52 protein-coding genes, 1 tRNA gene and 2 pseudogenes (1 of these 55 running past the window's edge) are annotated in these 57,671 nt (G+C 37.8%); 42 read left to right on the top strand and 13 right to left on the bottom strand.

The genetic code is table 11. The features are described 5' to 3' along the window. The 16 genes from ACTWQB_RS12465 to trxB form a co-directional block, all read left to right on the top strand. On the top strand, window positions 1-613 hold the 3' portion of the coding sequence (locus ACTWQB_RS12465; protein WP_443139517.1) for a hypothetical protein. The gene continues 581 nt to the left of window position 1, outside the view; the window shows 613 of its 1,194 coding nt (coding positions 582-1,194); the start codon falls outside the window, past its left edge; its stop codon occupies window positions 611-613. 287 nt (window positions 614-900) lie between these two features. Next, window positions 901-2,871, top strand: a complete 1,971-nt coding sequence (uvrB, locus tag ACTWQB_RS12460; protein WP_443139516.1) for an excinuclease ABC subunit UvrB — start codon at window positions 901-903, stop codon at window positions 2,869-2,871. Window positions 2,872-2,880: 9 nt separating this feature from the next. Further along, on the top strand, window positions 2,881-5,745 hold the full coding sequence (uvrA, locus tag ACTWQB_RS12455) for an excinuclease ABC subunit UvrA (RefSeq protein ID WP_443139515.1): 2,865 nt from the start codon (window positions 2,881-2,883) through the stop codon (window positions 5,743-5,745). 13 nt (window positions 5,746-5,758) lie between these two features. Then, on the top strand, window positions 5,759-6,112 hold the full coding sequence (locus ACTWQB_RS12450) for a YojF family protein (RefSeq protein WP_443139514.1): 354 nt from the start codon (window positions 5,759-5,761) through the stop codon (window positions 6,110-6,112). 12 nt (window positions 6,113-6,124) lie between these two features. Beyond that, on the top strand, window positions 6,125-6,814 hold the full coding sequence (gene bshB2, locus ACTWQB_RS12445; RefSeq protein WP_443139513.1) for a bacillithiol biosynthesis deacetylase BshB2: 690 nt from the start codon (window positions 6,125-6,127) through the stop codon (window positions 6,812-6,814). 113 nt (window positions 6,815-6,927) lie between these two features. Next, complete coding sequence (locus tag ACTWQB_RS12440) at window positions 6,928-8,004, top strand: DUF4097 family beta strand repeat-containing protein (protein ID WP_443139512.1); 1,077 nt, start codon at window positions 6,928-6,930, stop codon at window positions 8,002-8,004. 13 nt (window positions 8,005-8,017) lie between these two features. Beyond that, a complete protein-coding gene (locus ACTWQB_RS12435; RefSeq protein ID WP_443139511.1) occupies window positions 8,018-8,374 on the top strand; it encodes a phage holin family protein in 357 nt (118 codons plus the stop codon). Between the two features lie 893 nt (window positions 8,375-9,267). Next, the gene (gene hprK / locus ACTWQB_RS12430; protein ID WP_443139510.1) at window positions 9,268-10,206 is read left to right on the top strand and encodes an HPr(Ser) kinase/phosphatase; all 939 of its coding nucleotides are present in this window, start codon (window positions 9,268-9,270) and stop codon (window positions 10,204-10,206) included. A gap of 14 nt (window positions 10,207-10,220) precedes the next feature. Next, a complete protein-coding gene (lgt, locus tag ACTWQB_RS12425; RefSeq protein WP_443139509.1) occupies window positions 10,221-11,084 on the top strand; it encodes a prolipoprotein diacylglyceryl transferase in 864 nt (287 codons plus the stop codon). Between the two features lie 24 nt (window positions 11,085-11,108). Beyond that, complete coding sequence (locus tag ACTWQB_RS12420; RefSeq protein ID WP_443139508.1) at window positions 11,109-12,083, top strand: nucleoside recognition domain-containing protein; 975 nt, start codon at window positions 11,109-11,111, stop codon at window positions 12,081-12,083. Next, entirely contained in the window at window positions 12,058-12,696 is a 639-nt protein-coding gene (ppaX, locus tag ACTWQB_RS12415) for a pyrophosphatase PpaX (protein WP_443139507.1), read from the top strand. Before ACTWQB_RS12420 ends, ppaX begins: the two co-directional genes overlap by 26 nt. Window positions 12,697-12,701: 5 nt before the next feature. Beyond that, on the top strand, window positions 12,702-13,217 hold the full coding sequence (locus ACTWQB_RS12410) for an acyltransferase (protein WP_443139506.1): 516 nt from the start codon (window positions 12,702-12,704) through the stop codon (window positions 13,215-13,217). Window positions 13,218-13,547: 330 nt separating this feature from the next. Next, on the top strand, window positions 13,548-15,041 hold the full coding sequence (gene glpK, locus ACTWQB_RS12405) for a glycerol kinase GlpK (protein ID WP_443139505.1): 1,494 nt from the start codon (window positions 13,548-13,550) through the stop codon (window positions 15,039-15,041). Window positions 15,042-15,065: 24 nt separating this feature from the next. Then, on the top strand, window positions 15,066-16,697 hold the full coding sequence (locus ACTWQB_RS12400) for a glycerol-3-phosphate dehydrogenase/oxidase (RefSeq protein ID WP_443139527.1): 1,632 nt from the start codon (window positions 15,066-15,068) through the stop codon (window positions 16,695-16,697). A 160-nt stretch (window positions 16,698-16,857) separates the two neighbouring features. Beyond that, window positions 16,858-17,835, top strand: coding sequence for a tetratricopeptide repeat protein (locus tag ACTWQB_RS12395; RefSeq protein ID WP_443139504.1), 978 nt, complete (start codon window positions 16,858-16,860; stop codon window positions 17,833-17,835). Between the two features lie 87 nt (window positions 17,836-17,922). After that, complete coding sequence (gene trxB / locus ACTWQB_RS12390; RefSeq protein WP_443139503.1) at window positions 17,923-18,873, top strand: thioredoxin-disulfide reductase; 951 nt, start codon at window positions 17,923-17,925, stop codon at window positions 18,871-18,873. A gap of 162 nt (window positions 18,874-19,035) precedes the next feature. On the opposite strand, the gene ACTWQB_RS12385 is transcribed toward trxB, so the two are convergent. Then, window positions 19,036-19,248, bottom strand: a complete 213-nt coding sequence (locus ACTWQB_RS12385) for a hypothetical protein (RefSeq protein WP_443139502.1) — start codon at window positions 19,246-19,248, stop codon at window positions 19,036-19,038. Between the two features lie 272 nt (window positions 19,249-19,520). Between ACTWQB_RS12385 and ACTWQB_RS12380 the strand changes: the two genes are divergently transcribed. The 10 genes from ACTWQB_RS12380 to ACTWQB_RS12335 all read left to right on the top strand — a co-directional run bounded on the left by ACTWQB_RS12380 (window position 19,521) and on the right by ACTWQB_RS12335 (window position 28,560). Further along, the gene (locus tag ACTWQB_RS12380) at window positions 19,521-19,976 is read left to right on the top strand and encodes an NUDIX hydrolase (RefSeq protein WP_443139501.1); all 456 of its coding nucleotides are present in this window, start codon (window positions 19,521-19,523) and stop codon (window positions 19,974-19,976) included. A gap of 19 nt (window positions 19,977-19,995) precedes the next feature. Beyond that, on the top strand, window positions 19,996-20,880 hold the full coding sequence (gene rapZ / locus ACTWQB_RS12375) for an RNase adapter RapZ (protein ID WP_443139500.1): 885 nt from the start codon (window positions 19,996-19,998) through the stop codon (window positions 20,878-20,880). 1 nt (window position 20,881) lies between these two features. Next, complete coding sequence (locus ACTWQB_RS12370; RefSeq protein WP_443139499.1) at window positions 20,882-21,838, top strand: gluconeogenesis factor YvcK family protein; 957 nt, start codon at window positions 20,882-20,884, stop codon at window positions 21,836-21,838. Between the two features lie 46 nt (window positions 21,839-21,884). Then, window positions 21,885-22,832 (top strand): DNA-binding protein WhiA, encoded by a 948-nt coding sequence (whiA, locus tag ACTWQB_RS12365; protein WP_443139498.1) that lies wholly within the window; start codon window positions 21,885-21,887, stop codon window positions 22,830-22,832. A 93-nt stretch (window positions 22,833-22,925) separates the two neighbouring features. Continuing rightward, a complete protein-coding gene (locus tag ACTWQB_RS12360; protein WP_443139497.1) occupies window positions 22,926-23,183 on the top strand; it encodes an HPr family phosphocarrier protein in 258 nt (85 codons plus the stop codon). A 101-nt stretch (window positions 23,184-23,284) separates the two neighbouring features. After that, complete coding sequence (locus ACTWQB_RS12355) at window positions 23,285-23,635, top strand: hypothetical protein (protein WP_443139496.1); 351 nt, start codon at window positions 23,285-23,287, stop codon at window positions 23,633-23,635. A 162-nt stretch (window positions 23,636-23,797) separates the two neighbouring features. Further along, entirely contained in the window at window positions 23,798-24,967 is a 1,170-nt protein-coding gene (locus tag ACTWQB_RS12350) for an LL-diaminopimelate aminotransferase (RefSeq protein WP_443139495.1), read from the top strand. Between the two features lie 80 nt (window positions 24,968-25,047). Next, window positions 25,048-26,550 carry an aldehyde dehydrogenase family protein gene (locus tag ACTWQB_RS12345; RefSeq protein WP_443139494.1) on the top strand — a complete coding sequence of 501 codons (1,503 nt, stop codon included), beginning with the start codon at window positions 25,048-25,050 and terminating at the stop codon, window positions 26,548-26,550. A gap of 27 nt (window positions 26,551-26,577) precedes the next feature. Continuing rightward, the gene (locus ACTWQB_RS12340; protein WP_443139493.1) at window positions 26,578-27,750 is read left to right on the top strand and encodes a saccharopine dehydrogenase C-terminal domain-containing protein; all 1,173 of its coding nucleotides are present in this window, start codon (window positions 26,578-26,580) and stop codon (window positions 27,748-27,750) included. 63 nt (window positions 27,751-27,813) lie between these two features. Further along, window positions 27,814-28,560 (top strand): IclR family transcriptional regulator, encoded by a 747-nt coding sequence (locus ACTWQB_RS12335; RefSeq protein WP_443139492.1) that lies wholly within the window; start codon window positions 27,814-27,816, stop codon window positions 28,558-28,560. 187 nt (window positions 28,561-28,747) lie between these two features. On the opposite strand, the gene ACTWQB_RS12330 is transcribed toward ACTWQB_RS12335, so the two are convergent. Both ACTWQB_RS12330 and ACTWQB_RS12325 read right to left on the bottom strand, forming a co-directional pair. Next, a complete protein-coding gene (locus tag ACTWQB_RS12330) occupies window positions 28,748-29,953 on the bottom strand; it encodes an acyl-CoA dehydrogenase family protein (RefSeq protein WP_443139491.1) in 1,206 nt (401 codons plus the stop codon). A 367-nt stretch (window positions 29,954-30,320) separates the two neighbouring features. Next, the gene (locus ACTWQB_RS12325) at window positions 30,321-31,535 is read right to left on the bottom strand and encodes a CdaR family transcriptional regulator (protein WP_443139490.1); all 1,215 of its coding nucleotides are present in this window, start codon (window positions 31,533-31,535) and stop codon (window positions 30,321-30,323) included. A gap of 164 nt (window positions 31,536-31,699) precedes the next feature. Here ACTWQB_RS12325 and ACTWQB_RS12320 point away from each other — a divergent pair, with 164 nt between their 5' ends. Genes ACTWQB_RS12320 through ACTWQB_RS12310 form a run of 3 tightly spaced genes read left to right on the top strand, consistent with a single transcriptional unit; the run spans window position 31,700 to window position 35,315 of the window. Beyond that, on the top strand, window positions 31,700-32,866 hold the full coding sequence (locus tag ACTWQB_RS12320) for an NAD(P)/FAD-dependent oxidoreductase (RefSeq protein WP_443139489.1): 1,167 nt from the start codon (window positions 31,700-31,702) through the stop codon (window positions 32,864-32,866). A gap of 12 nt (window positions 32,867-32,878) precedes the next feature. After that, window positions 32,879-33,844: an ornithine cyclodeaminase family protein gene (locus tag ACTWQB_RS12315; RefSeq protein WP_443139488.1), complete on the top strand. Its 966-nt coding sequence runs from the start codon at window positions 32,879-32,881 to the stop codon at window positions 33,842-33,844. A gap of 16 nt (window positions 33,845-33,860) precedes the next feature. Next, the gene (locus tag ACTWQB_RS12310; protein ID WP_443139487.1) at window positions 33,861-35,315 is read left to right on the top strand and encodes a sodium/proline symporter; all 1,455 of its coding nucleotides are present in this window, start codon (window positions 33,861-33,863) and stop codon (window positions 35,313-35,315) included. A 198-nt stretch (window positions 35,316-35,513) separates the two neighbouring features. Here the strand turns inward: ACTWQB_RS12310 and ACTWQB_RS12305 are convergent, their stop codons facing one another. Both ACTWQB_RS12305 and ACTWQB_RS12300 read right to left on the bottom strand, forming a co-directional pair. After that, a complete protein-coding gene (locus ACTWQB_RS12305; protein ID WP_443139486.1) occupies window positions 35,514-37,421 on the bottom strand; it encodes a vWA domain-containing protein in 1,908 nt (635 codons plus the stop codon). Window positions 37,422-37,430: 9 nt separating this feature from the next. Continuing rightward, entirely contained in the window at window positions 37,431-38,312 is an 882-nt protein-coding gene (locus ACTWQB_RS12300) for an AAA family ATPase (protein ID WP_443139485.1), read from the bottom strand. 362 nt (window positions 38,313-38,674) lie between these two features. On the opposite strand from ACTWQB_RS12300, the gene ACTWQB_RS12295 reads away from it, so the two are divergent. Further along, entirely contained in the window at window positions 38,675-38,953 is a 279-nt protein-coding gene (locus tag ACTWQB_RS12295) for a YhdT family protein (RefSeq protein WP_443139484.1), read from the top strand. Further along, on the top strand, window positions 38,950-40,401 hold the full coding sequence (gene panF / locus ACTWQB_RS12290) for a sodium/pantothenate symporter (RefSeq protein ID WP_443139483.1): 1,452 nt from the start codon (window positions 38,950-38,952) through the stop codon (window positions 40,399-40,401). The genes ACTWQB_RS12295 and panF overlap by 4 nt, the downstream gene beginning before the upstream one ends. A 42-nt stretch (window positions 40,402-40,443) precedes the next feature. Here panF and clpP read toward each other — a convergent pair whose 3' ends face one another. Continuing rightward, on the bottom strand, window positions 40,444-41,028 hold the full coding sequence (clpP, locus tag ACTWQB_RS12285) for an ATP-dependent Clp endopeptidase proteolytic subunit ClpP (protein ID WP_443139482.1): 585 nt from the start codon (window positions 41,026-41,028) through the stop codon (window positions 40,444-40,446). Between the two features lie 213 nt (window positions 41,029-41,241). Between clpP and ACTWQB_RS12280 the strand changes: the two genes are divergently transcribed. From ACTWQB_RS12280 to ACTWQB_RS12255, 6 genes and pseudogenes are all read left to right on the top strand, one after another. Continuing rightward, window positions 41,242-41,313 (top strand) — tRNA-Arg (locus ACTWQB_RS12280). 382 nt (window positions 41,314-41,695) lie between these two features. Next, entirely contained in the window at window positions 41,696-42,358 is a 663-nt protein-coding gene (locus ACTWQB_RS12275; RefSeq protein ID WP_443139481.1) for a transposase family protein, read from the top strand. Between the two features lie 59 nt (window positions 42,359-42,417). Beyond that, window positions 42,418-43,653 (top strand): IS21 family transposase, encoded by a 1,236-nt coding sequence (gene istA / locus ACTWQB_RS12270; protein ID WP_443139526.1) that lies wholly within the window; start codon window positions 42,418-42,420, stop codon window positions 43,651-43,653. Next, a complete protein-coding gene (gene istB / locus ACTWQB_RS12265; protein ID WP_443139480.1) occupies window positions 43,650-44,408 on the top strand; it encodes an IS21-like element helper ATPase IstB in 759 nt (252 codons plus the stop codon). Before istA (ACTWQB_RS12270) ends, istB (ACTWQB_RS12265) begins: the two co-directional genes overlap by 4 nt. A gap of 46 nt (window positions 44,409-44,454) precedes the next feature. Then, window positions 44,455-45,066, top strand: a pseudogene (locus ACTWQB_RS12260) (transposase); the annotation flags it as partial. Window positions 45,067-45,279: 213 nt separating this feature from the next. Further along, the gene (locus ACTWQB_RS12255) at window positions 45,280-45,756 is read left to right on the top strand and encodes a GIY-YIG nuclease family protein (protein WP_443139479.1); all 477 of its coding nucleotides are present in this window, start codon (window positions 45,280-45,282) and stop codon (window positions 45,754-45,756) included. A gap of 321 nt (window positions 45,757-46,077) precedes the next feature. On the opposite strand, the gene ACTWQB_RS12250 is transcribed toward ACTWQB_RS12255, so the two are convergent. From ACTWQB_RS12250 to istA (ACTWQB_RS12235), 4 genes are all read right to left on the bottom strand, one after another. Further along, entirely contained in the window at window positions 46,078-47,295 is a 1,218-nt protein-coding gene (locus ACTWQB_RS12250) for a hypothetical protein (protein ID WP_443139478.1), read from the bottom strand. A gap of 140 nt (window positions 47,296-47,435) precedes the next feature. After that, the gene (locus ACTWQB_RS12245; RefSeq protein ID WP_443139477.1) at window positions 47,436-47,891 is read right to left on the bottom strand and encodes a hypothetical protein; all 456 of its coding nucleotides are present in this window, start codon (window positions 47,889-47,891) and stop codon (window positions 47,436-47,438) included. 235 nt (window positions 47,892-48,126) lie between these two features. Next, window positions 48,127-48,873, bottom strand: coding sequence for an IS21-like element helper ATPase IstB (gene istB / locus ACTWQB_RS12240; RefSeq protein ID WP_443139476.1), 747 nt, complete (start codon window positions 48,871-48,873; stop codon window positions 48,127-48,129). 2 nt (window positions 48,874-48,875) lie between these two features. Further along, window positions 48,876-50,426, bottom strand: a complete 1,551-nt coding sequence (istA, locus tag ACTWQB_RS12235; RefSeq protein ID WP_443139475.1) for an IS21 family transposase — start codon at window positions 50,424-50,426, stop codon at window positions 48,876-48,878. Between the two features lie 293 nt (window positions 50,427-50,719). Here istA (ACTWQB_RS12235) and ACTWQB_RS12230 point away from each other — a divergent pair, with 293 nt between their 5' ends. The 3 genes from ACTWQB_RS12230 to ACTWQB_RS12220 all read left to right on the top strand — a co-directional run bounded on the left by ACTWQB_RS12230 (window position 50,720) and on the right by ACTWQB_RS12220 (window position 53,655). Beyond that, complete coding sequence (locus ACTWQB_RS12230) at window positions 50,720-51,556, top strand: DUF368 domain-containing protein (protein WP_443139474.1); 837 nt, start codon at window positions 50,720-50,722, stop codon at window positions 51,554-51,556. Between the two features lie 172 nt (window positions 51,557-51,728). Next, the gene (gene istA / locus ACTWQB_RS12225; RefSeq protein WP_443139473.1) at window positions 51,729-53,306 is read left to right on the top strand and encodes an IS21 family transposase; all 1,578 of its coding nucleotides are present in this window, start codon (window positions 51,729-51,731) and stop codon (window positions 53,304-53,306) included. 1 nt (window position 53,307) lies between these two features. Further along, entirely contained in the window at window positions 53,308-53,655 is a 348-nt protein-coding gene (locus ACTWQB_RS12220; RefSeq protein ID WP_443139472.1) for an ATP-binding protein, read from the top strand. On the opposite strand, the gene ACTWQB_RS12215 is transcribed toward ACTWQB_RS12220, so the two are convergent. Continuing rightward, window positions 53,623-54,150, bottom strand: coding sequence for a site-specific integrase (locus ACTWQB_RS12215; protein WP_443139471.1), 528 nt, complete (start codon window positions 54,148-54,150; stop codon window positions 53,623-53,625). The two genes, ACTWQB_RS12220 and ACTWQB_RS12215, sit on opposite strands and share 33 nt — an antisense overlap. A 132-nt stretch (window positions 54,151-54,282) precedes the next feature. Here ACTWQB_RS12215 and istA (ACTWQB_RS12210) point away from each other — a divergent pair, with 132 nt between their 5' ends. Next, window positions 54,283-55,572: an IS21 family transposase gene (gene istA / locus ACTWQB_RS12210; protein ID WP_443139470.1), complete on the top strand. Its 1,290-nt coding sequence runs from the start codon at window positions 54,283-54,285 to the stop codon at window positions 55,570-55,572. After that, window positions 55,565-56,317: pseudogene (gene istB / locus ACTWQB_RS12205) on the top strand (IS21-like element helper ATPase IstB). Before istA (ACTWQB_RS12210) ends, istB (ACTWQB_RS12205) begins: the two are co-directional and overlap by 8 nt. A gap of 154 nt (window positions 56,318-56,471) precedes the next feature. Here istB (ACTWQB_RS12205) and ACTWQB_RS12200 read toward each other — a convergent pair. Beyond that, complete coding sequence (locus tag ACTWQB_RS12200; protein ID WP_443139469.1) at window positions 56,472-56,882, bottom strand: ATP-binding protein; 411 nt, start codon at window positions 56,880-56,882, stop codon at window positions 56,472-56,474. A gap of 2 nt (window positions 56,883-56,884) precedes the next feature. After that, window positions 56,885-57,340, bottom strand: coding sequence for a hypothetical protein (locus ACTWQB_RS12195; RefSeq protein WP_443139468.1), 456 nt, complete (start codon window positions 57,338-57,340; stop codon window positions 56,885-56,887). Between the last annotated feature and the right edge of the window lie 331 nt (window positions 57,341-57,671).

The following is a 57,671-nucleotide window of genomic DNA, read 5'->3' as shown; positions in this document are numbered from 1 at the left end:
TGTTCCATCTGGTGCACTTGAATTATCCATGTTTAACTGGTGGCCAGCATTTGGGTTGAACGAACAGTTTGGATTAATGCTTTTTCCATTTGTTATAGGTTTTTCACAACGTTTTAGAGGGCATTTTTCTGATATTGGTGCTCGTAAGGTAGCGAAAGCTCTATCTGGCTTATTAGTTGTTCTCTTAATCGGTTCATTTGGAATATATTTATTTCCACAATTCACTATATATTTAGTGTTAATTGCTTTAGTGGGACGAATTGTCATCCAATACGGTATGTATTTCATTGATCGAGAGAAACAGCCCATTTTCACACCAAAAGAAGACGGTATTGTTATTGTAGGCATTATGCCTAACTCTCCAGCTGATGAAATGGGTCTTGTTGTTGGTGAAAAAATAGAGAAAATTCATGACCAACCTATTTCAAATGAACAAGAGTTTTACGAAGCGATGAGCGAACATCGTACTTTTTGTAAAATGGCGGTTCAAGATTTATCTGGCGAAGTTCGTTTTGTTCAACGAGCTTTGTATGAAGGTGAATACCATGAACTTGGATTAATTTTTGTGAAAGAAACACCTAAATTCACTCTTAGACAAGAAGAAATTAGTTAATCAATACTAGAAATTAGCGCAAATGTCTGTATGCTATGGGAACATTACATAGCACTTCAGGCACTTGCGCTTTTCTTAGTTTAAAATGAGGTTTCTACATAGTACTCTCAAACAATTCTAGCGTTCACTGCGTGGTTAAACGGGCTATTGCGCATTTCTTATTCACATCTTTTGCAAAATCTATGTGACAAACTTATCCTTAATATAGGTAAAAATAACAAAAACAGAACCTTTGTTCGCTTTTTGTGTTATAATAGTGATAGTTTATCGTTATTGGAGATGATGTTGTGAATCAGTTTGAACTTCACTCGCAATTTGAACCTCAAGGAGACCAACCTAAAGCAATTGAAAAGATTGTGAATGGGTTAAAGCATAATGAAAAACATCAAACGTTACTCGGTGCAACAGGGACAGGTAAGACATTCACCGTATCAAACGTTGTGACAGAAATTAACCGCCCGACACTTGTTATTGCACACAACAAGACGTTAGCGGGGCAGCTGTATAGTGAGTTTAAAGAGTTCTTTCCGAATAATGCGGTTGAGTATTTTGTAAGTTATTATGATTACTATCAACCTGAAGCATACGTGCCGCAAACGGATACGTATATTGAGAAAGATGCAAGTATTAATGATGAAATTGATAAGCTTAGACACTCAGCTACATCTGCGTTATTTGAACGGAATGATGTGTTAATTGTAGCGAGTGTTTCGTGTATTTATGGTTTAGGTTCGCCACATGAATATAAGGATCTTGTTTTATCTCTACGTGTAGGTATGAATAAAGAACGTGACCAAGTATTAAGAGATTTAGTCGATATTCAGTATGCTCGAAATGATATTGATTTCCAACGTGGTACGTTCCGTGTGCGTGGGGATTCGGTCGAAATTATCCCTGCTTCAAGAGAAGAACATTGTATTCGCATCGAATTTTTTGGAGATGAGATTGACCGAATCCGCGAAGTTGATGCATTAACAGGTGAGATCATTGGTGATCGCGATCATGTTGCGATCTTCCCGGCATCACACTTCGTAACTCGTGAAGAGAAGATGAAAATTGCTATTAAAAATATAGAGCAGGAACTCGAAGAACAACTTGAGAAATTTCGACAGGAAGACAAATTATTAGAAGCGCAAAGATTAGAACAACGTACAAAATATGATCTTGAGATGATGAATGAAATGGGTTTTTGTTCAGGAATTGAAAATTACTCAAGACATTTAACATTACGTGAACCAGGTGCAACGCCATATACATTATTGGATTATTTTCCGGATAATTCATTAATTGTGATTGATGAGTCGCACGTAACGGTCCCACAGATTCGTGGAATGTATAATGGGGATAGAGCGCGTAAGATGACTTTAGTCGATCATGGTTTTAGACTGCCATCTGCATTAGACAACCGTCCGTTAAAGTTTGAAGAATTCGAGAAGCATATTGATAATATTTTATATGTGTCTGCTACACCAGGTGATTATGAGTTAGAACATTCTCCTGGAGTTATAGAGCAAATAATACGTCCAACTGGTTTATTAGATCCGCAAATTGATGTTCGTCCGATTAAAGGACAAATTGATGATTTAATTGGAGAAATTAATAAACGTAAAGAGAGAGAGGAGCGCGTTCTCGTAACGACATTAACCATTAAAATGGCTGAGGATTTAACGAATTATCTTCAGGAGATGGGAATTAAGGTTGCTTATCTACACTCTGAAATTAAAACATTAGAGCGTATTGAGATTATTCGTGACTTGCGTCTAGGTGTATACGACGTATTAGTTGGGATTAACCTTTTACGTGAAGGACTTGATATTCCGGAAGTGTCATTGGTTGCCATACTTGATGCTGATAAAGAAGGGTTCTTACGTTCAGAAAGGTCCCTTGTCCAAACAATGGGGCGTGCCGCGCGTAATGAAAACGGGGAAGTCATTATGTATGCGGATAAAATTACGAAGTCAATGCAATATGCAATGGATGAAACGACTCGCCGTCGTGAAATTCAAATGGCTTATAATGAAAAACACGGCATCACACCGAAGACCATTAAGAAAGAAGTTCGTGATGTAATTAGGGCTACGTATGACTCTGATAGTGAAGATGATCAGGTTGCGCAATATAAAGATTTATCTAAAGCTGAAAAAGCCGAAATGATTGAACGTATGGAAGCGGAAATGAAACAAGCCGCTAAAGAATTAGATTTCGAAAAAGCAATGGAATTACGTGACGTCATTGCAGAGTTAAAAGCGGAAGGATGATTTATTAAAATGAAGTCCATTACGATTCAAGGGGCACGTGCCCATAATTTAAAAGATATAGATATTGAGATACCGAAAAATAAATTAGTTGTCATGACGGGGCTTTCAGGTTCAGGTAAATCATCGCTCGCATTCGATACGATTTATGCAGAAGGTCAGCGTCGTTATGTTGAATCGCTATCGGCATATGCACGTCAGTTTTTAGGGCAAATGGATAAACCAGATGTTGATGCGATTGAAGGGTTATCACCTGCGATCTCTATCGACCAAAAAACAACGAGTAAAAACCCAAGGTCAACAGTTGGTACTGTAACGGAGATTTATGATTATTTACGTTTACTATATGCAAGGGTTGGGCATCCGATATGTCCGATACATGGCGAGGAAATTTCAGCTCAAACCGTTGAACAAATGGTAGACAGAGTTATGGAGCTTGAAGAACGTACAAAGCTTCAAGTTCTCTCACCAGTTGTATCAGGACGTAAAGGTGAGCACGCAAAAGTTTTAGAAGACCTTAAAAAAGAAGGGTATATTCGTTTGCGAGTTAATGGAGAAATGCGTGAGATCAGTGAAGACATTCAGCTTGATAAAAATAAGAAGCACACGATTGAAGTGGTCGTTGACCGTATTATCGTCAAGGAAGGCGTTGAATCGCGCTTATCTGATTCCTTTGAAACGGCATTAAAGTTGAGTGGTGGTCAAGCGATTGTTGATTTAATCGATGGTGATGAGCTATTTTTCAATGAAAACCATGCCTGTCCTAAATGTGGATTTACAATTGGAGAACTTGAACCAAGACTATTCTCGTTTAATAGTCCTTTTGGTGCTTGTCCGACTTGTGATGGGTTAGGGTCAAACTTAGAAGTAGATTTAGATTTGGTTATACCTGATTGGGATTTAACATTAAATCAGCACGCGATTGCACCGTGGAAGCCCGTTTCATCTAATTATTACCCATCTTTATTACAAAGCGTTTGTGAACACTATGGGATTGATATGGATACACCAATAAAAGACATCCCTAAAAAGCAACTCAATAAAATTTTATATGGAAGTGGAAAAGAACGAATTTTATTTAAATATGAAAGTCGTAAAGGGCAAGTCCGCGAAAATGAGATTTACTTCGAAGGTGTTATTTCTAATGTGTCTAGACGTTATCATGAGACGGTTTCGAGTTATGTCCGTGAACAGATGGAGAAGTATATGGCGCAGAAGGATTGTCCTACATGTGAGGGGTATCGTTTATCTGAAGAAGCCTTGGCGGTTAAAGTAAATGGTTTTCACATCGGCCAAGTGACGGAGAAATCCGTGGCACATGCGTTAGACTGGATTCAAGCGATTGAATTAAGTGAAAAAGAAGAACAAATCGCTAAGATGATCGTTAAGGAGATTAAGGATCGATTATCTTTCTTAGTGAACGTTGGTCTTAGTTACTTAACATTGTCTCGTTCTGCAGGTACTTTATCTGGTGGAGAGGCGCAGCGAATACGCTTGGCAACTCAAATTGGTTCAGCTTTAACAGGCGTGTTATATGTATTGGATGAACCATCGATTGGTCTTCACCAACGTGATAATGATCGTTTAATCGCAACGTTAAAACGTATGCGTGATCTAGATAATACACTGATTGTTGTTGAACACGATGAAGACACGATGTTAGCGGCTGACTGGCTTATTGATATTGGACCAGGTGCAGGTGCACAGGGTGGGGAAATCGTGGCTGATGGAACGCCACAGCAGGTAATGGAAGCAGAACAATCATTAACAGGACAATATTTAAGTGGTAAACAATTCATTCCATTACCGAAGGAACGTCGTAAACTTAACAAAAAGCGGACGCTACAAATTAAAAAAGCAGAAGAAAATAACCTTAAAAATGTAGATGTCTCGATTCCATTAGGTTTAATGACAGTCGTTACAGGTGTGTCTGGTTCAGGAAAAAGTACACTAATTAATGAAGTTTTATATAAATCATTAGCTCAAAAGCTACATCGTGCGAAAAAAAAGCCAGGTAAACACAAGGAAATTAGAGGGATCGATCAATTAGAAAAAGTCATTGATATTGATCAATCGCCAATCGGACGTACACCACGTTCTAACCCTGCGACCTACACTGGGGTATTTGATGATATTCGTGATGTATTTGCGCAAACGAGTGAGGCTAAAATTCGAGGCTACAATAAAGGGCGTTTTAGTTTTAATGTAAAAGGTGGCCGTTGCGAAGCCTGTAAAGGTGATGGGATTATTAAAATTGAAATGCACTTCTTACCTGATGTGTATGTTCCGTGTGAAGTGTGTCATGGAAAACGTTATAACCGTGAAACATTAGAAGTTAAATATAAAGGTAAAAATATTGCCGATGTATTAAATATGAGAATCGAAGAAGCATTAGAGTTCTTTGAAAACATTCCTAAAATTAAACGTAAGCTTCAGACGATTGATGATGTTGGCCTTGGTTATATTCGGTTAGGCCAGCCAGCAACAACTTTATCTGGTGGTGAAGCCCAGCGTGTGAAGCTAGCTAGTGAATTACACCGTCGTTCAAACGGTAAATCGTTCTATATTTTAGATGAGCCAACAACGGGTCTTCATGTTCATGACATCTCAAGACTATTAACTGTGTTGCAACGGTTAGTCGAAAATGGAGATAGTGTATTAATCATTGAACATAATTTAGATGTCATTAAAACAGCAGACCATATTATAGACTTAGGTCCAGAAGGTGGAGAAGGTGGCGGTCAAATTATTGCGACTGGTACACCTGAAGAGGTTTCTGAAGTTGAAGAATCATTTACAGGCCAATACCTAGGACCAGTTCTCGAACGAGACCGAAAACGAATGCAAGAGAAAATTTTAGAAAGCACGGCTAAATGAAAGGGGAAAAACGATGGAAGCCATTAAACTAGATGTCGTACAAGATTATATAAATCAATTTGCGGATCAACCAGTATATGTCCATCTCGAAACGACGAATGGGGCGTATGCGAGTCATTTTAATGCGAACGCTTATAATGTCGGTGCTTATATTAGAAACGCACAATTAACTTATAAACAAGGAAAAGTCGTCGAACATGACGATTCTTTCCGAGTTGGTTTAAAGCATGATATTGGCTGGATTTATGCTGAGGGTTTAACAGATTTTGAATATACCGATAAGAACCAATTGTTATTAGCCGGTCATGATCGTGAAGGGCGTCTAATGGTTGCACTACAAATTAGCCCTGAGCCATTTTCTTACTAAGGGGGAACTGTAATGAATTTTAAAGATCATAAACATGTCGTAGTTATCTATCCGCACCCCGATGATGAGTCGTTTGGTGCGGCAGGGACAATTTCAAAATTTAGAGAAGCTGATGTCCCTGTTACGTATCTCTGTGGAACTTTAGGAGAAATGGGACGTAATATGGGGAGTCCATTTTTTGCTAATCGTGAAACACTTCCTGAGATTAGAAAAAAAGAATTGCAGGATGCTTGTTCGGTATTAGATATGAACTTAGAAATGCTAGGGTATCGTGATAAAACGATTGAATTTGAACCAAGAGATGAGATGGCTGAACGTTTTAAAAAATACCTAGAGGATTTAGAGGCTTCATTAGTGATCACATTCTATCCTGGGTTTGCTGTTCACCCAGACCATAATGCCATGGGGGCAGCAACGTTTGAAGCAGTCAAACTGATGGAACCGGGTAAACGTCCTACTGTTTGGGCTACAGCATTTTCAAATGATCATCGTGAGAGACTAGGTAAGCCAAATGTGGTGGTTGATTTAATTGATTCATTTGATAAAAAGCTTGATGCTATTAAAGCTCATCGTTCTCAAGCAGTGGGAATGCTAAACCAGCTACTAGCTAATAGTGAATCTGATGATGAGTATGAAGCGGCAATGGAACGCTTCCGGTACGAAGGCTTTTATGAAGTTGATGTTGATCAAATCAACTATTAATCTCCGTCTACAGGCTGAAAATAAGTATTAAGATTTCGGTCTGATGATTGATGGCGAGCATCTTATCTTTACATACAATTAAGGTAAGATGTTACAAGGAGGAGAATTTTAAAATGAGTGAAGAGCGTAATAAAATTTTAAAGTTATTAGAGGAAGGCCATTTAACGTCTGAAGAGGCAGAAAAATTATTAGACGCCTTAGAAAAGGGGCAAAAGCCAAAACAATCAGAAAGTCAGTCTAGTTATGATGACGAACAAGATTCGTTTAAAGAGTTCAAAAATGAGTTTAAAAGCTTCAAAGATGGCTTCTTAAGTTTTATAGATGACACAATTCAACGTATAAAAGAAGGTCCTTTTGAGTTTACGTTTAACCATGTAAATGTTAAACGTCGCTTTAACTTTTCATCAGAAGGTTTAACACAACTGGATTTAGATTTAGTAAATGGGTCAGTTGAGTTTATTCCGACTGATAATAGTGAACTTTTAATCGAAGTGAACGGTAAGGTATTTAAAGAGAATGATCAAAGTAAAGCTGAGAAGATATTCGATGATTCATTATCAGCAGGTGTCACCAATGATACGCTCCATATTAAGCAAGATGAGAAGAATGTTTCAGCTGAATTAATCATACATTTACCTAAGAAGGCCTATGAACAAGCTTATGTGAAAACTATTAATGGCTCGGTTAAAGCAAGGGAGTTAAATGTTAATTTGGCGCGAGTGTCGAGTATTAATGGCAGTATTCGCTTAGATGATTACCAAGGCGATTCGGTTTATGTTGAAACTAGACATGGATCGATTCGTTTAAACCAGGCTAAATTATCTCAGGCTAAGCTTGAAACGACGACAGGTTCCATTTACTACGATGGAGATGTTGAATATTTAGATGCTGATGTAACAACAGGAAGCCTTCGCTCTTTCTTAAGAAACTCTAATGTTAAAAAAGCAAACCTGAAAACCACAACTGGGTCATGTCAGTTGTATCTGCCAAATGATATTAAGGTTAAAGGTTTTGCGAATACGAGTGTTGGTAGTGTTGATGTAAATCTACCGAACGTAGTTGTTCAAAAAGTAGATGACCAGATTGTTAAGAAAACAGTTAAATTTTATAATACAACAGAGAACGACCCTTACTTAGATGTGGATGTAGAAGCTAAAACAGGAAGTATTAAAATAAATAGTTTTAGTTAAAAGGGGACTTATGATGTTAAAAAATTGGATTATTTCAATTGTCGTTAACACGATTGCTTTACTAGCCGTAAATGAACTATTCCAAAGCATTGATATTAATGGTGTTCAGACAGCCGTGTTAGCGAGTATCATTCTAGGAATCTTGAACGCAATCGTCAAACCTATATTAGTCTTTTTAACGTTACCAATCACGATTCTGTCATTAGGACTGTTTTTATTTGTCATCAATGCGATTACCCTGATGATTACCCAAAGTCTACTAGGTAGCGATTTTATTATAAATGGATTTGGAATCGCAATTTTAGCCGCAATTATTATTACGATCTTAAATACAATCTTGCAAAAGATTTTAAAAGAAGTGTTGAATTAAATATAATCCTCCTCTCAAGTAGAGGGGGATTATATTTATGTTTATTGAAAGTTTGGCCACCCCAATCGAAAATTAGTGCACCTCTATCGACATTGAAGCTCCCCCAATCGACAAACGGAGCATTTCTATCGACATTGAAGCTTTCCCAATCGACAAACGGAGCGTTTCTATCAACATTGGAGCTTTCCCAATCGACAAACGGTTCGTTTCTATCGACATTGAAGCTCTCCCAATCGACAAACGGTTCGTCTTCATCGATATTCGGGCTTTCCCAATTGGCAAACGGAGCGTTTCTATCGACATTGAAGCACTCCCAATCGACAAACGGTTCGTCTTCATCGATATTCGGGCTTTCCCAATCGACAAACGGAGCGTTTCTATCGATATTCGGGCTTTCCCAATCGACAAACGGAGCGTTTCTATCGACATTGGAGCTTTCCCAATCGACAAACGGTTCGTTTCTATCGACATTGAAGCTCCCCCAATCGACAAACGGTTCGTCTCTATCGATATTCGGGCTTTCCCAATTGACAAACGGAGCGTTTCTATCGATATTCGGGCTTTCCCAATCGACAAACGGAGCGTTTCTATCGATATTCGGGCTTTCCCAATCGACAATCGGAGCATTTCTATCGACATTGAAGCTTTCCTAATCGACAATCGGAGCGTTTCTATCGATATTAGGCCTCTCCTAATCGACAATCGGAGCATTTCTATCGATATTAGGCCTCTCCTAATCGACAAACAGAGCGTTTCTACTAATATTCGAGCTTCCTCAATCAACAATTGGCTTAACCTAATCGAAATTCTTTTATAAACCTTTTTAATGATAAGCGTTTTTAAGATATGATATAGTTATGAATAATGATGTGATGTAAAAAGGAGAGAGACGGATGATTAAGGTCCGTACGAAGGATTTAATAGAACGTTTTGATTTAGAGTTAGTGGCTGGTGAAGATGGTGTGCATCGTGAAATCTTCAGTAGTGATATATCGAGGCCGGGAATGGAGATGGCCGGATATTTTACGCATTACCCAAAAGAACGTCTTCAGTTAATGGGACGTACAGAGTTATTATTTTTATATGATTTGAAACCAGAAGAAATCGCAGACCGTATGGAACGGTTGTGTACAGATGTGACTCCCGGTATTGTTATTACCCGTGGGCTTGATGTTCCTCAAGCCTTAGTTGAAGCTGCTAATCAAGCAGGGGTGCCGGTTATGCGTTCGCCTTATAAGACGACACGCGTCATTAGCCGATTGACCACATTTTTAGATACTAAATTTGCACCATCAACAGCTTTACATGGTGTATTAGTGGATGTGTATGGTGTTGGTGTTCTAATCACAGGTAAAAGTGGTATTGGTAAAAGTGAAACAGCACTTGAGCTCGTTAAACGTGGTCACCGCTTAGTAGCAGATGATAACGTGGAGATTCGACAAGAGGATTATGATACGTTAATTGGGAATCCACCGAATCTCATTGAGCATTTACTTGAAATTAGAGGATTAGGTATTATCAATGTGATGACATTATTCGGAGCTGGTGCTGTTCGTAATTATAAGCGTATTTCATTGGTTGTCCACTTAGAAACTTGGGCAGCGGATAAACAGTATGACCGTCTGGGATTAGATGAAGACAAAATGAAAATCATGGATGTGGAATTACCTAAAGCAACGATACCAGTTCGACCTGGACGAAATGTCTCGGTTATTATTGAAGTAGCCGCGATGAATTTCCGTTTAAAACGGATGGGGATTAACACAGCAGAGGAATTTTCTAATCGATTAAATTCAGTCATAGACGATGTAGATAAAAACGAAATCGAATAAAAGGAGAGTAATCGATGTATTGTACGGCAGAACCATATGACCGAGTGTTTTTGAATCTTGGACCATTTCCTGTATATTGGTATGGATTTTTAATTATGTTAGGTGCCCTGATAGGGTTGATTGTTGCTCAGCGCGAAGCTAAGCGTTTAGGGTTACATAAAGATTTCTTTATCGATTTATTAGTGTTCGCTATACCTGCCGCCATCATTGGGGCTAGATTATACTACGTCATATTCCAATGGGAACATTATGATTCATTTTTAGAAATGATCGATATCCGTGAAGGTGGTTTAGCCATTCACGGTGCATTAATTGCCTCTGTATTAGTGGCTTATTTTTACGCTAAGAAAAAAGATGTATCGTTCTGGAAAGTTGCAGATATTGCGGCACCTAGTATTTTAATTGGTCAAATGTTAGGCCGCTGGGGTAACTTTATGAACCAAGAGGCTTACGGTGGGCCGATCTCTGAATCTGCTTATCAAAACTTCCACCAATACATTCCAGATTTCATAATGAATCAAATGTGTGTTGATGGGGTTTATCATCACCCAACATTCTTATATGAATCAGTATGGAGTATGTTAGGCATTATTCTTTTAATAGTTTTAAGATATAAAGTGAACCCACGCCGCGGTGTTATTTTCTTAACGTACGTGATGTGGTATTCATTCGGACGTTTCTTTATTGAAGGAATGAGAACGGATAGTTTATACATCATTCCAGGATTACGTACCGCACAAGTGATTTCGATTCTACTCATTTTAGGTAGCTTATTAGTTCTATATTACAGACATAAAAAAGGTTACGATGATGTTTTATACGATGGGACGTCATTAAAGAAAAAAGGTCAAACAAATAAAAAGAAGAAAAAGAAATAGATTCAACCAAGGGAGACGAGAAAGATGAAGGGAACATTAAAGAGGGGATTCCAAAGTGGCTTACAGTTAACTTGGACGTTAGGAAAAATTATTTTTCCTATTACGTTAATCGTTACAATCCTTCAGTACACACCTGTTCTCTCATGGGTGATTGACTGGATTGCACCACTTATGACCCTACTTGGTTTACCAGGTGAAGCGGCGGTACCATTGGTGCTAGGTAATGCGCTTAATTTATACGCTGGGATTGGCGCGATTGTTAGCTTTGATTTTACCGTTAAAGAAGTGTTTATATTAGCGTTGATGCTATCGTTCTCTCATAATTTGTTTATAGAGTCAGCGGTGGCAGCTAAAGTAGGGGTTAAGTTTTGGATTATTATTGCTGTCAGAGTTGGGTTAGCTGTCGTGTCAGCTGTTCTCGTTAACTTATTCTGGCAAGGTGGTCAGGAAATGGCGAAGTATGGGCTAATCTCTAATGATGGTCCTGAACCAAATGGTTGGGGTGAGATCGCCTTAACTGGTTTGGAGACAGCATTCCTTTCAATTGTCCAGTTAGCAGCTATTGTCATTCCGCTAATGATCGTGATGCAATGGTTGAAAGAGCATCAGTGGATGGATTGGATGTCTCAGAAGCTTGCGCCTTTTACAAGAATGTTAGGGGTAAAAGAAAATGCATCAATGACGTTAGTTGCTGGTTTAACGATTGGTCTTGCGTACGGTGCAGGCTTAATGATTCAAGCGGTTAAAGAAGACAATGTTTCTAGAAAAGATATGACCCTCGTGTTAATATTTCTTGTAACATGTCACGCTGTTGTTGAAGATACGCTTGTTTTTATTCCGCTAGGTATCCCTGTATGGCCATTGTTATTGATTAGATTAACGACGGCTATAATTCTAACCGCAACTATAGCTTATATTTGGAACCGATATGAAAAAAATAAAGAAAAAGACACCAGAAAGGATGCAGTCACACATGAGCATACGTACGATTCTGTTTGATTTGGATGGAACGTTAATTGATACGAATGAGCTAATCGTTGAATCGTTCAAACATACGTTTAAAGCACATTTAGATAAAGAATATACAAGAGAAGATATTTTACAATTTATTGGACCGCCATTACGCGATTCATTTGAAAAAGTGAACCCTGATCAAGTTGAAGAAATGGTTAAAACTTATCGCGAGCATAATTTATCCAACCACGATTTATATGTAAAAAGCTATGACGGTGTATTTGAAACCATCCAAGCGCTACATGAAAAAGGCTATCAAATGGCGATTGTCACAACTAAGATTCGTGAGACAGCCTTAAAAGGATTAGAGCTTACTCACTTAGATCAATTTTTTGATGTCGTCATTGGTTTAGATGATGTTAGTAATGCCAAACCAGATCCTGAACCGGTGTTGAAAGGGATGGACGCACTTGGTGGAAATCCTGAAACAACCATCATGATTGGAGATAATTCTCACGATATCCATGCAGGGCAAAGTGCGGGGACCAAAACCGCGGGTGTGGCTTGGTCAGCAAAAGGGAAAGACTTTATTGAGTCATTAAATCCAGACTACGTCTTAAATCATATTTCTGACTTACTTGAGATTGTTGAGGAGTGAGGGTCATGCGCAAGACAGAACGTTATAGAGTAACGGAAAGCAATTCACTTTGGCAAATTTATAAAACAGTTCCATTTTTAAAGGTGTGTAAAAATTTTATTTTCATTCAGTTAGGTCGTTACTCACCTTCGTTAAAAGTGAAAAATTGGCTCTATCGCACGTTCTTGCGCATGAAAATTGGTAAGTCTACAGCTTTAGCCTTAATGGTGATGCCCGATGTTATGTTTCCTGAAAAAATTTCAATTGGTCGAAATTCGATCGTAGGTTATAACACGACAATCTTAGCCCATGAATATTTAATTGAAGAGTACAGGCTAGGAGATGTCATCATTGGTGATGAGGTGATGATTGGTGCGAACAGCACAATTTTACCTGGTGTTACCATTGGCGATGGTGCGATTGTATCTGCTGGAACGCTAGTGCATGAAGATGTACCCGCTGGCTGTTTTGTTGGTGGAAATCCAATGAAGCTCATCTATACGAAGGAAGAGATGGAACAACGCCAATTACAACAGAAATAATTTATGACTGAAAGACGTATACTTCTTAGAAGAGACTAAGATCGTATGCGTTTTTAAATATTATATCTTTTGAAAATTATTGTTGAATTGTGAAACGCTTTCGGTGGACGCTTTCCGCGGGCACGGCTTCAACTATCTTTGAGAAGAAAAGTTATTTTCTTCTCAAAGAGGATTTTCAGTCCGTGCTGTTCCCGCTGGAGTCGCCACCTTCGCTTAACACAAATCAATATTTCAATATACTTACTTCAACGATTAACACTCTATCATTCATGTTTTACTGATCAATCTCAAAGGGAATAATATAATACATACCTCAAGGGAGGAATCGGAATGGAACAATACATTTTATCGTTAGATCAAGGTACAACTAGCTCAAGAGCCATTTTGTTTAACAAAAAAGGGGAAATGGTTGAGGTTGCTCAGCAAGAGTTCAAGCAGTATTTCCCGCAACCAGGTTGGGTGGAGCATGACGCTAATGAAATTTGGACGTCGACGCAATTTTGTATGTCTGAAGTGTTAAGAAAAGCTGACATTGAACCGAATCAAATCGCCGGAATCGGGATTACCAATCAACGTGAAACCACGGTTGTTTGGGACCGTCATACAGGAAGACCGATTCATAAAGCGATTGTTTGGCAATCTAGACAAACAGAGGACATTTGCGAAACACTTAAGAATGAAGGCCACGAGCCTCTTTTTAGAGAAAAAACAGGTTTACTGTTAGATCCATATTTTTCAGGAACAAAGGTGAAGTGGATTTTAGATCATATAGATGGTGCCAAAGAAAAGGCGGAAAACGGGGATCTTATGTTTGGCACGATTGACACATGGCTGATCTATAAGTTATCAGGCGGGAAAGTGCATGTGACCGATTACTCAAATGCATCTCGCACATTAATGTATAACATCCATGAATTGAAATGGGATGATGAGCTTTTAGAAATATTAGATGTTCCGAAAAGCATGCTACCGGAAGTGCGACCGTCTTCTGAAGTTTATGGGAAAACGGCTGAATATCAATTTCAAGGCTATGAAGTTCCAATCGCAGGTGCGTGCGGCGATCAACAGTCGGCTTTATTCGGCCAGGCGTGTTTTGAAAAAGGAATGGCGAAAAATACGTATGGTACAGGATGCTTCATGTTAATGAACACAGGTCGTGAAGCGGTGACCTCAGACCATGGTTTATTGACAACATTAGCATGGGGTGTTGACGGCGAGGTACACTATGCATTAGAAGGTAGTATTTTTGTTGCTGGTTCTGCAATCCAATGGTTGCGCGATGGTCTTAGATTGTTCAAATCAGCTAAAGATAGTGAAATGTATGCTAAACGTGTGGAATCTACTGATGGTGTGTACGTGGTACCGGCATTTGTTGGACTAGGCACACCGTATTGGGACAGTCATGCCCGAGGAGCTGTTTTTGGCTTAACGCGTGGTACTGAAAAGGAACACTTTATTCGCGCAACACTTGAATCACTAGCTTACCAGTCGAAGGATGTCGTCAATGCGATGATTGAAGATGCTGGTTTAAAACTTAAAACCTTACGTGTTGATGGTGGCGCCGTGCAAAATGATTTTCTAATGCAATTCCAAAGTGATATTTTAAATGCTAATGTCGAACGCCCAGTTGTGAATGAAACAACTGCTTTAGGGGCTGCTTACTTAGCAGGCTTAGCTGTTGGTTATTGGGATAGTAAAGATGAAATCGCGAATCAGTGGAAAACGGATCGCATGTTTGAACCGAACATGAGTGAGGATGAACGAGAGGAAAAATATGATGGCTGGAAGAGAGCCGTTAAAGCGACACAAGCTTTTATATCGTAGAAAGGGTGTTAGATCTTGACTGCTATGTCGAATAAACATCGTGAAGAAAACAAAAGTGCATTAAAAGAAGAATTTGACCTTGTCGTAATAGGTGGAGGCATCACTGGAGCGGGAATTGCGTTAGATGCTGTCACACGAGGCTTATCGGTTGTGGTTTTAGAGATGCAAGATTTTGCTGCAGGTACATCGAGTCGCTCAACTAAGTTAGTACACGGTGGTTTACGTTACCTTAAGAACTTTGAGGTGAAAATGGTTGCCGAAGTCGGTAAGGAACGGGACATCGTTTATGAAAATGGCCCACATGTAACGACGCCTGAGTGGATGATGCTACCGTTCTATGAAAAAGGTACATTTGGCCCGTTAACGACGAATCTCGGGCTTAGAGTGTATGACTTTTTGGCAGGCGTGAAAAAAGATGAACGCCGCAAAATGCTAACGGTAGAGGAGACGCTTGACCGTGAACCGTTATTAAATCGTGATGGGCTTAAAGGTAGCGGCTATTATGTCGAATACAAAACCGATGATGCTAGGTTAACGTTAGAAGTTTTAAAGAAGGCCATCGAAAACGGTGCAACAGCTTTTAATTATATGAAGGTCGAACAGCTTTTATATAATGATGGTCACGTAGTTGGAGTAAAAGCTCACGACTTAACGGATGGCACAGTTCATGAAGTGTTTGGTAAAAAGATCGTAAATGCTACAGGACCATGGGTTGATCAAATTCGTTCGATGGATCACGTAAAAAAGGATAAGTATTTGTTTCATACAAAAGGTGTTCACTTAGTGTTTGATCATACAAAGTTTCCGCTACAGCAAGCAATCTATTATGACACGCCTGATGGTCGAATGGTGTTTGCCATTCCTCGTGATGGCAAAACGTACGTTGGAACAACCGATACACCGTTTGAAGGTGATTTAACGAATCCGACGGTGACAAGAGAGGATCGAATTTATTTATTAGAAACGATCCATCAAATGTTTCCTAACGTCAAGCTTTTAGAAGATGACATCGAGTCTACTTGGTCTGGTGTGAGACCACTTATTCATGAGGAAGGTAAAAGCCCTTCTGAGATTTCTAGAAAAGATGAAATTTTCGTATCCGATTCAGGCCTAATGTCGATTGCTGGTGGTAAATTAACAGGTTATCGAAAAATGGCTCAGCAAGTTGTAGATTTAGCCGCAAAGCAATTAAATATTGATGTTCCTAAATCGAGCACGAAACACCTTCCGATTAGTGGCGGAGACGTCAACGGCTCAAAAGGCTTTGAATCCTTTTCGTTACTAATGATTTATGAAGGTCAAAAAATCGGTATAAAAGAAGCCGTGGCTCAATCGTTAGTTCATCGTTATGGATCAAATGTTCAGAAAGTGTTTTATTACTACGAGCAGGCACCCAATGATTTAGGAATGCCTAAAGAAGTCTATGCTGAATTAATGTACACATTAGAGTACGAACAAGTTTATAAGCCAGTTGACTTCTTTGTTAGAAGAACTGGAGCATTATATTTTAATATAGAATGGGTAAAGGAACATCAACATGCGGTTACCGATTTTATGAAAAAGTATTTTAATTGGCGTAACGAGCAATATCAAGATTATGTTGCTGAACTTCAAAAAGCAATTAAAGAAGCTAAAGAACCAGTCCCACAGATCTAAAACTGTGGGATTTTTGTTTTGACTTTTTATGTGTTGTTTCGCTAAATTTAATTGCAGTTTGCACCAACATGCCTCCTTTATAATTGAAAATTCTGCAAAATACGTCAAAGTTAGACAACTATGCTATACTTGGACTGTAATCTAAGTTCGGGAGGCCTTTATGCAAACTAGAGATTCTAATATTATCCCATATCGTCATGAGGGTGATTTTTATTTTTCATATGGCGTAAAAGCATTTCAAGGTAAGCGTTTTGAAAAGGCTGAGAAATGGTTTCAAAAGGCTTTAGAGCTTAAGCCAAACAATCCGCTTTATTTGTCTCAGTTATCGGTCTTGTACACGGAGATTGGTCAATACCATCGTGCGAATGATCTTTTACAACAAGTAGTCGATCATCATGGACATGCTTATCCGGATTGTTTTTATTTATTAGCCAACAATTATGCGCATTTAGGTCTATTTTATGAGGCAAAAAAGTTTGGTCATAAGTATCTAGAGTTACAAGAGAATGGTGACTTTAGAGATGAAGTGGTTAGACTTCTTGATATGTTAGATCAATTATCAGCTGAGGAATATGAAGAAGATGATTTTGATATCGATGAGATGGATGAAATTATGATTCATCAGGAAACAGCTTTTTACCATTTAGAGCATGAGGAGTGGGAAGAGGCTCTTGAAATTTTAGAAGAGATGATGACTCTTTATCCTGAATATTTTTCAGCAAAACATGAGTATGCTTATGCGTTATTTAGAAAAGGTGATCAACAAGAAGCGATTACATTAGAAGAGGCGTGGTTTGAGCAGGATCCCACTAATCTTCATAGTCGCCTTAACTTAGTATATTTTTATTTTGAAAGTGGTAAAAACAGAGAGTTTGAAGAATTGTTACCATCACTTTATAATGTATATCCGACGTATGAACCGCAAAAATTAAAACTAGCTATTACATTTGCACGTGTGAAAGAGTATGAGCAAGCTCTTTGGCGCTTCCAACAAGTTAATCAGTACGAGGTATCCAATTATTTAAGCTATTATTATTGGTATGCAACGGTTTTGGCGGCTCATGACCTAATGGATAAGAGTATTCAAATTTGGAAACAAGGTCTGGAAAAGCACCCATCACTTCAGTCTTTTAGTTAATACGGTTAAGGGTATAAGCAAAAAGTTTGTCGCTAACATACAGTTCTAATATGATATATAAAGAAGTAGAAAAAAGGAGTTGAGGTCATGACGGAAGAACGAATTTATGACGTAATCATTGCTGGTGCAGGTCCTGCAGGTTTAACTGCAGCTGTTTACACATCTCGCGCTAACTTAGATACATTGATGCTTGAGCGTGGTGTGCCAGGTGGACAAATGGTTAATACTGAAGATGTTGAAAACTACCCAGGCTATGATCACATTCTTGGGCCGGATTTATCTAATAAAATGTTTGAGCATTCTCAAAAGTTTGGTGCAGAGTATGCATTTGGTGATATTAAAGAAATTAAAGACGGAAAAGAATTCAAAACCGTTATTGCAGGTAACAAAGAATATAAAGCTCGTGCAGTGATTTTAGCTACAGGTGCTCAATATAAAAAATTAGGCATCCCTGGAGAAGAAGAATACAGCGGTCGCGGTGTTTCTTACTGTGCGGTTTGTGACGGAGCATTCTTCCGCGATAAAAACTTATTCGTTGTCGGTGGCGGTGACTCGGCTGTTGAAGAGGGTGTTTATTTAACACGCTTTGCGAACAAAGTGACAATTGTGCACCGTCGTGATGAGTTACGTGCTCAGAAAATTTTACAACAACGTGCGTTTGATAATGAGAAGATCGACTTTAAGTGGAACACTGAAATGAAAGAGATTAAAGAAAAAGACGGTAAAGTCGGTAGCGCTGTTCTTTATAATAACGAAACGGACGAAACTTATGAAGAAGAAATTGACGGTGTGTTCATTTACATCGGTATGATTCCATTAAACCAAGCGTTCACAGACATTGGCATCACAACTGATGAAGGTTATGTCAAGACGAATGAAAACATGGAAACAGCCGTACCGGGAATTTTTGCTGCTGGTGATATCCGTGATAAAGAACTTCGTCAAATCGTTACAGCAACTGGCGATGGAAGTATTGCAGCTCAGTCTGCTCAGCATTATATTGAAAACCTTATGGAAGAGTTAAAGGTTGAACAATAATCGTAACGGCTTTTTAACTCGTGTGTAACACGGATGAAACAATGATTCGTTATAATAGGGTTAATTAATTGACCCCCTTTATTAACTATAGATTAGTTAGCCACACAGGTTTATATAGCCTGTGTGTTTTTTTTGTATGTTTATAGAGGTTAAGAGTGACGTTCATAAATCTGAGAACCCGTTCATAAATGCTGAGAACCCGTTCATAAATGCTGGGAACCCGTTCATAAACGCAGTGAACCCGTTCATAAACGCAGTGAACCCGTTCATAAACGCAGTGAACCCGTTCATAAACGCAGTGAACCCGTTCATAAATGCAGTGAACCCGTTCATAAATGCTGAGAACCCGTTCATAAACAGATGAGAGCCGTTCATAACAATCGAATTTCGGATAGATTATACCGGCATGAGACGTTGAGACGTTCAAATCTGTACGTGTGCACGTGAAATTGGGTAGAATGTCTGTCAAACTGAAAATGGCTGATGTGTCTGTCCGAAGAGCAAGATCACTTGTGAAACTCGATATACAAAGTCGGATAGACATTTTTATTAAAATACAACGAATGTCATCATTCAAAACTTCTGCTCTGTTATTAGTACTCATATAGATGTATAATAAGGATAGAGAACACAAGGGAGTGAACGTTATGCAACGTGTTACAAATGCCGTATACATTCATGATGAACAAGTTCTTATGTTAAAAAAGCCTAGACGTAATTGGTATGCTGCTCCGGGTGGTAAAATGGAGCCAGAAGAAAGTATTAATCGTGCGATCAAGCGTGAATATAAAGAAGAAACTGGGTTGAAATTAATTAATCCAAAGTTATCAAGTGTTTTTAATTTTGTTATGGATGATGATCAAGAATGGATGATGTTTACATACGTTTGTCATCAAGCAGAGGGTAAGGTGCTTGAGCACACGCCAGAAGGGACTTTAGAATGGGTTCCAGTAAATGAAGTGTTAAGTCTCCCAATGGCTGAAGGTGATCGAACGCTCATTAAGCATGCCATTGAGGATCCTCAATTTGTGTTAACAGGTACGTTTTATTATACATACGATTTTAAGCTAAAAGAACAAATCGTAGATAATCAATTAGTATAAAAGTGAGAGGGGTGGCGTCATGCAAAATCAGAGTAAAGTCGTCGAATTGGTGATTATCACAGGTATGTCAGGTGCAGGAAAAACAGTTGCAATCCAGAGTTTTGAAGATATGGGATACTTTTGTGTCGATAATCTACCACCAACGTTACTGCCAAAATTTTTAGAGTTGATGAAAGAAAATCCTGAAGAAAATAAAAAGCTTGCAGTTGTAATGGATTTACGTGGTCGTGAGTTTTTTGATAGTTTGTATGAAACGTTGGATCAATTAGGGGCAGAGACTTGGATTCAAGAGCATATATTATTTTTAGACGCGACTAATGAATCACTTGTTCAAAGATATAAAGAGTCAAGAAGGTCTCACCCGCTAGCACCTGATGGATTACCTTTATCAGGAATCCAACAAGAGCGTCAAATCCTTGATGAATTAAAAGGTCGAGCACAGAAAATCATAGATACTACAGGCCTTTCTGCGCGTGAGCTAAGAGAAAAAATATTAAAGAACTACTCTGAGAAAAAACAACAAATTTTCTCTGTTCAAGTCGTTTCGTTCGGTTTTAAGCATGGCGTACCGATTGATGCAGATATTATGTTTGATGTGAGATTTTTACCAAACCCTCATTATGTCGAATCGATGAGAGATTTAACTGGTTTAAACCAAGAAGTAAATGCTTATGTTTTTAAATGGAAAGAAACGAGACAGTTTGTTAGAAAGCTACAAGACTTACTGAAATTTATGCTTCCTCATTATCATCGCGAGGGTAAAAGTCAGTTAGTTATTGCCATTGGATGTACAGGTGGACAACATAGGTCTGTTGCGATTGCTGAGAAATTGGGAGAAATTATTAATCAACAGTATACAGCTCATGTTTATCACCGAGATATAGAAAAGGGGAATAAACGATAATATGACGAATGTTAATGGACCAAAGGTAGTCGTTATCGGGGGAGGAACCGGGCTGCCTGTGTTATTAAGGGGATTAAGACAATATCCGATAAATCTTTCGGCGATTGTCACTGTTTTTGATGACGGGGGAAGCTCGGGAAGATTGCGAGAGGATTTATCGATTCCAGCTCCAGGTGATATTCGTAAAGTAATCGCTTCGATGTCGGATGTTGAGCCAACATTATTAAAATTGTTTCAGCACCGATTTGAGAATGGAAATGGTATTTCAGGGCACTCTTTAGGGAACCTTATATTAGCAGGGATGACTTCAATAACAGGAGATTTCTATAAGGGAATTAAAGAAATTTCTCGAGTTTTTAATGTAAAAGGTCGGATTTACCCAATCGCGAATGAAAATATGTATTTAAAAGCAGAGTTTGAAGACGGGACGGTTGTTCGGGGTGAATCCAACATTCCTAAGGTTGGAAAAAAGATTAAACGAGTATTTTATGATCCACCGAAAATCGAGCCACTACCAGAAGCTGTGCAAGCTATTCAAAAGGCAGAAATGATTGTTGTCGCACCGGGAAGCCTATATACAAGTATTATTCCAAATTTAATCGCACCTGAAATTAAACAGGCACTTCTAAAAGCTAAAGCTAAAAAATATTATATTTGTAACATCATGACACAACATGGTGAGACAGATGATTATACAGCATCACAACATATAAAAGCCCTACATGACCATGTTGGTGATAAGTTTATTGATGAAATTGTAATTCATGGTAAAATGATTTCACCAAACATTAAAGAAGGTTATGCGAAAGAACAGGCAGCACCGGTTTTATGTGATGATGAAAACTTACACAATGTAGGTGTTCAAGTTTTAAAAGGAGATATTGCAAGCTTACATGAAGATGGTACGTTAAAACATGATGAGCAAAAGATAGCAAAACTTCTTTACAACTTGTTATAATAGAAGGTAGACTAGAACAGTTGAAGTTAGAAATGAGGGGAATACCATGTCATTCGCATCCGAAACGAAAAAAGAATTAACGAACATCGAGAGCGATGACTGTTGTAAACGAGCAGAATTAGCATCTTTAATCCGCATGAATGGTTCGCTTTCGTTTTCGAACCGTCAATATATTTTAGATGTTCAAACAGAAAACGCAGCAATCGCAAGACGGATTTATTCGTTAATCAAGCATATGTACGATGTGCCGATTGAACTTTTAGTACGTAAAAAAATGCGTCTTAAAAAGAACAACATCTATATTGTTAGAATGTATCAAGAGGTTAAGAACTTATTAACGGATCTTGAAATTTTAGAAGGTACATTTACGATTAAACGAGATGTCTCAGATTCTTTTATTAAAGAGGATTGTTGTAAACAGTCATACTTAAGAGGTGCGTTTTTGGCCGGTGGTTCAGTGAATAACCCTGAAACGTCTTCATATCATTTAGAGATATATTCGTTCTATGAAGAACACAACGAGGCTCTTTGCCGTTTATTAAACCATTTTGATCTAAACGCAAAGACTCATGAACGTAAAAAAGGGTTTATTTGTTACATTAAAGAAGCTGAGAAAATCACTGAATTCTTAATTTTAATCGGCGCCCATCAAGCGCTACTAAAATTTGAAGATGTAAGAATCATGCGTGACATGCGTAATTCAGTCAATCGATTGGTTAATTGTGAAACAGCGAACTTAAACAAAACAATCGGTGCAGCATTTAGACAAGTTGAAAATATCCGTTACATTGAAAAGACTGTTGGATTAGAGGCGTTGCCGGAGAAGTTACGTGAGGTGGCAGAGCTTCGAGTGACACATCAAGATGTGACACTAAAAGAGTTAGGCGAATTATCTAAAAACGGTAAGATTAGTAAATCGGGAATCAACCACCGTCTAAGAAAGATCGATGAATATGCTGAAAAACTAAGAAAAGGCGAATTATTAGAAAGTTAAACCTGATTCGCTTTTTATTTCCATTTTTTCATGCTATAATATATAAAATTTCAATGAAGCGCTTTAATATAAAATAGAGAGGAGTAGCTGAATTTGGTTGAAAAAGAATTATCAGTTCAATTAGAAACAGGCTTACAAGCAAGGCCAGCTGCTAAATTTGTACAGGAAGCCAACCGTTTTTCATCAGATGTTTTTCTAGAGAAGGATGGCAAGCGTGTTAACGCAAAAAGTATCATGGGCGTGATGAGTTTAGCAATTGGATCAAACGAAGTCGTCAAAATTCAGGCAGAAGGTCCTGATGAAGAAGAAGCAATGGAATCATTAATTACATTTATTGAAAGTGAAGCATAATTTATGCGTAACCACGTTGGGAATAGACCTAACGTGGTTTTTTTGTGGAATAATGTACGAACGCTGACCCAGATGGGAAGTGGAAAGCGAAATAAAAGGCCGTGCTTTTCGATAAGGAGGAGCTGAATGTCGATAGGGGGGCGGTGAATGCCGATAGGAAAGCGTCGAATGTCGATAGGGAAGCGGTGAATGTCGATAGGGTAGCGGTGAATGTCGATAGAGAAGCGGTGAATGTCGATAGGGAAGCGGTGAATGCCGATAGGGGGGCGGTGAATGCCGATAGGGAAGCGGTGAATGTCGATAGAGAAGCGCTAAATGCCGATAGGGAAGCGGTGAATGTCGATAGAGAAGCGGTGAATGCCGATAGGGTAGCGGTGAATGCCGATAGGGAAGCGGTGAATGTCGATAGGAGAGCTCTGAAAGTCGATAAGAGAGCGCTGAACTGCAATTGAATAGGCTAACATCAAATGGGCTCGTACAAAACCTGCGAAACATGTCGTAATTTTTGTTTATTCTGAGTATTGTAAAAATTAGTCTTCTCACATATACTCGAGGTAGATACTTAAATTTTGAAACTCGATTTCAATAATTGAAATGATTGGGGGTTTTACAATTTGAACATTAGCTCAGAACGTGTTCAATCGTTACCGCCGTATATTTTTTCGCGTATTAACAAGCGGAAGAAAGAGCTCATTCAAAACGGAATGGACGTCATCGATTTAGGAATCGGAGCCCCAGATCTACCAACACCACAATTTATCATTGATGAACTGGTCAAAGAAGCTAATATTCCAAGTAACCATCGTTATTCACCGTATGGGGGATGTCAGGAATTTCGTGAAGCGGTAGCAGATTATTATCAATCACGGTACGGGGTGAACCTTGACCCCGACAAAGAAGTACTAGCTTTAATTGGATCAAAAGAAGGAATCGCCAACCTCATCTCAGCAGTTTTAAACCCTTCCGACACTGTTATGGTTCCAGATCCAGGATATCCAGTATACGAATCAGCTATCCATCTATCAGGTGGAACATCAACTTATCTACCCTTAGATTCTTCAAAACATTTTCAACCCAATTTTGATGCAGTCACTCATGATGTTTATAACAAGATTAAATTAATGCTATTAAATTATCCAAACAATCCGACCGCAGGAACTGTTGATTTAGATGTTTTTGAGAAAGCGGTTTCATTAGCAAACAAACATAGTTTCGCAATTGCTCAAGATGCTGCTTATGACTTAATGACGTTTGGAGGTTATGAAGCGCCAAGCTTACTTCAGGTTCCGGGGGCAAAGGAAGTAGGCGTTGAGTTTGGATCGTTATCTAAAAGTTTTAACATGACAGGCTGGCGCATTGGTTATGTCGTTGGTAACGAGGCAATAATTGAAGCATTATCAGTTGTCAAAAGTAACACGGATACGAGTCAGTTTTTACCGATTCAAAAAGCTGCTGCTAGAGCACTTCGGAGTGATTTATCATCAGTACTAAAAAATAACGCTGTCTATGAAGAGCGACTAGATCATGTCATCACGGCCTTAAATGAGATGGGCATTCAAGTAGAGAAGCCGAGAGGAACATTTTATGTGTGGGCAAACGTGCCGGATGGGTGGTCATCGATGGATTTTTCATCGGAGCTTTTAGAAAAAGTAGGTGTGATTGTCACGCCTGGTAATGTGTTTGGTTCTAGAGGTGAGGGGTACTTCAGAATTTCTCTATCGGTACCTCATGAGCGATTAACTGAAGCTGTTAGTCGTATGAAACAGTTTGTTAGTCAAGATTAGTGAACTAATGAATATACATCAAAGTGGTGAATGATTGAGGTTCTGCCTCAATTAATATTTATAAATGGAGGGAATATAGTATGTCTAACGCACTCGTTACAGAAAAGAAGTTGTCTAATTTTATTAACGGAGAATGGGTGGCCGCTAAGCAGGATCAATTTGCGGCTGTGAAGAACCCTGCAAATGGTGAGAAATTAATTGATGTTCCATTATCGAGTAAGGATGACGTGGATCAGGCAGTTAAAGCAGCCAAAAAAGCGCAAAAGGAGTGGGCACTTGTTCCAGCTCCACAACGTGCTGAGATATTATATCAAGTCGGTTACATTATGAAGGAGCGTAAGGAGCACCTTTCGCAAATTTTAACGATGGAAAATGGAAAGGTCATTGAAGAAGCACGTGGTGAAGTGCAAGAGGGCATTGATATGGCGTTCTATATGGCAGGTGAAGGTCGTCGTTTATTTGGACACACCACGCCTGCAGAACTAAAAGATAAATTCGCAATGAGCCAGCGTGCACCAGTTGGCGTTGTAGGGATTATTACGCCATGGAATTTCCCGATTGCGATTGCAACGTGGAAGTCGTTCCCGGCAATTGTGGCTGGAAATGCGGTGATTTGGAAGCCAGCAACCGAAACGCCGATGATGGCTTATGAAATGGCGAAAATTTTTGTTGAAGCAGGACTTCCTAAAGGTGTTGTGAATGTTGTATTTGGTTCGGGTTCTGAAGTAGGAGATGCGATGGTTGAGCATCCTGACATTCGCGTGATTTCGTTTACAGGTTCGAATGAAACGGGACGTACGATTGCAGGTAAATGTGGTCAATTATTGAAAAAGGTTTCACTTGAAATGGGCGGTAAAAACGCGGTGATTGTGATGGATGACGCGGATTTAGATTTGGCCGTTCAAGGCATCGTTTGGAGTGCTTATGGTACAAGTGGTCAGCGCTGTACGGCGTGTAGTCGGGTGATTGTTCATGAAAGTGTAAAAGACCAGCTAGAAGAACGTTTATTAGTAGAGATTGAAAAACTAACCATTGGTGATGGGTTAGATGAGCAAAACAAGGTCGGACCGATTATTAACGAAGCAGGCTTAAGAAAAATTGAGAAGTATGTGCAAATCGGGCAAGAAGAAGGCGCGCGTATGGTAGCGGGTGGCCGTGTGTTATACGAAGGTGATTTAAGTAAAGGTTATTACTATGCGCCAACGTTGTTTACGGATGTATCTGCAGATATGCGTATTGCGAAAGAGGAGATTTTTGGTCCAGTATTATCGATTATTCCTGTTAAGGATTTAGATGAAGCGATTGAAGTCAATAATGATGTTGCCTTTGGCTTATCGAGCTCAATTTTTACACAAGACATCAATAAAGTATTTAAAGCTCAACGTGATTTAGATACAGGGATTGTGTATGTGAATGCCGGTACGACAGGTGCGGAAATCCACTTACCATTCGGTGGAACAAAAGGCACAGGTAACGGTCACCGAGATTCTGGTCAAGCGGCATTAGACGTGTTTACCGAGTGGAAAGCGGTTTACGTTGATTTTAGTGGGAAATTACAACGTGCTCAAATAGACGTGGAATAGATATAAAGCCAAAGGGGGAATTTGTACGTGAAAGTAGCTGTATTAGGTTCAGGTTTAATGGGAAAAGAAGCAGCAAGAGACTTAGTGAATAGTGAGGGTGTTTATGAGGTAGGCTTAGCAGATATTGATTTAACGAGAGCTAATCAGGTCTGTGATACGCTAAATTCTGAGAAGCTAGAAGCGTTTCAAGTAGATGCGAGTAATCCAGAGGAACTAGGCAATTTTATGAAACAATACGACGTTGCGGTGAATGCATTGTTTTATAGTTTTAACGAAACAGTAGCCAAAACGGGTATTAAAGTTGGAACGCACGTTGTGGACTTAGGGGGTCACATCGGACATATTACAGATCAAGTGCTCAACTTAAATGAGGATGCACAGGCTGCTGGGGTCACGGTCGTTCCAGATTTAGGCGTTGCACCTGGAATGATTAATATTCTATCTGGCTATGGGGCAAGCAAGCTTGACAATCTTGAATCGATTCGTCTGTTTGTTGGTGGAATACCTGTTCAGCCTGAGCCACCTCTTGAGTACAATCATGTTTTCTCAATGGAAGGGTTAATGGACCACTACACAGATCCAGCGCTCATTATCCGAAATGGTGAGAAAACAGAAGTGTCAGCGTTATCGGAGGTTGAAACATTACATTTCGAACGGTTTGGGCCACTAGAAGCGTTCCATACATCAGGAGGAACGTCTACATTGCCTCATTCCTTCTCTAATGTAAAAACATTAGAATATAAAACGATTCGTTATCGTGGTCATGCCGAAAAGTTTAAACTGCTCGTAGATTTAGGCCTAACACGTCAAGATTATGAAGTGGATGTTCATGGGCATAAAGTTAAACCTCGCGATGTATTTTTAAAATTAATTGAACCGATTGTAGAGTTGAAAGACCGTGATGATGCGGTGTTATTAAGAGTGATGGTGGGTGGGACTGAAGATGGGGTCCCGGTTGAATACAAGTATGAAATGACCACATTCAAAGACCGTGTGAACAACATCACGGCAATGGCACAAGCGACAGCTAATACGATTTCCGTGGTAGCTCAAATGATCGCAAGTGGTACGATTACAAAACGAGGTGTTTATCCACCTGAACGAATTGTACCGGGTCGTGCGTATATTGATGAGATGGGTAAACGAGGAGTCAATATTAAAGAGAGCCGTAGTGAAACGGCATTAGTTACAAAAGCTTAGCAGTCGAGATCCCTCTTTTAATAGAGGGATTTCCTTACATATTATGGTCGAGGGGTTTTTTTAATGAACCAAAGTGTAATCAAAGCGTTAAAAATCTTAGAATTATTTAATGACTCAAAGTCTGAGTTGTCGCTAAAAGAGATATCAGAATCGGCAGGTTTACCGAAGCCGACTGCTTATCGCTTACTTCAATCACTCGAGTCAATGGGATATGTGATGCGAACAGAAAACAATGGACAACAGTATCAACTAGGGCTAAAGCTTTTAGAGTTAGGCCATTTAGTGTCTCATCAACTCGATTTAAGACATATCGCAAAACCACTCATGAAACGACTAGCAGAACAGATCAATGAAGCGGTTCATCTAGTAGTCGTCCACGGTAATCATGCGACTTATATTGAAAAAGTCGATAGCAACAGGGCTTTACGCTTATATACAAAAGTGGGAAAGAGTTCGCCACTACACGTCGGTTCAGGTCCAAAACTTTTACTTGCGTTTATGAGTGAGGAAGAAAAGTTTAGTAGAATAGAAGAGTTAGATGACCGAAGCGCGATTTTACTATTGGATGAGCTCACTATGATTCGTTCTCAAGGATTTTCTCAAAGTGAAAGTGAGCAAGACGTGGACACAACGGGGCTTTCCTACCCAATCTATAACCACAACGGTGAAGTAGTGGCTGCGTTAACCGTAAGCGGACTCTCCAGTCATTTTGAAGGCCAGAATCTAGGATGGATCCACTTTCATACGAAGCAAGTGTCGGAGGAAATTTCACGCTGTTTGGGCTATGTACCGCAATCGGTTCAGAACTAGGGTAGGACCCTGGTTATTTTTTGAGGCAAAAGATGATTTTCCCCATAAAATTAAAAAGTTCCCCATATATCGGAAAATTTCCCTATAAATTAATTTTTTTCCCCATATAACAGAAAAATTCCCCATATATTAAAATTTTTCCCCATAAAAAACAGAACTCCTATTAAAAGAGTTCTGTTCTACCAAACTATTTAATTTCTTCTAATTCAAATGGCCACGAGGGTAGCATTTTATTTAGAGGTTTATCCTCACGGTAGCCTAAAACATATTCTGCCTGCATAACCGTATGGATTTCCCGGGTGCCTTCGTAAATTACAGGCGCTTTGGAGTTGCGTAAATAACGCTCAACAGGGTACTTATTGGAATATCCGTAAGCACCATGAATTTGCATGGCATCATCGGCTGCTTGATTGGCGAAATCACACGCTTGCCATTTAGCGAGCGACGTCTCACGTGTATTTCGTTTTCCTTTGTTTTTTAATTCTCCAGCTCGGTAGACTAAAAGACGACTCATTTGAAGACCGGCTTCCATCTTAGCAATCATCTGCTGAACGAGCTGGTGCTTACCTATTTCTTTTCCGAAGGTTTGGCGTTCATGACAATAACTAACACTCGCTTCCATACATGCCTCAATTAACCCACATGCACCGGCTGCTACTGTAAAACGCCCGTTGTCTAGTGCAGACATCGCAATCTTAAAGCCTTCACCTTCTTCGCCGAGCAAGTTTTCTTCAGGTATAACTAAATTATCAAAGAAAATCTCTCCCGTATTGCCCGCACGAATCCCGTGTTTACCTTTAATCGCTTTGGAAGAAAAGCCAGGCATGGTACGCTCTACGATAAAGGCAGATATCCCCTTATGCTTTTTACTTTTATCAGTGTAGGCAAAAACTAAGAAGTGATCGGCTTGGTCACATAATGAAATCCAAGTCTTTTGGCCGTTTATGACGTAACTGTTACCATCCTTGACGGCGGTTGTTTGCATAGCGGCAACATCAGAACCAGCCCCGGGCTCCGTTAAGCCATATGCCCCAATCTTTTCACCCTTTGCTTGTGGGACAAGATACTTAAGCTTTTGTTCCTCAGTGCCCCATTGTAATAAGGTAAGGCTGTTTAATCCTGTATGTACTGACACTGCTGTTCGAAATGTCGTATCACCACGTTCAAGCTCCTCACAAACAATGGCCAATGAATTATAGTCCATCCCACTGCCACCATACTCTTGCGGAATACAAACGCCCATTAGTCCGAGTTCGGCTAAACGATTCCAAATCATTGGATCGAACGAACCTTTTCCATCCCATTCTTGAATATGTGGCATGATTTCTTGGTCCACAAAACGTCGAGTCGTTTGTCTTAACATCTTCTGTTCATCAGTAAATTCAAAGTTCATTTAAAATTATTCCTCCTTTAAAGATTGCTTCGAATGGTTTTGTTGCGTCAAAATGCTTCGCTTTCCGTAGGCACGGCTTCAGCTAGAAGAAATTTCTTTTCTTCTTAAAGAGGATCTTCAGCTCGTGTTGTTCCCGCTGGAGTCGCCACCTTTCGCTCATCACATCACAAAGATATAAAACTACTCATCTCCCCACTAACAATTAAAAATGCCAGTTTTTATCCAAACTAAAGGATAAAAACTGGCATCTCATCTGTTGTACCGAACCATGTTTGGTTGGTGCCAGACGGAACAAATATGCTAGGTAGAATAAAGTGTTTCGAGAGGGGACTGACTAAATATAGTCAGCTCTAACTCTTAGTGTTAATTATAGATTATTTCGAAAATTGTGTAAATAGTCAGATAAATAATTTTTCAAAAAAACGTATAAAATCGCACTATCATAAAAGCTTGTCACATTAATTGACGTCAGTTTCTCAATTTTATTGAGTCGGTAGCTTAAAGTGTTGCGGTGGATATATAGGCTTTGAGCTGCTCGACTGACATTCATTTGATGCTCACAGTAACTCATAAAACATTTGGCTAGTTCTTTAAAATCAGGTAGCTTAGTGAACTCATTAAAATAAGTTTCATAATAACTCCAAGTAGTGTCAGTCAGATCTTCTAAAACTAACTTTGATAGAATTTCCCAGTTATTGTAATGATAGATGGTCTTAGAAAATTTATACTTATGAGATAGTCGAATGAGACGTTCTGCATCTTGATAGGACTGATGTAAGGTGTAAAGTGAATCACTGATGGTGCCAGCTGCCATTCGACTGTTGTGAATGTTGAGGTCTTTCAAGCTGCGTTGTAGTTTAATCGCTTGATCGTAAAAATCTTTCATGTATTGTTCGTAATGTTGGTCAGATAACACACTTTTCCATAACACTATTTTATCGTAGTGAATGAAGGAACATAGATTATTTTTTGCATGGAATAGTTCTTTAACTAAGTGAATGAGCTCCTGTTTCTTTTGTTCAATAGGTGTAAATGTTTTCTCAGCATAATTAATAATAGAGTGGTTTAAATTGATAATCAGGCAGATTCGCTTTTGATTAATTGGTACATTAAGGTCATTGGAGTATTGTTTGGTTTGGTCTTCATCGAGTTGGTTATTCAAAAGAACATATTGTGCAAATCGTTCAAGGGTGTGGGAGTATAACGAATCTTGCTGGGATTGGTAGATTTCCTTCCACAGCATTTCGACATAGTTTTGTAGTAAAAGAGCATAAGGTTCCACTTCATTAGGATCTCCAATAATCCCGAGTACCCCGACTGTCTTGTAGCCGAAATTAAGTGGAACGGCAATGCCAGGAAGTACATTCTCGTATTCTTTAATTTTTTCATCATCAAAAATCACGGGCTGTCTAACTTCTAGAACATCCTTTGACGGGGCATGCATCGTCCCGATACGTTCAGGGTTTGTGTCACCTATAATTTTACCCTGTTCATCTGTCAGGCTAATCGGAAAAGGAGAAATTTTTGAAATCGCTTTCACTACCTTTTGTGCAGATTGCACTAAACCTTCGATCTTGACCACCCCTCTTAATGGCTGCTTTCTTCAATTCTATCATAATTTTATGAGTCCCTTTCGCATATATTCGAGGGATTTTTCTGTTGACTTTATATATAGATATTAATAGGGGGAGAGTGTAAGTTTAATACAATCAGAATATTTAGATTATAACTTAAAGGGGGTTCACAATGGAACAAAAAACGGATCTCATTATTATTGGTGGCGGTGTGATTGGGTCAAGTATTGCCTACCATTTATTAAACGAAGGTTATCAAGGTGATATAACGATTTTTGAAAAGGATCGCTTATATGAATTTGCCTCAACCCCTAGAAGTGCTGGCGGAATCAGACAGCTATTCACAACGGACATTAACATTCAAATCAGTCGTTATAGCTTGAAAAAATATAAAACATTTCCAGAAGATATGACAGTAGATGGCGAAAGAGCTGAAATTGATTTTCAACAAAGAGGTTATTTATTTTTAGCTCAAAAAGAAACGATGAAGGAGTTAGAAAATCAAGCCAACTTACAACGGAAATATGGTGTGCCATCAGAGATTCTAGAAGCTGATGAGTTAAAACGAATTATACCTGAGGTAAATTCGAACGACTTAACAGGCGGATTATATTGTGGAGAAGATGGCTATTTGGATCCTTATTCGGTTATGCAAGGTTATGTGAAAAAGGCAAAGGAACTTGGGGCGCACTATATTTACGATGAGATTTATTCCATTCATGAGGAAGCAGGTCGCGTAACGGGTGTCGTGACAAAAGACGGTATGTTATATAAAGCCCCTAAGGTGATCAATAGTGCTGGACCATGGGCACCAATCATTAGTAAAAATAGTGGTTATCCGATTCCGGTTATTCCGCTAAAACGTCAAATTATTCAATTTGACGCCGCTGAACCATTGGAGAAACCTTTACCACTAACTGTTGATCCTTCAGGTGTTTACTTCAGACACGAAGGTGACAGTTTTATATCGGGCTACTCTGAAAAAGTAAAGCCAGGCATTGATTTCACTTGGAAGCGATCATTTTTCGAAGAAACACTTTGGCCTATTTTAGCCAATCGCATACCAAATTTTGAACGAGCGAAAATTATAAGCGGCTGGGCTGGGATGTATAGTCATAACACGAAGGATCAAAATGCTATTATTGGTGAACATCCTGAACTATCAGGCTACTACATGGCTTGCGGGTTTAGCGGTCACGGGATGCAACAAGCCCCAGCTGTTGGCCAGGGGTTAGCAGAACTTATTATGAAAGGTCGATACGAGACGATTGATTTATCTCCATTGAGGTTTGAGAGATTTGCGATGAACGAATTGGTGATTGAAGGAGCAGTTGTTTAAAGGAGGAAAATCATGAAATATTTAAATGAAGAAGCCATCTGGAAATGCGTGACGATGTCAGATGTCATTGACGCGATCGATGAATCTTATCGTGTATATGACAAAGGGTCTTTTGAGATGCCTACACGCAGTCAAATACAAGATGGTGACAATACGTTAATCCTGATGCCTTGTATGTCGGATAGTAGTATCGGGACGAAGCTGGTCACATCTTTTCCGAACAATAAGACGTTACCGACATTGCATAGTCTGGTTATTCTCAATGACCATGACAACGGCTCCATCCAATCGATTATGGATGGTGGATTTTTGACAGGATTAAGAACCGGAGCAATTGGAGGGTCTGCAGTTAGACATTTAGCCAAGCAAAATGCCCGGTCGCTAGCTGTGATTGGCACTGGTGTACAAGGGTATTACCAAACGTTAGCGGCTTGTTCTGAGCGAAACATCCAAGATATCTATTTGTATAACCGCTCGATTCATAAAATTCCAGATTTCATAGAAAAACTTAGGCCTCACGTAAGTAGTACAACTCGCTTTCATATTTGCCAATCTACAGACTACGCTGTTCAGAAAGCCGATATCATTATAACCGCCACAACTTCTAAAACACCTGTCCTACCAAAAGACGATTCACTCTACCATGGCAAGCTGGTCATTGGTGTAGGCTCTTTCCAACCAACGATGCAAGAGTTTCCAAATGCGTTATTTAGTTCAGCTCAAGCTTTTTATATAGATTCTCACGATGCGAAAAAAGAATCAGGAGATGTTATTAATCCTATTAAAAATGGACTCTATGATGAATCTGGCATTCAACCATTTTCAGAAGTCATCAAGCTAGAAATGAAACCCGAACAATTCAATTATGAAGAAGGGAGTGTGATCTTCAAGTCCACTGGTATGGCGTTGTTTGATGTTGTCGTCGCATCAGATATATACGAGCGATCGACAGAATTAAACGTTGGGACGGAATTATAAAATTTGGAGGGATACGATGGGGATTATACTAACCGAGTTTATCATTTACTGTTTGATTATACTGGGGATTGGTTACATCTACAGTAAACAAAGTAAGACGCAAAATGATTTTCTTCTTGGTGGTAAAAAACTACCGGGCTGGGCGCTAGCCTTTTCTGAACGTGCGACTGGGGAGTCCGCGTGGTTGTTATTAGGTTTTACGGGGTTCGTATTTGCTTCAGGACTATCAGGAATTTGGGTAGCGGTAGGAATAGCACTTGGTATTATTTTTGCTTGGTTATTCTTAGCGAAAAAATTTATGGAAGAAACAGACAAGTATAACGCGCTAACGCTCCCCGATTATTTAGCGAAACGTTTCGGTCAAAAGGCGAAACTGATTCGTTGGCTAGCTGGGACGCTGATCGCTGGATTTTTAATGTTCTATGTAGGAGCCCAAATGGCAGGTGCCGGAAAGATGTTTTTAATTACGTTCGACTTACCTCCAACTGTTGGGATTATTATTGCGACGGTGATCATCATTTTAATCGCGTTCGGAGGTGGATTCATTTCAGTTGTATGGACCGATATGATCCAAAGTGTCATGATGGTCATCACACTAGTTGTTTTACCAATTCTGGCATTATTCTATATTAATGCGAACGATTTATCGATTTCCCAATCATTAACAACAGCCGGAAGTTCGTTTGATTCGTGGTTTGGTGGGCTAACTGGATTCTCATTAGGTGTCTTATTCTTTAGTAATTTTGCATGGTTCTTTGGTTTCTTAGGTGGACAGCCGCAATTAAGTGCTCGTTTTATGGCATTAAAGAATGAAAAGGAAGTGCGTCAAGGAACTATTGTCGCGATTGTCTGGACGATTCTTGCTTACGGTGGTGCCTTTATGATCGGGATTACCGCGATTGCGATGTATCAGCAAGGCTCGTTTGCTGATGTTGAAACGATATTGCCAACAATGATTCTACAATTAACGCCAAACTGGATTGCTGGTATTCTATTAGCTGGAATCTTAGCAGCTATCATTACAACAGCAAACTCGCAGCTATTAGTTGTAACTGGATCTGTCAGTGAAGATATTATCCATAAAGCATTAGGCTTTCAACTAACTGAAAAGCAACTGCTATGGCTATCACGCTTCTCTGTACTAGTGTTCGGTCTTATCGGAATGATTATCGCCTTAGTCTCTGATTCATTATTGTATCTGGTTGTTAGCTGGGCGTGGGCCGGTGTCGGATGTACATTATCTCCAGCCATCTTAATGACCTTCTTCTGGAAAAAGTACTCAAGTGCAGGTGTCATTGCAACAATCTTAGCAGGGTTAATTTCTACGATTGTTTGGATCAGCACGCCACTTGAAGAGATGATGACATCACGCTTTACAACTTTCTTTATCGCAGCCGCATTCGGTATACTGTTCAGTTACCTCATGCCTGATGAAAAAGAGGAAACAGGCGCCGTTGAGCATGTATCGTAAGTGGGTTTGAGGGCTTATACGGCAAGTTTTGCGTCATTTACGTCAACTTTTTCGTTTTTTACGGCAAGTTTTTTAAAATTATCGTCAACTTTTTTAGGATTAACGTAAACTTTTCGGATATTATCGTCAAGTTTCTTTAATTTTACGTCAAGTTTAAAAAAAGCACGGAACATCGATTATCGAGTGTTCCGTGCTTTTTTATTTTATAGCCGAAATTAAAATTTTCCTTAATAAAAACGACAACGCATCTGGCAACTCTTCTAGCCCCTGAACTAACAGATGCTCACGTCCATAAATGTTTTTCATGAGTAATTCTTCTACTTCGGTAATTGGATCTTCAGATAAGAAAACACCGATGACATCAAGGCCCTTCTTGCGTGCATTTAGGACGGCGTCATGTGTGTCGATGATGCCATTCTCAATATAGTTGAAAGCGGAAGGTTCACCATCTGAGAAGACTAGCAATACTTGATGTTCTGCTTGATACTGCATCAGTTCCTCAGCAGCTACACGTATGCTGAACCCATCACGGTTATCTTCTTGAGGCTCTAACTGCAATATTTCAGGGCCTGACTTTGGATCGAGTGAGTCTTGATGATGAATAACTTTATGAAAATAGTTAGGTTGCTGCTGATCGTCTGATTCAAAGCCGTCTTCCCAAAAGCCAATGATGCCATGAGGGATTTTTAGCTCTTTTAGAACTTCATGGAACAAGACAGCGGCTTTTTTCGTTTCAGCCATTTTGTTCATCATGGAGGCAGAGCAATCAATGAGCAAGGTGAACACCGCATCAATGTCTTTTGACTCTTGGTCCTTTTTATAAAAAACGCGTGGATCATCGTCAATGATTAAAGGCAGAAGTTGTTTTTTGGACAATCGCCCTGAAATGAGGTGATTTCGCGCCGCATTTTGCTTATGCTCTAATGCTTGGTCAATCGTTCGCTTTAGTTTTAATTTTTCCGCTTGAACGTCCCTGACGATCTCTTCATATTGATGGACATCATCAATGGAAGGAGAAGAAGGGTCTACGTCATGCTTTGTCGCTTTAAGGTTATCTTTTCCATAACGCCCTGTTTCTCCAGCCTTTTGCTCTTTCTTTTCATCTAAGTTTTCTAAATCAGAATAATCGTATTCTTGGCTTTCAGATGAAAAGCCTTGCACACTCGCCATGGCTTGATCGCCTTCTTCAGTTTCACGCGCCCCGTCACCTAAGATATTCGATTTGGTTCCTTGATCAAGTTCATATCTCAAGAAGCTTTGTGACCTGTCACTATTTTCATTTTCACGATGCCAGGTTTCAATCTTTTCATCCATGACTTCATCTTCGTCGATAACATCCTCTTGGTCATCATTCGAAAGTGGGTCGGTTCTCATCAATTCATCAAACAATAAATCGTTCTGAAATTCAGCTTCATGTTTAATTGGCAAAACAAAATAGCGATTCACCGCATCCTGATAATCGTCTTGAATACACGAAACCATTTTCATAGTTAAACCCACAATCTCACGTGATGATTTAGCTTCAAATGACTCAAAAAGGTAGGGCTGTAGCTTTTCTAAAGTGTCCTTTTGACTTTGATTTGCATACGTAAACGACTCGAAAGGAGAATTCGACGTTAACTTTAAATAAATCATACAAAACAATTCATCGGTCGGGTAATTACGCGTGACGTTCGTTTGTAGTTGCGTTTTAAAATAACGTCTGTAGGCTTGGTGTCGTGTTTGGAAAAATGAGACGGTGCCCACGCGTGTTGTGCGGATGAACTCCTCTAACCTTAAGTCTTCTAATAACGTAAATAGCTCTGTTGCAAAATTAGGAATGGTGGACTCTTCAATAAAATCGTTAAACTCGTTAACAACTATCAAGTTCGTTTGTGTCATCGTTCCAAGAGCCCTAAGCCAAACGTCTGTTTTGTACCCCGCATGCCGTTCCTCTTCACTAAAATAATCCCAGAAGTGGCTTGCTGAAATCTTTCGGTCTTTCACATTGACGTAGTGACCATATTGATAGTCAAACTCTAGGTCAGGAACTTTTGACAAAACAGAGGCTAAGTCCTGTAGCTCCGTAAAACGCTTCGCATCGACAATCGACTTATCAAACTTCATAAGAACCTCCTAAGATCTAAACAACATATCCGCTAAGTTTCGAACGACATCTTTTTCCCGATCATCTTCTAATTTATCCGTAATCGCACGTTGGATCGCACGCTTAGGTGGAATCATCTCACTTAAATCACAAGCATCGAGTAACGCACGAATACTAGCCGCATCCTCCGAAACCTTACCTTGCTCAGTTGCGGAAATCAAATCTTGTGATAGCTGAACAAACTGATTAATGAGTTTGTCGTCGTTTAAGTTTGTTTGATTTTTAATAAGGTCTTTAAGCTGTTCACCTTGAAGGTATGAGACATCAATGACAATGAAGCGGTTTTTAAGAGCTTCGTTTAGACGTGTCGTTCCGATGTACCCTTCGTTAATTGCGGCGATTACATTAAAGCCTTCTTTGGCCGTGAGCACTTCATTCGTGAGCGGGTTCGTGATCTGACGACGGTAATCGAGCACCCCGTTGATCACTGGAAGCGTCTCAGGCTTAGCCATATTTATTTCATCAATATATAAAAAATGCCCATTTTTCATCGCTTGAACGAGTGGGCCAGGCACAAAATCAATGACCTGGTTGCCGTCTTTGTAGTCAATTGTTTTAAACCCGACAAAACTTTCTACATCTAAATCCACCGAGCAGTTGACGCTGAACAATGGTTGGTTGAACAGGGCAGATAAGGTTTCAGCAAGCTTGGTTTTACCTGATCCAGTTGGCCCTTTAAGTAAAATATTTTTCCCTTGAGCAATAGCGACAATGAGGTCGATAAGAACATCATCGTTTTGTGGGATATAGCCGCCTTTTCCAATTAGATGATCAAAGTTAGTTTCGTTCGTTAGTTTATATTGGTCAATTAGTTTTGTGATGTTTTGTGGTAACTCTTTTGTGATATTCATTGTGGACTCCTTTCGCAATTAGCGGATGCTTTCTAGGTTGCCGTGCGTGCTTTCTGCTGCGTTTTAGATAATAAATCAAAAAATTAGATAATAAATTGTGCATTTTAGATAAAAAATACAAAAAATAGATAATAAATTGCTCATTTTAGATAATAAATTTTAAAAATAGATAATAAACCGCGTGATTTAGATAATAAACTTCAAAATTAGATAATAAAACAATTGTTTTGTTGGCACCATTTCTCAATCTATTACAATTAATCTCTAACCCGAATTGTACTATACAATCGTGTCTCAGGCGAAATCTTACACTTTAATACTTCGGTTTCCGTGATATAATGTAGTCAGACAAAAGGGGAGGAATGGATATGAGAAAGGACCTGCGCTTTCAGATTGCTCATCGTGAAGCGCTCATTGGTGTCGTGCTGGCCTTGATTAATATCCTATGGTGGTACGGCTTTGCGTATGGTTTAGGTAACAAGTCTCCTGAAGAATATTCTTATATTTTCGGATTCCCAGCATGGTTCTTCTGGAGCTGTATCATTGGTTTTCTTGTGATGGTTGTGCTGGTAACTTTAACGGTTAAATTTTTATTAACAGATGTTCCTCTAGATGACCGAGAGGAGGAACAGACAGAATGAATTGGGATGTTTTAATACCTTTATTAGCTTTCTTAGCTCTTATTTTTCTTATTGGAATATGGTCGAATAAAAAGTTAAAAGCATCGAAATCATTTCTAAGTGATTATTTTATTGGAAGTCGTGAACTTGGAGGGCTTGTGCTTGCCATGACGATGGTGGCAACTTACGGAAGTGCATCGAGCTTCTTGGGAGGACCAGGTGCAGCCTACAGTATTGGGCTTGGCTGGGTGTTGCTTGCGATGACTCAGGTCGCGACAGGGTACTTTGTTTTACTTATTTTAGGTAAAAAGTTCGCGATTGTCACAAGGCGCTATAATGCGGTTACGTTAACGGACTTTCTAAAAGGAAGGTATGAAAGTAAAACCGTTGTGATCTTAGCAGCTCTAAGTATTATTATCTTTCTATTTTCAGCTATGGCTGCCCAGTGGATTGGCGGGGCATACCTGATTCAATCCATTACAGGCTTAAGCTACATAGGAGCATTATTTATATTTGCGATAGCGGTTCTGATCTACGTCATTATCGGTGGATTCCGTGCCGTATCCATTACGGATACTCTACAAGGTGTCGTCATGTTCTTTGGTACGCTACTCCTATTGATAGGGGTCGTGATTGCTGGTGGAGGACTTGACCAAATTTTTGCTGATTTACGAACGGAAAATCCTAATTTAGTGACACCTTATGGTAGTGACGGGAATTTATCCGCAGCGTATGTGACGTCATTCTGGATTTTAGTGGGGGTAGGTGTCGTTGGACTTCCGCAAGTAGCGGTTCGTGCGATGTCATATAAAGATTCACGCTCGATGCATCGCGCATTAATCATCGGAACCATAGTGGTCGGATTTATTATGTTAAACATGCACTTAATCGGTGTCTTTGCGAGACCCGTTTTACCAGGAATTGAGGTGGCGGATCAAGTTATCCCGCTCATTGCACTTGAAGTCTTACCAGGTTGGTTAGCCGGTATTGTTCTAGCCGCACCACTCGCAGCCATCATGTCGACAGTCGATTCGTTATTACTATTAGTCAGTTCCTCAGTCGTAAAAGATGTATATATTAATTACATCAAACCAGAAGCGACGAGAAAACACGTGGAAAAGATTAGCTTCAGTGTGACAGCCATTATTGGAATCATCGTCTTCGTAATGGCGGTGCAACCACCTGACTTTATTATTTTCTTAAATCTATTTGCTTTTGGTGGGCTAGAAGCAGCCTTCATTTGGCCAGTGGTGTTAGGGCTTTATTGGAAGAGTGGAAATAAATACGGAGCCATCGCGTCGATGGTGACAGGAATCAGTTCATACATCGGCATTCATTTTTACAACGAAGCCTTTGGAAATTTATTAGGCGTTCACACGGTGACACTGCCAGTCTTTATATCATTGGTTGTTTATGTAGTTGTTAGTTTGATGACTAAAAGTAAAGTAGAATATGCGAATGCTATATAAATAAAACCCGCGATTCAATCGCGGGTTTTGATTTGCAATTAATTATTTTTTCATCACTTCGTCGATTAAACCGTATTCTTTAGCTTTTTCAGCTGACATGAAGTTATCGCGATCCGTGTCACGCTCGATGACTTCATATGGTTGGCCAGTACGATCGGCTAGAATTTCGTTTAGCTTTTCACGCATTTCAACGATACGTTTAGCGTGGATTTGAATGTCAGATGCCTGACCTTGAGTACCACCTAATGGTTGGTGAATCATCACTTCACTGTTTGGTAGACCATAGCGTTTACCTGGTGCACCAGCTGCAAGTAAGAAAGCACCCATTGACGCTGCCATACCTACGCAGATGGTTGAAACATCAGGTTTGATAAACTGCATCGTATCATAGATGGCCATACCTGCTGTGATAGAGCCACCAGGTGAGTTAATGTACAAGGAAATATCCTTGTCTGGATCTTCAGCTGCTAAGAATAACATTTGAGCAACAATTGAGTTCGCAATGTTATCATCAACTGGACCACCTAGCATAATAATGCGGTCTTTAAGTAAACGAGAGTAAATATCATAAGCACGTTCTCCGCGGTTAGTTTGTTCAATGACTGTAGGAATTAAATTCATTCTCATTTCCTCCTTTTTCAAGCTCAATAGTTTCTACACTTTTATCTTACCTTTTTGGTCAATAAAGGTCAAACAAAATAATTCGTAGATATACACATACAATTTTCCCATTAAAAATAAGAAATAAACGTATCATATTTTATTTTTAAGACCGTTAAAGTATGCTTGAATTATATCGAATCTAGAAGTATAATTACAAATGCATTTTAACTTCCATATGCCCTCGTGGTGTAACGGATAACACATAAGATTCCGGTTCTTACGATGGGGGTTCGATTCCCTCCGAGGGCGTTTTAGGCATTTTAGTGATGAAGATTAATAATCGAGTGAACAACCTCAATTCCTTATAGATAAAGGGATTGAGGTTGTTCTTGTTTTGTTAGAGGCTCTATAATATTTGTTGGGGTAAAGGTTATTTTCTGATAAATCCTTTAGGTCTTTATGTTAACCTTCCAGGTTAGGCCTTCCCTTTCCGCGGGCGATCCGCGAGCCTCCTCGAACTCCACTAACGTTACGTTCTGTGGGGTCTCGCCTGGCTCGCTTATCCCGCAGGAGTGTCAGGCCTACCTGGATTTCTCAGAAAAATTTAACCTAAATAAAAAACACGCAAGCTCCTAATTTGTTAGAATTTGTTTAGTCTAAAAAACAAAAAACAAAAGGAGTTGCGTGTACTATGTATTCTAACATTTCTATCCCTGATTTAGAAGAGTTTATTATTACTAAATCCTTTGAAGGGGAGGGGTTATACCAACTCCATGTGGAGTTGGAGAGAAAACCTCACCAATGTCCTGAGTGTCAAAAGTTTACCCAGAAAGTTCATGATTATAGACTACAAAAGATTCAACATACACAAGCGTTTGGTAGAAACACCATGTTGTTTTATCGAAAACGACGTTATATTTGCGAGGATCAAGAATGCCGTAAACGATTCTATGAAGACAACTCAGTTGTAGAGCGTTATCAGAGACAATCAATTGAGTTTAACCAAGCCCTGTCCATTGAACTGATTCATGGTAAAAACTTTAAAGATGTAGCTGATCGATTTATGGTTTCTTCAACGACGGTTATGCGTCGTTTTGATGAAATTAGCTCTACGAAGTTAAAAGAAACAACGGACCTTCCAAGAGTCATTGCGATTGATGAATATAAAGGAGACGCCGGTGGCGAAAAGTATCAAACCATTATTGCCGACCCTATAGAACGTAGACCTATTGAAATCTTAAAGGATCGAAAGAAGCAGACACTGGTGGACTATTTAAAGCAAAATGGTGATAAAGTAGAAATGGTTGTCATGGTGTCACCAACGGTGATAAAATCCCTAATAACAACGGTTTGAATTTCCCCAAAAATAACGGATAATCATTTTATACATTGATAGATTAGGAGTGTAAAATGATGGTCCAGAATGGGGAATTTTTTATGATTAAAGAAATGTATCAAAAAGGTTGGTCAATTACGGCTATATCTGATAAGACCGAGTTTGATCCAAAAACGATTCGGAAGTACATAAAGTCAGATCAATTACCTAAACGCAAACAATCATCACCTAGAGTGAGTAAACTGGAGCCTTATAAAGATTATTTGAGAGAACGAATCCGAGAAGGCACCACAAACTGCTCAGTATTACTGGATGAGATACAAGCCATGGGCTATGATGGCAAAATGACAATCCTAAGGGATTTTGTTAGACCTTTTAGACAACAGCCTAAAAAGCAAGCTACGATCCGATACGAAACAGCTCCTGGTAAACAGGCACAAATGGACTGGGGTCATGTTGGAAAATATGACGTTGATGGGGAAATGAAAGAGATATACGCATTTACGATTGTACTTAGCTATTCTCGAATGAAGTATGTTGAGTTTACGGATAACATGAATTTAGAAACCTTAATGAAATGTCACATGAATGCGTTCGCTTACTTCAACGGTGTACCAGAGCAGATACTATACGACAATATGAAAACAGCCGTCATCAAACACAGTCCCGTTGAAATTCGTTTCAATAAGAAGTTTGAGGAATTCCTTGCTTATTACGGGATTTCACCTAAGGCTTGTAAGCCTTATCGTCCACAAACTAAGGGCAAAATTGAAAATGTCGTAGGTTATGTTAAAAAGAATTTTCTTCAGCGAAGACATTCGGACACTTTAAACGGTATTAATCAAGAAGTCCGACAATGGCTGGAGCAAACAGCTAATAAGAAAGTACACGAGACAACGAAAGAATCACCGCAAATAAGGTTTCAGCACGAGCAAAAGTATCTAGCTAGATCAAGTGACAAACCTTTATTCCCTATACATCACTGGGAACTTCGCAAAGTGAGTAAAGATTGTTTCATTTCTTACGAAGGAAACCGTTACTCTGTCCCTTATCGATATGTTGGACAAGAAGTAAAAATTAAAGAAACACTTAATCATCATTTAGAAATCTATGACCACTTCGAATGTATCGCTAATCATCCTATTTTAGAAGGGAATTCTAAAGAATACATTGATTTAAACCATTATAAAGGACTGAATACGACGTCCAAAGGTTTGCCGACCAAACGTCATACTCAGCCCCAGAAGGAATTAGAAGTTGAGCAGCGCTCACTTCAACTCTATGATCAATTGGAAGGTGGTGAGTTATCATGAACACTGACCTTCTAATTGAACACCTAAAACAATTAGGTTGGTCTTATACAGCAGACCAACTAGATGGTCTATTAGAAGACGCATCTAAAAATAATGTACCATATTCAACGTTTTTACACACCCTTTTAACAAAAGAATTAGAGAGTCAGCAACAAGCAAAATTAGAAAAGAGAATTAAAAAGTCTAAGATACCTTTCATTAAAACAGTGCATGACTTTGATTTTTCTTTCCAAACAAGTATTGATGAAAAGCGAGTACGGGAAGTGCTCACTGGTCGGTATATCCATCATGGTGAGAATATTATCCTTCTTGGTCCACCCGGAGTTGGAAAAACTCACTTAGCTATAGCAATGGCATTTGAAGCTATGACCCAAGGTCATACGGCTTTGTTCATAACAGCGAATGATTTTATATCTGAATGTCAAAAAGCCCAAAAGCAAGGTCACTTACAGCGCATCATTAAACGCTATTGTCGACCTGATATCTTAGTTATGGATGAAATAGGTTATTTTAGCTTTGATGAATTAAGTGCTCATACACTTTTTCAGATTATTTCAAAGAGGTACGAAAGTGGAGCCATGATTTTAACCTCTAATAAATCTTATGTAGAGTGGGGAAATATTTTTGGGGATGATGTATTAGCAACCGCTATACTAGATCGTATTGTGCATCATTCAACAACGTTTAATATAAAAGGGGATTCTTACCGCTTGAGAGAAAAGAAACAAGCTGGCATTCAGCCAGCTCAACTTTAAAATAATAGGGAATTTCATTCCGTTGAAAATAGGGAAATTCAAACCGTTGTTGACAATGGATATGAGCCAATCGTTTAAAGCAGCTGTTAATGACGCGCTTGGCGGACCTATAATAATTGCTGATCGGTTTCATTTTTGCCGTTACATTTATTGGGCACTAGAAAAGGTACGGAGAAAAGTGCAGAACTCATTTGATGAGTATGACCGCAAAAAATGTAAAAGAATGAAGCATGTGTTTTATAAACATAACGAAAACCTAACTGACAAACAACGCTGGTATTTAGAACATTACCTTAGTAAATCTAAATACTTAAAAAAAGCTTATCAATTGAAAGAAGCATACCGATTGTGGTTCAGAATAGCGAAAGCTAGTGGTTCAAATTTAAAAGATATAAAAGAAAGGCTATACCAATATTATGACCTTGTGAAGACTTCAGGGGTTGAAGAGTTTGAAAGGTCGATATCGACCTTTCAAAATTGGCAGAAGCAAATCATGAACAGCTTCGCATTTGATTTACATAACGGCTATGTAGAAGGCATAAATAATCAAACCAAAGTGATTAAGCGTAATGCCTTTGGATTTAAACGATTTGATCGTTTTAGATTAAAGGTGTTATTGCATCATCAATATAAAAATTTAAAGGTTCGTATTAATTAAATTAGGAGTGAGCGTATGCTCACCCCAACATTTGACTTAGAACCTGTTTAGATAACGTTTGGAAAAGGTTGACTAATATATCTATTTGCACTAATTTTGCACCAAACATTTATTGTACTACTTTCAAAATTAATATAAGATGATCTGAAATTTATATGTTAAAATTTAACTATAATCGTGTGCATTTAATGTTTAAAAAAAGAAGGTGTTATAGTGGATTTTATTTTTTTTATACCGTTTGTTTTGATATTAATATTAATTATTCTTTATATAATCCAATTTCGGGAGCAAAAGCGGATACGAGAACAAATATTTGAATTGGCCAATAATACATTAGAATTGACGCCCCAAGAATTTTTGGAAATGAGGAATAGAAGTTTTGGGGGGAAGGGAAAACCGTTATATTCAAATAAATATAACTTCTCGGGTGTTTATATTTTACATAATAAATCAAAAAATCTATTTTATGTAGGACAGGGAAAGCAAGTACTAAATAGAGTGAATACTCATTTTATCGGTAGGGGAAACGGAGATGTGTATGCAGATTATAAATATGGGGATCAATGGACAATTAAGATGATTGCTCTTGAAAATAGTGGTTTTAACACTTTAAATGACTTAGAAAGATATGCTATCGAAACCTATGATTCTTATAGAAATGGTTATAATAAAACTAGAGGGAATAAATAGATGTGCAATAACATAAATAATGGTTTTAGACTTACGCTTATCGATTCATAAATATTGTTTAAGTGGCTGCGACTATACTGTTAACTAGCTTTCATTAACAGTGAATGATTTATAAAGTTCATACCTATTTTAAATTTTAGTTTAAATTTATATATTTTAGTAGATTTTCTACATAAAATGCAAAATTCCAAAGTGGCTACAATTTTATTGAAACCACTTTAGAGTTTTGCAGCTATAGTTGTTATTTACATTCCTGAATTTTTTAAAACAATAACTCGTTTACTTTACTTAAAAAGATTTATTCTAGCACAAGTATATATATTATGTTCTGAGAGATTTCCTAAATAATAAGATAGGAATTAACAAAATGATTATTATTAATAAAAGGGCTATCAGTAAACTGATAATAAAGCTATTTCCTATTTCATATTGATAGTACTTCATTATAAAAAAAACTATTGTTGACATTAGACTCGTTATAATAATAATTAAGTAATAGATAAAAAGGCTGAAATTACTATAAGTTAAAATGCTTTTAGATAAAGTTTTAAATGTTCTTAATACTAATACACTGTAAGTAACTAATAAAAAGGCAAAAATTAATAAGATTATTAAATAATCTCTTATATCTTTATTAAAAGATAAATAATGTTCTACATGATTAGTCATATCACTAATATAATATCCTTCATGATTATGATATTTTGAGATATCGTCAATTATAGAGTTAATTTCCCTTTCATTAAGTTTCGTAATTAGAAAACCTGAAGTATGCATAGATAAATTCGGTCCTATCGAAATTTTATCTATATCTACTTGTCTTTTTATGTCATCATTATTGTAAAATAAAGGTGGCATTACTATATATCTATTTAAATTTACAGATGGTTCTGCAGTAGTCATCGCAGTTTGATTGCTTTTTAAAAAGCCAATAACTTCCGCATCATAATTCTGAAATAAGTAATGTAATTTAAAGTTATCCCCGATACTATAAATCTCTTTGTAATCATTACCAAGTATCACTGGAATTGTTTCACTCCAATAATACTCTTTTTTATTAAACATCCTCCCTTGTGAAAGTTCAATATTATTTAATGAAAAAGTTTTTTCGTCAAGTTGTGCACCTTTTATTAAGTTAAATTTTACACCACCAAAATCCACCTCTTGTGTTCCTGCACCCTCTTCATACAAATAACTAAATACGTCAGGGTTTTGATCTGCTATACCAATAGGGTGTAAATTACTTACTTGAAAATAAAAATTATCATTTAATTTTAGATCTTTAATAAAGTTATTCATTGAAATTAAATTATTAGAATCACCATAAAGTATTTGATGTTCGTCTTCAGTCCAAGCATTATCACTTATTTGGTAAATATTTTTATTCTCGTATGTTTCAGGGATATGTATTTGAGCATTATTTGCAATGTAGAAGTCATGTGACGTTAAAATTGTAAAAGAAAAAATTATGGTAACTATTAGAAAGGTTATAACACTTAATAATGGAACTTTTTTAAAAATATTTAAGATTTTTTCCAATTTATCCTCCCTAGAATTATAAAAGATTTAGTTTTTAGTTTTACAAGAATAAATTATTTTTTTATATGATTGGTAAGCGATATTATTGTTTTCTCTAAAGAGATAATGCAACACCTTAGGTAGGTGTTGCATTACTAATGTTATTTATCTTCATTAGATGATGGGATTGGCCCCGGTGCATCCCAACTACCATATCCAGTTCGGGCTACATATGGGTCTGGTGAATAAGTATGATGTATGCCCCACCCACTTTGAGCTTTAGTATAACCTGATCCATACACAGTATGTTGGCCTTTTCTTGCAGATCCATTACGTTCTTGCAACCATGCTCTAGTGAAGTGAGTTGCGGCCCATGTAGTTTCTCCTACTGCTGCCTTTTCAATCCTAGTATTATCACCGCCTCTATATGTTACCCAACCTTTATGTGTAGCCGACTGAATGCTAAAATCTTTAGATGATTCATCTTCATTAGAGTAATAACCAGTGTCTTCAGACCATCCTCCAATCTCTTCATGCTCTTCGGCTGCAACATTTACAGTAGATAATAAAAGTGCACCTAAAGATATTAATAATATAGTTGTTATCTTTTTAATCATATTCTTTCTCCTCTCTTACTAATAACCAGGATCCTGTAGTTGTAAATATAATGGATTTTGAACATTTTGTCAATTAATAATTTGAAAAAATATATAAATTTGTAATTATTTGTGATTATTGCCACTAGATAGAACCACTGTTGCCATCTTTTTGATCCACCTCTGCCATAAAATAGACCCATAAGTGACATTAAAAGAGCCACTGCCTCTATAAGGCAGTGACCCATATATATTATTATTCTTGATTTAAGCCATGACGCTCTCTCATAGATACGTTTCCGTCTATTAATATATTATAAGAACCATGGACAATACGATCTAATATGGCATCAGCTAGTGTGCCCTCGCCAATCTTTTCATGCCATCCTCTTGGATCAAATTGCGAACAGAATATCGTAGACCCAACTTGATGTCTAGATTCTACGATTTCTAAAAGATCTCTTGCCTCACTCTCTTTTAAAGGTGTTAATAACCACTCATCTAGGATTAAGAGATTGACCTTTTTATACTTTTTCATTACCTTGCGGTAAATCCCTTCTCCTCTTGCGATAGTTAATTCATCTAATAAATCAGGTAATCGTGTGTATTTCACTTTATAGAATTGGCGACACGCAGCTATTCCAAATGCGCACGCTAAATATGTTTTTCCATTTCCAGAAGCTCCTTTAAGAATAATATTGTGACGATCCTCAACATATTGTCCAGAAGCTAACCTTAAAATTTGAGCTTTATCTAGCTTTCGATCGGGATGATATTCAATATCTTCAATAGATGCTTGATTATCACGTAAATCGGCAGATTTGATTAAGCGTTCTAATTTATTGTTTTGTCGACGAGACCATTCTATATCCACAAGTAAACCAAATCGTTCTTCAAAGGAAAGTTCTTGATATTCTGGGTTTCTTAATTGTTCTCTATAAGTTTCTGCCATCGCTGACAATCTCATTTCATTTAATTTAGTTAGTGTATTTTCGGTTGTCATTTTTATCTTCCCCCATAGTAATCGGCTCCACGTGTAAATCCGTAAGAGCTTTCGTCTTTTTGTTTCGTAAGAAGCTTAGAAGAACCACGATTTGGTTCTTTATCTTGTCCAGTTTTTAAGATGGTTTGTATACTTTTAAGGGTTGGTCTTGTGGTGTAAGACAGTGCTTTCGAACATGCGAGTTCTAATCGTTCAATGGAATGTTTATCACCTAATCTAATCAATCCGAGACAAGACTTCAATCCTTGTTTTTCAGATTGATATGAGGATAAAATGCTTTGGACGGTAGTAAAAGTGTGGTCTCCGACAGTACGTGCCCATTTCAAAACATGTTCCTGATTGAAATCGATATATTGTTTATGGTCCTTCGGCATATGATCTGGAATTGTGGAGTATTGTCCGCTTTTTCCTGTCAGTTTTTTATGTGATGCAATTCGAAGACTTTTGTAAAATACCTCAATTACATTTCGGGTAACGCGAACATCCACCCTGTATTTGATATAATCATAAGGGACAGAATAATACATTTGATTGACATTTATGTGATAATCATATTGTACGGTTGCCTTTTGCCAAGTGGCGATTTCGTACATTGAAGCAGGCAGAGGCATCATCGCAAACTTTTCTTCTTCCAAATAGGCCTTCTGCCTGTTACCTTCCTTTTTTTGAAAGGCTTTTGTATTGAATTCTTCTAGTTTCTCCTGAATAGCTTCATTCATCTCTTTCAGAGTGAAAAACTTCTCATTACGAAGTGAAGCAATAATCCATGTTGATATATGGCCAACCGTTCCTTCAGCACTTGGTTTATCTTTTGGTTTGCGAACTCGTGCTGGAATAATCGTTGTTTGATAATGTTCAGCCATTTCCTGATAACTCGGGTTAATCACTGGTTCAGAACGTGACGCTTTAATGACACCAGTTTTTAAGTTATCCGGCACGATAATCCTTGTAACTCCACCATAAAATTGAAAGGCATGGATATGAGCTGTGATCCAGCTTTCTGAATCCATTGATAAAAAGCCTTCAACATATGCATATTGACTGCATGACAACGTTGAGACGAAAATATATACAGGAATGAGTTCTCCTGTTAAATTATCTGTTAGATGCATCGTTTGTCCAGCCCAATCAACTTCAAGCTGTTCACCAGGTTTACGTTTAATTCGCATGGTTGCCTTTGTTTTTCTAGCATAATCATGATAAAACCGACAAAACTGCCTATAGCTATAAGGTATATCATCATTTGCTCTACAGTTTAGTGTGTACTCATCCCATAAGAGCGATAAGGTAACGCCAGATTTCGCTAGTTCCTTATGGATATAGTCACAATCAGGTTTCTTCCTGAAGTCTGAAGAAGTATGTTTTTCTGGAAACAGAATGTTTTGAAGATCAGCATCTGTTAAGTCCTCTTCGAAAGGCCACCGAATATTTTTACCCTCCGCTCTTTTCACCACCTCTCTAACAGTGTTTCTCGAATGACTACAACTAGATGCTATCCCCCTTTGAGTAACCCCTTGTGCATGGAGTCGTAGTATTTCACGATATTTAACCACACAAAAAACCTCCTATATAATAAATTCGCACCTACTGGTGCAATTCTATTATATAGGAGGTTGTGGACCTGCCGATGTCATAAGTGGGTCAAAAATATGTCACGAGTGGATCAAAAAGATGGCAAAGGTGGGTTTACTCCATGTCTTTATTCATTATTTATAATATTAACCAATAAAATGTATTAAAGTGACTGCTTGGAAATAGTGTCATGTTATAATTATTAAAAATTTTTATTTTTGAAAAGTAGATAGTTTTAATAATAATTGTAATGAAAATATAAGGAGAGGATATCATGTTTAAAAATTTTCTTAGAGGAGCAGTTGTTGGGATGACAGAAACAGTACCTGGTGTTAGTGGAAGTACCGTTGCTTTAGTGTTAGGTGTATATGAACACCTTATTTATTGTTTAAGTATTATAACCAGTCCTAAACGTAAGGAAGCATACCCATTTTTGCTTACTTTTGGATTAGGTATGTTTATGGGATTTATTTTATCTTTACATTTAATTAGCTACCTTTTAAGTGTCTATCGCACACCAACATTGATGTTTTTTGTTGGGATTATAATTGGTTTTTTGCCTTTCCTATGGAAGCAAACCATGACCTATTGTGAAAGGAAACTTAATTTAATACATTATTTTATTGTTTTATCGTTTTTTGCAATAGTTATTTCTGGATCATTTCTTGCCGGTATTAATAGTATTGATGTAACTAGTTTAAGTATTGATAATTATATTTTTCTCTTTATTTCAGGAGTATTGGCAAGTACTGCCCTTGTGCTGCCGGGTATTAGTGGAGCTTTAATACTAACTATATTAGGGGTTTATGAGATAGCCACAGAGTCCTTAATAAATTTATTTTTACCTATAACTTTATCTATAGGATGCGGTATTTTATTAGGGGTGGTTATCACTAGTAAATTAGTGAAGTATTTATTAAATAAATACCCTTTAGAAATATACTTAGCAATGTTCGGTTTAGTTAGTGGTTCTATAATTGCTATATTTAACAATTTAGAAAGAATATTAACTAACAAAATGTTAATTGAATCATTGATAACTTTATTTTTAGGGATTATTGTTGTTAATTTATTGAATTACATACAAAAACATTACATGAAAAAAATGTGAGGATTTCCTTGCACCTAACATTGGTCATAACTCTTATCTCACCAAATTGTAACTGCTAAACTAAATTATACAGTTTTCGCTAGATAAAATTGAACACTTTTTTACCAAATTTCCTTCGGAAAAGTATATGATAGATTTTTAGAGTTCATTTACTTTGCTGGAGGTGCGAAAGGTGGAAAAGTGGGAAGTGTACATTAAGATTCAACAATTATTAGAACAAGGGTTTAGTAAAACAAAAACGGCAGACAAGCTAGGTATTTCAAGGGGAACGTTATATAACTATTTAGAGAAATCACCAGAAGAAATGGCTTTATGGGTTGCCTCAACTCAACGCAGAAAGAAAAAACTTGATATACATAAAGATTTAATTCTTTCCTGGTTAAGAGAACATCATGATCTATCAGCTGCTCAAGTTTTTGATTGGTTGACCGAAAGGTATCCTAATTTTCAAATCGGTGAGAGTACCGTTCGTAGTTATGTCGGTGCTTTACGTGGCGAATATAACATTCCTAAGGAAAAAACACACAGGCAATATGAGGCTGTTCCAGAAACACCTATGGGACAACAAGCTCAACTAGATTTTGGTGAAACTATTCAAAAAGATGAACACGGCAAAGGTGTCAAAATGTACTTTGTCGCCATGCTGCTATCTCATTCACGGTATAAATATATGGAGTGGTTAGATCGACCTTTTACCACGAAGGATTTAATTGAGTCTCATAATCGGGCATTCCAATACTTTGGGGGTATCCCTTATGAAATTGTGTATGATCAAGATAACTTAATTGTGGTCAGTGAAAATCGTGGCGATTTAATATTAACCTCAGCATTTGAAGCTTATCGTAAAGAGATGAGATTTAAGCTACACGTATGTAGAAAAGCAGATCCTGAAAGCAAAGGGAAAATCGAGAATGTGGTTGGATTCATTAAGAAAAACTTTGCCAAACACAGAGTGTTTACGAACATTGATTCATGGAATGAACAAGCTGTGGCATGGTTGGATCGCACAGGGAACGGCAAAATTCATAATATCACGAAAAAAAGACCGACCGAAATGTTCAACATAGAAAAAGAACATTTACGACCGATCTTTAGATCATTCAGTGCGACCAACACTGAACATAACAACGATATTTCAAGTATACCAAGAGTCGTCCGTAAGGACAATACTATCCTTTATAAAGCCAATAGGTATAGTGTTCCTCTTGGAACTTTCAGTCCATACGGTACAGAAGTCCATTTGTATATCAAAGAAGATCAACTAACCATTATTCATCAAGAGACAGGTGAATTATTAGGCAAACATCAGATTTCAAATAGTCGAGGTAAGTTAATACAAGATCGAACTCACACTAGGGACCGATCTAAAGGTATAGATGCTTTTATAACGACTGTTTCGGAAAAGTTTAAAGATTCTTCAAAGGCATTCACCTATTTATCAGAAATACGAAAAGTGTTTCCACGTTATATGAGAGATCAATTACAAATGATTTCTAAACAATGTGAGCAAAATAATGAGCATGTATTACAAGAAGCATTAAACGCCTGTTTAGGTATGAAGTTGTTTAGTGCGGGCGAATTCAAAGATATGATTGAACATGTCAAACGTGAGCGATTAGTTCCTGAACAATCTTCAACTCACCATGATCACATTGTTCAACCGATACAATCAGATCAATTAGATATCCTCCGAGCCAAACCATCTCAGAGAAACGTCAATGACTATCTCAATATATTGGAGGGTAATTAATATGAAGAATTCAACGGGACTACAAGATTTATTGAAATCGCTACGTTTGACTGAAGCTGCCAACGAGTTATCAGAATTTCTAACAAAAGCAGAAACTCAAAACTTATCATATCAGGCATTTTTATTAGAAATCATGAACTATGAGCAAACACGTCGAGAAGAAAAGTTGGTAGAAAGACGTATGAAATGGGCTTCATTCCCTTTTCATAAAATATTACAGGACTTTAATCTAGAGGAACAGCCTTCCTTAAGTAAACGCCAATTTAATCAACTGATTGAACTTAATTGGATTGACCAGTTGTATAACCTAATTCTATTAGGACCGCCAGGGACTGGTAATTATCGATAAATCTTCACTCGTATATTGATTAAGATAGAGGAATCTTAAATAGACCCTTAGCGTTGTTAAGATGGATGCAATACTTTTTTCATGATATCTGTAAATCGTTTTTACATAATCAGAAATCATCTCTGCAGTAATTTCATTTGAATTCTGGACATTTCTATTATCAAGGTAATCAATAAAGAAAAACAAACGTTGCATACGTGTACGTAGGCCTCTTTTGGAGTACTCGTTATTTTCACATTCCCTTTCATAAGCAGTAAGTTCAGCTTTAAACTGTTCTGGCTTAATATATCCTGATTTTTTTACAATCCTTCGGATTATCACACGATGAAGTTGGTAATCACCCAAAACTTTTATCCTTCTAATAGGCCCTTTTAGACCTTTAGGCATGACTTCCTTATAGTAGTCAATTGTGCAGTTATACTTTTCACTTAAAAAGTCTCTTCCTAACACTTCTGAAAAATAGATTTCATTACGCTCCTTTGCAAATGCAATCACTCTTTTGTAAAATGCACGATAACCACAAACAGTGTTGTATGTATAAATGCTAGTTTATAAATGTACATAAATGATCATTTAAGAATGTACAACTCTGATCGATAAATGCATACTTAATTTGAGGTGAGGAGAATGCATTTATCGATTAATTTAACAACTGATTTTCAAGTGGATAGTCTAACAGACTTATCCAAATATAAACTAATGATGGAGAGTCTTGGGATGAAAATTAATAAGAGTGAACTAGCACGGCAACTCAATGTCGATCGACGAACAGTTGATAAGTATTTGAATGGATATGTACCTAATCAGTCCAGAAGTCGAAAATCTAAAATAGACGATTATTACGGCACTATTTCCCTTCTTCTTTCAAAAGATTCACCGCAAGTCTTTTATTATAAGAGGGTGTTGTGGCAGTACTTAACAGATAATCATGGATTAGATTGCTCACAATCTCGTTTTAGAAGTTATATATCTAGTAAACCCGAGTTTCAATCTTATTTTTCCGACGGAAAACGAACACCTTCAGCTAAACCGGTGTTGAGATTTGAAACCCCACCTGGAGAACAAGCTCAATTTGATTGGAAAGAAAATATTAAGTACATCACGCGGGATGGAGAAATTATCTATGTGAACGTTGCGGTTTTATTATTATCACATTCTCGGTTCAAAGCTTTTTACCTGACGCTTTCTAAATCACAAAGTGTCCTCATGTCTTTTCTAACAGAAACCTTTGAATCATTGGGTGGTGTACCTAAAATACTACTAACAGATAACATGAAAACTGTTATGGATCATCCGAGAACATCTTATTCAAAGGGCGTGGTCAACGAGCGTTTTGATCATTTTTCAAAGGATTTCGGATTCATCATTAAACCCTGTGAGGCAGGTAAACCTCAAACGAAAGGAAAAGCCGAAAATGTTATGAAATTATTGGATGAAATTCATGCTTATCAAGGTCAGTTGAACTATGAAGAATTACATGAATTTGTACAATCCTTAAATGAACGTGCTAATCATAGCTACCACCAAGGGACAGGAAAAATTCCAATATTGGCTTTTAAACAAGAAAAGAATCTCTTACAGCCCCTACCCAGGAAGTCTATAAGAGATTCATATAAAATCGTTCATAAACTTGTAAAGGTTAATCCATCAAGTATGATTACTTATCAGAGTAACCAGTATTCAGTCCCACCTGAATACAAAGGAAAAACCGTTGGTTTACAAATTTATGATAACCATATACATGTTCATTATAACACGGCCTTAATCGCTAGACATCCCATTAGTCAAATGAAACTGAATTATGATCCATCACATTACGAAAAGGTTTTATCTATGAATACGCATGAAGATATTGATACGGATGATTGGTCCAAAAGAAATTTAGAGGCTATTGGGGAGGTCTATAAAGATGAATAGTAGTTACCAGCAACTCATTAAAAATCTCGAATATTTGAAGCTAAAACAAATGCATGAACATCTTGATGATATTATTGATACAGCAGTATCTAACCAACAATCTTTTGTCGAAACGCTCGTTAAGTGGACAAACCATGAAATAGATTGACGTGAACAAAATATGGTTCGTTCCATGGTCAAAGTCGCAGCTTTTCCTCACTTGAAGGAGGTGAAGGATTTTGACTTTGAGTTTCAACCGTCGGTTAATAAACAACAGATACTAGACTTTACTACATTACGATTTATCGAAGATAAAGAAAACATTGTTTTTCTAGGACCAAGTGGAGTTGGTAAAACACATTTGGCGACATCGATTGGAATAGCTGCAGCTAAGAATCGTAATAGTACTTATTTCATCAAATGTCATGAACTCATTCAGCACCTAAAAAAAGCACGGGCAGAGAATAGATTGGAAGCTCGCTTAAAACATTACAGGAAATATAAACTATTAATTATTGATGAGATAGGGTACCTTCCTATTGATCAAGAAGATGCCAAACTCTTCTTCCAGCTCATTGATATGAGGTACGAGAAGAAAAGCACCATATTGACCACCAATGTTAATTTCAAGCAGTGGGATGAGGTCTTTCAAGATTCCAAACTCGCTAATGCCATTTTAGATCGAGTTTTACACCACGCCACTGTGGTAAATATCATAGGTGATTCTTACAGAATCAAAGATCATTTGGATAAAGAAAATGATTAAAATTGTACATTCTTAAACAGTCAAAACTGTACATAATTAACTTGACATTTATATTGTATGCATAATTTAGCCTTTCTAATTCAGTCAATACTTTTGAAACTAGTTCTTCAATGCGAATTCGATTTTCCATTTAACACCTCCTAGATTAATAAATCTAGTATGGTGGTTTATGGAAAGAAATAAACATATATTTTCGATGAATTAGTGATATACACTTATTTCTTTTCATAAACAAAAACTTTCGATAATTTCCAGTACCAGGTGCACCTGTTAATATGACATTCTCAAAACGGTTGATGAAATTTAGAGCTAGTAATTCTTCTTTTTCCAAGTGGGGTGGTAAATGAACATGACTTCCCCACTGGTAGGTATTCAGCTCTTTTGAATATAAAAACTTCGCTTTCTTTAATAACCGATCAGCTCTAGCTTCTTCCCGTAGTTCAAACTCTTTATCAAATAATGCTTTTAGGTACTGTTCCTTATTTTCAAACGGGATAGTATCGTAAATTTCTGCTACATAAGCTAACCTTAAAGTTTTACACATATCTTTGATATCTATATTCATGTTTACTCACCCCCTTGATTAACATGCGATTGTAACTGATCGTACATTGACCAATTTACATTATAGGGATGATCTTGTATTTCAGAAGAAGATTGCTCCTCAACTAGTTCATAAAATAATTCATTTATTTGATTCATGTCGTACCACGTTAAATACTGAATAAGCCAACGAATACGATCTTTCCTCAGTTCCATATTTTCAATTCGAATATATTCATAAATACGTGTTGGTAAATACGGTTTATAACGTGAGTAGGTGACAACCCTTGGTTTATTTAACCACGAATATAATATTGACTTCCAAGGGATGTTTCTTTCGTTATGCATATAAGGTCTAAAGTCTTCATGCAGTAATTCTCCGTTAGGAGAAACAACTTTAAATGAATCCCAGTATAAAACTAAACGAATTTGACCAAAATTATAGCTTTTAGGTATATGCACTTTAACCTGATCAATCATGACTTCACCATATTTATTTGCCCGAACCCACTTTTCCTTAAATACCGGGTAGTCATTTTCAGGTAATTCTATGAAGTGATTTTGTTCCTCTTCATAGAGTACATCTATTGTTGTTTGTTTGCTAAAATGAATGCGTTGTCGGTCTTTTTAAAAAGATAAGAAAGTATAAAAATTGTGCCATAGAACGCTGTTCTGTGGTATTTATTTAGTATGGATAATATTCTAAGACGCATATTTTTTGATAAACATAATCATTGGGATCGATTCGTTAACAAATATGGGGGACGAGTGCGTCCAATTGTCCTGAAAGAAATAGAGAAATTTCGAGAAT

The sequence above is a fragment of the Piscibacillus sp. B03 genome, assembly GCF_052246295.1.
In the GTDB taxonomy this organism is placed as follows: Bacteria; Bacillota; Bacilli; order Bacillales; family Alkalibacillaceae; genus Piscibacillus.
This window is presented reverse-complemented; position numbering and strand designations above follow the sequence as displayed.

Bases quoted from the DNA above. Each gene is read 5' to 3' on its own strand.
- uvrA (WP_443139515.1), top strand. From the start codon at position 2,881: ATGAAGTCCATTACGATTCAAGGGGCACGTGCCCATAATTTAAAAGAT.
- ACTWQB_RS12450 (WP_443139514.1), top strand. From the start codon at position 5,759: ATGGAAGCCATTAAACTAGATGTCGTACAAGATTATATAAATCAATTT.
- bshB2 (WP_443139513.1), top strand. From the start codon at position 6,125: ATGAATTTTAAAGATCATAAACATGTCGTAGTTATCTATCCGCACCCC.
- ACTWQB_RS12440 (WP_443139512.1), top strand. From the start codon at position 6,928: ATGAGTGAAGAGCGTAATAAAATTTTAAAGTTATTAGAGGAAGGCCAT.
- ACTWQB_RS12435 (WP_443139511.1), top strand. From the start codon at position 8,018: ATGTTAAAAAATTGGATTATTTCAATTGTCGTTAACACGATTGCTTTA.
- hprK (WP_443139510.1), top strand. From the start codon at position 9,268: ATGATTAAGGTCCGTACGAAGGATTTAATAGAACGTTTTGATTTAGAG.
- lgt (WP_443139509.1), top strand. From the start codon at position 10,221: ATGTATTGTACGGCAGAACCATATGACCGAGTGTTTTTGAATCTTGGA.
- ACTWQB_RS12420 (WP_443139508.1), top strand. From the start codon at position 11,109: ATGAAGGGAACATTAAAGAGGGGATTCCAAAGTGGCTTACAGTTAACT.
- ppaX (WP_443139507.1), top strand. From the start codon at position 12,058: ATGAGCATACGTACGATTCTGTTTGATTTGGATGGAACGTTAATTGAT.
- ACTWQB_RS12410 (WP_443139506.1), top strand. From the start codon at position 12,702: ATGCGCAAGACAGAACGTTATAGAGTAACGGAAAGCAATTCACTTTGG.
- glpK (WP_443139505.1), top strand. From the start codon at position 13,548: ATGGAACAATACATTTTATCGTTAGATCAAGGTACAACTAGCTCAAGA.
- ACTWQB_RS12400 (WP_443139527.1), top strand. From the start codon at position 15,066: ATGTCGAATAAACATCGTGAAGAAAACAAAAGTGCATTAAAAGAAGAA.
- ACTWQB_RS12395 (WP_443139504.1), top strand. From the start codon at position 16,858: ATGCAAACTAGAGATTCTAATATTATCCCATATCGTCATGAGGGTGAT.
- trxB (WP_443139503.1), top strand. From the start codon at position 17,923: ATGACGGAAGAACGAATTTATGACGTAATCATTGCTGGTGCAGGTCCT.
- ACTWQB_RS12385 (WP_443139502.1), bottom strand. From the start codon at position 19,248: ATGAACGGCTCTCATCTGTTTATGAACGGGTTCTCAGCATTTATGAAC.
- ACTWQB_RS12380 (WP_443139501.1), top strand. From the start codon at position 19,521: ATGCAACGTGTTACAAATGCCGTATACATTCATGATGAACAAGTTCTT.
- rapZ (WP_443139500.1), top strand. From the start codon at position 19,996: ATGCAAAATCAGAGTAAAGTCGTCGAATTGGTGATTATCACAGGTATG.
- ACTWQB_RS12370 (WP_443139499.1), top strand. From the start codon at position 20,882: ATGACGAATGTTAATGGACCAAAGGTAGTCGTTATCGGGGGAGGAACC.
- whiA (WP_443139498.1), top strand. From the start codon at position 21,885: ATGTCATTCGCATCCGAAACGAAAAAAGAATTAACGAACATCGAGAGC.
- ACTWQB_RS12345 (WP_443139494.1), top strand. From the start codon at position 25,048: ATGTCTAACGCACTCGTTACAGAAAAGAAGTTGTCTAATTTTATTAAC.
- ACTWQB_RS12335 (WP_443139492.1), top strand. From the start codon at position 27,814: ATGAACCAAAGTGTAATCAAAGCGTTAAAAATCTTAGAATTATTTAAT.
- ACTWQB_RS12330 (WP_443139491.1), bottom strand. From the start codon at position 29,953: ATGAACTTTGAATTTACTGATGAACAGAAGATGTTAAGACAAACGACT.
- ACTWQB_RS12320 (WP_443139489.1), top strand. From the start codon at position 31,700: ATGGAACAAAAAACGGATCTCATTATTATTGGTGGCGGTGTGATTGGG.
- ACTWQB_RS12315 (WP_443139488.1), top strand. From the start codon at position 32,879: ATGAAATATTTAAATGAAGAAGCCATCTGGAAATGCGTGACGATGTCA.
- ACTWQB_RS12310 (WP_443139487.1), top strand. From the start codon at position 33,861: ATGGGGATTATACTAACCGAGTTTATCATTTACTGTTTGATTATACTG.
- ACTWQB_RS12305 (WP_443139486.1), bottom strand. From the start codon at position 37,421: ATGAAGTTTGATAAGTCGATTGTCGATGCGAAGCGTTTTACGGAGCTA.
- ACTWQB_RS12300 (WP_443139485.1), bottom strand. From the start codon at position 38,312: ATGAATATCACAAAAGAGTTACCACAAAACATCACAAAACTAATTGAC.
- ACTWQB_RS12295 (WP_443139484.1), top strand. From the start codon at position 38,675: ATGGATATGAGAAAGGACCTGCGCTTTCAGATTGCTCATCGTGAAGCG.
- panF (WP_443139483.1), top strand. From the start codon at position 38,950: ATGAATTGGGATGTTTTAATACCTTTATTAGCTTTCTTAGCTCTTATT.
- clpP (WP_443139482.1), bottom strand. From the start codon at position 41,028: ATGAGAATGAATTTAATTCCTACAGTCATTGAACAAACTAACCGCGGA.
- ACTWQB_RS12275 (WP_443139481.1), top strand. From the start codon at position 41,696: ATGTATTCTAACATTTCTATCCCTGATTTAGAAGAGTTTATTATTACT.
- istA (WP_443139526.1), top strand. From the start codon at position 42,418: ATGGTCCAGAATGGGGAATTTTTTATGATTAAAGAAATGTATCAAAAA.
- istB (WP_443139480.1), top strand. From the start codon at position 43,650: ATGAACACTGACCTTCTAATTGAACACCTAAAACAATTAGGTTGGTCT.
- ACTWQB_RS12245 (WP_443139477.1), bottom strand. From the start codon at position 47,891: ATGATTAAAAAGATAACAACTATATTATTAATATCTTTAGGTGCACTT.
- istB (WP_443139476.1), bottom strand. From the start codon at position 48,873: ATGACAACCGAAAATACACTAACTAAATTAAATGAAATGAGATTGTCA.
- ACTWQB_RS12230 (WP_443139474.1), top strand. From the start codon at position 50,720: ATGTTTAAAAATTTTCTTAGAGGAGCAGTTGTTGGGATGACAGAAACA.
- ACTWQB_RS12220 (WP_443139472.1), top strand. From the start codon at position 53,308: ATGAAGAATTCAACGGGACTACAAGATTTATTGAAATCGCTACGTTTG.
- istA (WP_443139470.1), top strand. From the start codon at position 54,283: ATGCATTTATCGATTAATTTAACAACTGATTTTCAAGTGGATAGTCTA.
- ACTWQB_RS12200 (WP_443139469.1), bottom strand. From the start codon at position 56,882: ATGAATATAGATATCAAAGATATGTGTAAAACTTTAAGGTTAGCTTAT.
- ACTWQB_RS12195 (WP_443139468.1), bottom strand. From the start codon at position 57,340: ATGATTGATCAGGTTAAAGTGCATATACCTAAAAGCTATAATTTTGGT.